Here is a 56,286-nt window from a genome sequence, read left to right as displayed (position 1 = left end):
CTCGATGCGTACCTGCGCGATGCCCAGACCGGCCAAACCGTGAACCTGCGCACCCAGCCCACCTACATCTTCGCGGTGACGGCCGCTCAGGCTACGGCGCTGCTGGTGGGCCGCTTTACGCTGCAATTCTCGGCCACGGCCCTGGCCACGGCTCCGGCCCTGACGGCTACCCAGGTGGAGCTGTACCCCAACCCGGCCCATGCCCGCTTCTCGGTGCAGCTGCCCGGCGTGCTGGGGGCCGCCACCGTACAGGCCGAGCTGCTGAATGCCCTGGGCCAGGTGGTACGTCGCCAGTCGGCCGTGCTGCCCGCCAGCGGCACTACGCTTGCGGTAGAAACCGATGGCCTAGCCGCCGGCGTCTACACCCTGCACCTGCAAGCCGGCAACGCCTCCCTTGCCAAGCGCGTAGTCCTTCAATAATATCTCAGTTTCGCCCGTAGCCAGCCTTTAGAGCTTGTCTACGGGCAGACCTTCATTTCTTTTAGCGCCGCCAGAAGTAGCTTTCGATTAGTTACCAACACCGGACGATGTCCGTTAAACCCCCGTTGCCTTGTGGCAACGGGGGCTTTTTATTAGCTGACCGTCTGGCCAGGACCCGGCCGTACTTTTGCGCCCCATGCGCTACTTCCTGCACCTCGCCTACGACGGCACTTCCTACTGCGGCTGGCAGATTCAGCCGGGCATGCCCACCGTGCAGGCCGAGCTCGACCGCTGCCTAACGCAGGTGCTGCGCCACCCCACCTACTGCCTGGGCAGCGGCCGCACCGATTCCGGGGTGCATGCCAGCCACCAGGTAGCCCACTTCGAGGCCGAACTGCCCGACACCATGCCGCTCGACGTCCTGCTCTACCGCCTGCGCCGGGCTCTGCCGCCCGACATTGCGCCGCTGCACCTGCACGCCGTGCCCGACGAAGCCCATGCTCGCTTCTCGGCTGAAGAGCGCAACTACGACTACTTCGTGGTGACGCGGCCCGACCCATTCCGCCGCGACCACGCCCTGTACGTGGACCGCCCGCTGGATGTGGCCGCCATGAACGAGGCCGCCGGCTACCTGGTGGGGCAGTTCGACTTTACTTCCTTCTCGAAAGTAAAGGGCGGCGAAAACCACTACGTGTGCTACTGCACCGCTGCCGGCTGGCACCCTGCGCCGGGCGGCTGGGTATTCCGCATTCGGGCCAACCGCTTTGTGCGGGGCATGGTGCGGCTGGTGGTAGGCACCCTGCTCGACGTGGGCCGGGGCAAGATGACGCCGCGCGAGTTCCAAGAGCTACTCTGGGCGCAGCGGCGGGTGGATGCCGGTGGTGCGGCCCCGGCGCGGGGCCTGTTTCTGAGCCGGGTGGAGTACGAGGAGGGCGTGGTGCCGGCAGAGTAGCGCCCCCTATCGGACCAATGGGATTTGGTATGAGCTACTGTGGCACCTCCAGCAGCGCTGCTTCAATGCCCATTCCTACCCGGGGGTATTTTATCCAGGGGCCCTGGTTAGGTTGCTTTACTTTAGCTACGTGGACTTCCACTGTGCCTTTGGGCGCAATTGATTTTTCGCTTAGCGGCCCCGGGGTTTGCTCCAAGTGGTAGCTGGGCCCGCCCCCGGGCCAACTGCCCAGAAACGCCAGGGTCCCCTTGTTTAACGAGCGCACCAATTCAACGCTTACAATGACATCGCTGGTGAGCCAGAGCTTGTATGGCCGCAGGTTGACAAATATCCGGTCCTCGATTTCGGCCCGTCCCACGCGCAGGTACACGGGGGAGACCAGCAAGTTGGCGCCCGGAAAATCGTCGGGCCCAACCTGGTACACATTCACGCGCAAGTACAGCGTGTCGTAGGTGCAATGCGTGATTTTAAAGGAAATGTCCTGCAGCCAGGCGGCTCGCCCAATGGCAATGCGCTGTCCGATTTGGTTGCCCGCCAGGTTAAACTTATAGCCTTCGAGTATGCCACCGCCGAAGTTGCCTCCCACCCGGCGCTTCATGCCCGGAGCCCGCACTACCGCCCCGCGCAACGGCACTGCCTGGGCGCGAAGCAGCACCGGGCCACCGCGCACCAGGCGGCGCAGCTCGGCCGCAGCTAGCGTGCGCGGGGCATAGCCGAGCAGCGAGAACCGTATCGAGTCGGCATCGTAGCTGGCAGGCAGAGCCAGCTGGAAATGCCCCTTACCGTCGGCCACCGTGCCGAAGGGGTGACGCAGTACCCCCACGCTCACGTAGCCCAGCGGCTGCTTGGTAAGCTGGTCGCACACCTGCCCGGCCAGGGCATCATCGCCTCCGAAACCTTGGCCGTAGCTGGGGCAATACCCCACCAATAGCAGCCCCAGCCACCATCCGCTCATCATCACCCGCCAATATTTCCGCTCGAGGCACATATCCATCTTGTAAAATCTCGATGCCAAGATAAGTAGCGCCTCAGGACTCCACTTAACTTCGCGCTTCGGCCCAGGCATGTCTGCCTGGTTGCCATTCCTTTCCAGTTCATGCGTCGATTTGCTTACCAGCTGGTGCTCTTGCTGCTGCTGGCGGTCAGGCCCGCGGCGGGTGCTGCCCCGCGCCAGCTCCGGCCTTTTCCCGTCGCCGATACCACCGGGCCGCCCCTGGATACAGCCCGGGTGCTGGGCCAGCTCTTTGCATATAAGCGCAAGTTCTACCAGACCATGCTCGCACCATCGGCGTTGGGAGCAGTCGCTTCCAACTACTCATTGGCCTACTCAAAATCCGAAACCACTGTACAGCAAGTTTCGCTCGGCCTTAATGTGGTTTTGGTGGGATTTTTCAGCTACCGTGTAGGCAAGGCATTGGTACGGCTGCGGCGCTACCGAGTGGGGCGCGAGCATACGCTGCTAGCCTTGTTGGCTAACGGCCACCCCCTGCCCCGGCCAGTACGCCAGCAGCTGATACACTACTTGCAACCACCGCCTGCCAAGTAGCGGCCCGGGCGTGAGTTCTCCGCTTTCCTTTCTCCTGCTGTCATTTCGTGTATATGTCGCGTCTGGTTTTTTTGTTTTTTCTGCTCATCGGCAGTAGCATGGCCGCCCTGCCAAGCCGCGCCCAGGAGCGGCCAACCACCTTCTTCAACGACAGCACTGCTCAGGTAGCTCGCGACGATACCGCAATGGCCCTGCAACGCTTGTTCCGGCTGCAGCGGCACACCAGCGTGCGCAGCTTGCTACTGGGCACCGTGCTGGCCGGGGCCACCGCCTATTCGCTGGCGAATGACCACCCCGAAACCACGTACCAGCGGGTTTCCACCATTGGCATTGCAGCCGTGGGCGGATACGGCTTGCTGCAGGTGGTGACGGGAGCCGTGCAACAGTGGCGCTTTCGTGCCCGGCAGGAAGAACGGCTGCTCGACCGGCTCGACCAAGCCCAACCGCTGCCGCGCTGGGTCCGCCGGAAGCTTGTGCCCAGTTACTTTGGGGTCCGAGCGCGCTTGAATTAACGTTTTGCTAATGACTCAATAGGCAGTACCGGTCCCGTAGCCCCATTGGAAGAAGCTCGGAAGTACTAGGCGCTGCCGGCTCAGCTTCGGCTAGCGGCCCCCGATGCCGGACGGTGCTTGTCATACTTGCGCTCCAGCGTTTTGAGATATCGAAGGGATTCTTCGGAGAAGCGCGGCAGTTGACTTTTATCCTTTTTGGCCGCTTTCTGGTAGAGGAACACGAAGGCGAAGGGATTGTCGAACTGCGCAATCATCTGCTTGCCGAAGCCGTTGCGCACGATGGCCGATGACATAAAGAACCCCGGCAGATGGCCGTTGGAACCGTTCGACAACTGCCGGTACCACCGCCCCGTGGCCGCCGCCCCGCCCCGCGCCCGCGACTGCAGCGTAGAATCCATGCAGTGGATAAACACGGGGGCCGGCGTCAGGGCCCAGTCGCGGATGCCGCGCGGGTCGCCGGCGAGGGCCATGGTCAGGGGCTTGTCAATCTGGTCGGCAATGCCTTCGTGCTGCATGCTGTCCATGATTTCCAGCAGCCCCAGGTCGTCGGGTGCGATGGTACCGAAGTCGCGGCTGGGTTGCAGCCGGTGGTACAGCTCGTGGCCTTCCAACAAGCCGGGTTTTACCTCGTTGGCATCGAGCACGGCCCGCAGGCTATAGAAAATACCTTCTTCCTGTGAGGTCGCATCGTTGCCCAAGGCCTCGTAATAAATGTTCAGCTTGGCTACTTTGGTGCGTGCCGCGGGGGGCAGCTGCGGGTAGGCGTACTGGTACATCTGGTCGAGGGCAGCAGCACCTTGCGTGAGGCTGGCGACGTAGCGGCGGTACTCGGGCTCGCGCACTTTGTAGTCGTTCACCAGCACGTAGTACCACACCTTGGCCTTGAGTTTGGCTTGCAGCAACGAGTCGTAGCGCGGCATGTACACCACGTCGATGGCCCGGCGGTAGTTCACCAGGTTGGCAGCCGAGTAGATGCCGCGCACGTAAATCTTATTGCCCGGGATTTCCAGGAAATCGCGCCACATCTGGTCGGTAAGGGGCTGGTTCTGCCGCAGGCCGTCGGTAATCTGCCAGTACCGGGTCACGGCCTCCACGTTGATGGTTTGGGCCCGGGCCGCGCCAGCGGCCAGCAGCAAGCCTGCGCACAAGCACAGGCGACGAAGCAATAGGAACATGGTAGCAGAAAGCGGCGGGGAAAGGACGCCGGCCTAAAGATGCGGCATTGGCCCGGTAATCCGTCGGCACGTTGCCACCTGGCGCGTAAAACCCACCGCTGGCCCGCAAACTCCGGGCCCGGGTGCTTGTTCTTACCGACCTTTGCCCTACTTATGGACCCCACCACTTCCGCCACCAAAACCGGCCAGGTCTTCGACTGGGCCGTGCTGCGCCGCCTGCTCGGCTACGTGCGTCCCTACCGGCGCGTGTTCATCGGCCTGATTGTGCTTACCATCGCCACGGCCGTGCTGGGCACGCTGCGGCCCTTCCTCATTCAGCGCATGGTCGATGTCAGCATCGAGCAGGGCGACACGAAGGGGTTGAATTTCATGTTCATGCTGTTGCTGGTGCTGCTGGTGGCCCACGCCGGGGTGAGCTACTTGCAGACGTACTACGGCGGCTGGCTGGGCCAGTACATCGTGCGCGACATCCGCACCGACCTCTACCGCCACCTGCTCAGCCTCAAGCTCAGGTTCTTCGACCAGACGCCCATTGGCGTGCTGGTAACACGAAATATCTCCGACGTCGAAACCCTGTCCGACGTCTTCAGCGAGGGCCTGGCGGCCATGGTGGGCGACATTCTGCAGCTGCTGTTCATCATGGCCTTCATGTTCTACATCGACTGGCGGCTCACGCTCATCAGCCTGTCGGTTATCCCGCCGTTGCTGTTCAGCACCTACGTGTTCAAGGAGAAAATCAAGGGCTCTTTTCAGGATGTGCGCACGGCCGTGGCCAAGCTCAATTCCTTCGTGCAGGAACACCTCACGGGCATGAACGTGGTCCAGATTTTCAATAACGAAGAGCGCGAATTCCGCAAGTTTGAAGCCATCAACCGCGAGCACACCGACGCCAACATCCGCTCGGTGCTCTACTACAGCATCTACTTTCCGGTGGCCGAAGTGCTGGGCGCCATCGGCGTGGGCCTGCTGGTGTGGTACGCCGCCCAGGGTCAGATTGAGGGCTCGATTTCGAAAGGCGCGCTCATCGCCTTCATCATGTACAACGCGCTGTTCTTTCGGCCCATTCGCCAGATTGCCGACCGGTTCAACACCCTGCAGCTCGGCCTCGTCAGCACCGAGCGCCTGCTTAAGCTGCTAGACAACCAGGACCTGGTGGCGCCCAGCGGCACTTTCGCCCCCGCTGAGCTAACCGGCGACGTGGAGTTTAAGCACGTTAAGTTCGCCTACAACGAGCCCGACTGGGTGCTCAAGGACATCAGCTTCCACGTGAAGCCCGGCCAGACCATTGCCTTCGTGGGCGCGACCGGCGCAGGCAAAACCAGCATCATCAACCTGCTCAGCCGGTTCTACGACATCCAGGAAGGCAGCATCTGCATCGACGGGCGCGACCTGCGCGAGTACGACCTCGGCCTGCTGCGTCGCCAAATCGGCATTGTGCTGCAGGACGTTTTCCTGTTCGCCGGCAGCATCCGCGACAACATCACGCTCGGCAACCACACCATTACCGACGAACAAATCTGGGAAGCGGCCGACCTGGTGGGAGCCCGCCGCTTCATCGAGCGCCTGCCCGAAGGCCTCGGCTACCCCGTGATGGAGCGCGGCGCCACGCTTTCGGTGGGCCAGCGCCAGCTTATCAGCTTCGTGCGGGCCATGGTGTACCAGCCGCACATCATTGTGCTCGACGAAGCTACCTCCTCCGTCGACTCAGAGACTGAGGAGCTCATTCAGCAAGCCATTGAAAAGCTGATGCAGGGCCGCACTTCGCTCGTCATTGCCCACCGCCTGAGCACCATTCAGAAAGCCGACAAAATCATCGTGCTCGACAAAGGGGAAATTAAGGAAACCGGCACCCACGAGGAGCTCCTGCGCATCGAAGGTGGCTACTATGCCCAGCTCTACCGCATGCAGTACATTGTTGTTAATGAAGAATCAGGAATGAAGAAGGAAGAACTCCCATCCAAATAATGCTGGCGCTTCTATTCCTCATTCTTCATCCCTAATTCTTCATTAAGCGAAGCGTCATGCGTTACCTCTTCCTCGCCGTCATCCTGCTCACCCTTGTCGCGGCCGGCGTCTACGTCTACCTCGGCGGCACCCGCGAACCGAAAGTCACCCTCGAAACCACTGCTGCCCCGCTCTACCTGGCGGGCCAGCCTTTCCACGGCGCGGTTACCGGCGATGCCTTTGGCAAGCTCTTCCGCCAGGCGAAAGACGCTCAGGCGGGCCTGCACGGCGACCTTGCCAACCTCTACCTCAACGACCCCGAAACGGCCCACGACACGATTGCGGCTTTCATTGGCCTTGTAGTGGCCGATACTGTGCAGCCGCTGCCCGCCGGCTTTCGGTACCGCGTGGTGCCGGCCGGGCAGCGGGTGCTGGCGGCCCGCCTTAGTGGCGTGAGCTACCTGCTGGCGCCCAACAAGCTCTATCCCGCCGCGTTCGAAGCAGTGAAAAAGCAGAAGCTTACGCAGCGAGGCAACTTCTACCTCGAACGTTTCGGCGCCAACGAAGAGTCGGAAGTATGGGTTGGCGTGAAGTAGGCAGTTATTACGCTAGCGCTTGCGCGTAATGTCAGGCACGCTCACACCCACGCTCAGCAGATAGGCCGAAAATTGGTCGGATGAGCCAAATGGTGCGCTGGCATACCACTGCCGGTAGCCGCCGCGAACTGTCAGCCACGGCCCGTCGGCACGCTTGAGTTTGTAAGTGGCTGCCAGCCCCAGTTCCGATACGGGCGCTACGGCCGTGTCGAGCCGTTTGGCCGTGGTGCAGCCGCAGGGTTGGTTTGAGCTTTGTACTTGCTGGGCTTTGTCGTAGAGGCTGGCCCCGCCCAGGCCCGCGCCTACCTCAGCGGCCAGCCGCCACCGAGCGTTTTCTGCCAGCAGCAGTTGGTTGGTCCAGGTTGCGCTGAAGAGCACCAACCGTGGCTGCGCCGCTCCCGCGTAAGCATCGGCGGGCGTATTGGCGGCGGGCATCTGGCCGGTGTAGCTGCCGCGCAGGCCGGCGCTCCACCGGGGTAGCAGCCAGTAGTGGGCCTCAGCATCCATTCCCAGGTAGGGTGTACTCGTCCGGTCCGACATTCCCAACAAGCCAACAGAACCGCCGATGCGGCCCGGCAAGAAGGGCTTTTTCACGGCGCAGGAGTCGCGCTGGTGGCTGTGGTGGTAGGCTGCGTACGGAAAAAAGGCCGCGTGGCATTGGGCCTGTGCGCCCTGCGGGGCGAAACCGGTGGCACTGAGCAGCGCCAGTAGGATAAGCGTTGTTTTCATGGTTACCGGGAAAGGGTGCAGCAATTTGCCAGCGCTAAATTGTTGGCAGCATAAATATAATTACTTCTTCTACTGACTTGTCTCAAATCGCAGCTAACTCCTTAGCTTAGACGCAAAAAAGCCTTCCAGCCATTTGGCCGGAAGGCTTTCTATTTTGCTTGGCAGGTCGGATTACCGGTTAGCGGCCAAAATAGTACGTGCCACCAAATTGCAGCTGGCTCAAGCCAAAGTTTGCGCCGAAGTAGCTCGTCGTGTTCGTGTAGTCTACCGGTCCCACAACATTGACTCCGGTCGGGTATTTGTAGTTGGAGTGGTTGTACGCCAAAGCCCCCATCGAGGCATTAAGGCCCAGCCTGGGAATGGGGAAGAACACAATGCCCGGCGTGAGGCCCGCATAAAATCCTGACCCGTTAATTTCGAGAAGGTCCGGGGAGGTACTGTTACCACCGTAATAGGTCTGATAATGCTCCCGCTGATAACCCGCTCCCAAATTACCTGTGAACCCGAACTGCTCGCTCACCATTTTATAGTACTGCACAAACGGCCCCACGCTAAGCCGCGTTTGGGGCCCGGGCTCGGGTAGAGAATAGTAGGGCAACGAGGATGTCGTGTAAGGCTGACGTACGGAACTATAGCCCAGATTCAATCCAACCTGCAGGTTGTCAAGCACGAAATAACCGACCGAGGGCGAAATATTAAACTGGCTACTATTCGTTTCGGTCGAACTTGTGTTGTTGCCCGATGTGCCACTGGTTTTACTGGTGCTGCGGCTGTAGCCCACGCTGCCTCCTAATGAGATAGTGCCAGCCGGAATACTTTGGGCGTGGGCCAATTGGGCTGCAGATAGTAAAAAGGCGGAAAGAATGGTCTTTTTCATGAAGAAAAAATGGTGAAAAGGAAATAAAGCCCGCAAAGCAATGGGCGCCCTCCAACGCTGCGTGCGCCCCAGGTAGTATGACCGGCGCATAAAAAAGGCCCGCATCAGTGCTGATGCGGGCCTTTTCAGTTCTCGGGTCGGGGTGGCAGGATTCGAACCTACGGCCTCGTCGTCCCGAACGACGCGCGCTACCGGGCTGCGCTACACCCCGAAAGCCGGCCGATGGGGCGACCGGTTTTATTTCCAATAGTAAGCGGCCGAAAAAAGCCTTCGAACCCGAGAGTTCGAAGGCTTTTGAGAGAGCAGTTGCTCTTCCGTCGGAGTGGCAGGATTCGAACCTACGACCTCCAGCACCCCATGCTGGCGCGATACCAGGCTACGCTACACCCCGTTGGTATTGGAGCGACAAAGGTAAGGGTTTATTTGCGTCTGGTGCAAGCCAGGGGCAAATAAAGTTTTAAAAAGCCTGCCACTTTTCCGCTGCCAACCGTGGCCAACATGACGAATGTGGCAGAAGCGGCCCCAGAATTGCTTAGCTTTACACAAGCAATTTTACCCATTCCCATTGGTATCCAAGTTATGAAAAAGATATTACTACTTGTACTGGCCAGCGCCTTAGCTTCGGTAGCTGCGCACGCCCAAACCCCAGCTCCGGCTGCGCCCGCACCCACCACTGCTCCCGCTGCCCCAGCCAAAGAAGAGGCTATTTTGCCCAACGGCGCGGTAGCACCTGCGCCGGTTGCCGCCGCCCCAGTTACCGACCCCAACGGCGCTTCCAAGATTGCGCCCGCGCCCGAAACGCCGGCCGCCAACCCCAACGCCATTAAGGTGAAGGCTGAAGCGGTGGGCGGCAAGCTCACGGTGAAAACCGATAATCCCGGCCCAACCCGCGTCGAAGTATCCGATGGCGGCGGCCGCCCGGTCCTTACCTATACCATGATGAATGGACAGACCCCGGCCGTCCTCAACGTAGGGCAGCTGCCAGCCGGGGCCTACATTGTGCGCTGCACAGCCTATGAGAAAACCGGCATGCGCCGTGTGATGATTGGGCAGTAAGTCTCCGTGCTAACACAATTAAAAAGGCCCATTACGCTGAGCGTAATGGGCCTTTTTAATTGGTTCTAACTAGTCGCCTAATGGCTCCAGCAGGTCCCACTTATTGCCATACAAGTCTTCGAACACCGCCACGTGGCCATACACTTCACTGCGTGGTATTTCGAGAAACCGCAGGCCCCGGCTTTGCAATACCGGATGGTCGCGCCAAAAATCGTCGGTGTGCAAGAATAACCAGATGCGACCGGCTCCCTGGCGGCCCACGCCTTGTTTCTCTTCATCAGTTTTGGCTTCGGCCAGGAGTAAGCTGCAGCCAGCCGCGCCGGGCGGTGCCACTACCACCCAGCGCTTGCCATCGCCCATGTCTAGGTCCGAGGTCAGCCTAAACCCCAGCACGGTGGTGTAGAAGGCAATGGCCTCGTCGTAGTTGCGGACGAGCAGAGTGACGTGAGCGAGGCGCTGGTTCATAGCAGTAGCGCGGACTTTTGGTCTGCGAGTGAGTTAGTTGAATTCGCGGACTAAAAGCCTGCGCTACACTTACGCTTCTTCGGTCTGCAACTGGCGGTCGTAGAGGGCGCGGTAGAGGCCGTCGGTTTCGGCCATGAGCGCGTCGTGGGTGCCGTGCTGCACAATGGTGCCGTCGTCGAGCACGAGGATTTCATCGGCCAGCTTCACCGAGCTCACGCGGTGCGAGATGATGAGGCTGGTGCGCGCCGCCATAATACGCTGCAGGCTGCCGAGAATGGCATTCTCCGTCTTGGTATCGACGGCCGACAGCGAGTCATCCAGAATCAGAATTTTGGGTTCTTTCACCAAGGCGCGGGCCATGCTCACGCGCTGCTTCTGGCCGCCAGAAAGTGTGATGCCGCGCTCGCCCACCTTGGTCTCGAAGCCTTCGGGAAAAGCAAGGATGTTCTCATACACGTCGGCATCGCGGGCGGCCTGCAGCATCCGGGCCTCGTCGGGCTCATCGAGGCCGAAGTTGATGTTATTGCGGATGGTGTCGGAGAAGAGGAACACGTCCTGCGGCACGTAGCCAATCTGGCCGCGCAGGGCACGCAGCGAGTAGTCGCGCACATCGGTCCCGTCTATTTTAATATCGCCGGCTGTCACGTCGTAGAGGCGGCAGAGCAGCGCAGCCACGGTGCTCTTGCCCGAGCCGGTGTTGCCGATAACAGCCAGCGTCTGGCCCGGCTTCACGCGGAAACTCACATTTTTCAGAGCCTGAATTCCAGTGTCGGGATAGGTGAAGGACACGTTTTCAAAAACAATGTCACCGGCGAGTTCGCGCTGCACGTTCTGGCGCGAAACAATATCAGTTTTCTGGTCTAGGAATTCATTGATGCGGGCCTGCGAGGCTTCGGCGCGTTGCACCAGGGACGACGTCCAGCCCAGCGCCGTCACCGGCCAAGTGAGCAGGTTCACGTAAATCAGGAATTCGGCAATGGTGCCCGTCGTGATGGTGCCGCGGATAACTTCCTGGCCGCCTACCCACACGGTGATGAGCGTACTCAGGCCAATGAGGAAGAGAATGAGCGGGAAAAATAATGAGTTCACGAAGTTCAGGCTCAGCGACTTCTCCTTGTACTCGTTGCTCGCCGCGGAAAATTGCGCATGCGAATCCTGCTCCCGCACGAAGGATTTCAGCACCCGAATCCCTGAGAAAGCTTCCTGCACGAAGGTCGTCATGCCCGACAGTGCCCGTTGGATTTCATCGGACTTCCGCTCAATCAGGTTGTTGACGTAGAAGATGCTAACTGAGAGAACAGGCAGCGGCAGCAGTGTATACAGGGTCAGCTTCACGTTCACCATAAGCATGAGTGGCACGATGAGCAGAAACAGCAGCACCAGCTGCAGGAAATACATGATGGCCGGCCCGAGGTACATGCGCACCCGGCTCACATCTTCCGAAATGCGCGACATCAAGTCGCCGGTGCTGTGGCGGCGGTAAAAGCTGAGCGGCAGCGACTGATAGTGTTGGTAAATCTGGTTCTTCTGGTCGTTTTCGATGTGGCGCGACATCACAATCAGCGTCTGGCGCATGAAGAACAGGAAGATGCCGCGGCCCAGCGCCAGCACAATGATGAGCACGCCGTAGAACAGCACGTTGCGCCCAAACAGCTGGTACACGCCTTTCTGCGCTTCGGTGCCGGCATAGAGATGATAGAGGTCAATGCCCTCGTTTACCAGGTCGAACGCATAGCGAACCAGCTGGGCCGGAAAAATGGCCAGCAGCGTGCTCAGCGCCACAAACAGCACCCCAGCGAGGAAATGCCACTTATAGCGGAAAATGAATGGGTTAACGGCGGATAATGCGCGCACAAGCAGGATTGGAAAGAGGCCGGTTCGGGAAAATAGCGGTACTTTTGCGGCCTGAAAGAGAAACCGGACCGTCATGCAGAGCGCCGCGAGGCATCTTGCTTGCAGTGGTAATCAATCATTTTACCGATTGAATTGCCTCGCCGAGCGAGATGCCTCGCGGCGCTCTGCATGAGGTTCCGGTTTTTCCGTATAAGACTTCAACAAAGTTACGCCGCACTGTTCCCAACCCTCCCAAATTCCCACATCCTCAATCTCCATCCCATGATTGAAACCCAGATAGTCGCCCCCGAGTCGATTTTCGGCCAGATTGCCGAGCATCAGCACGAGCAGGTCGTGTTTTGCCACGACCACGAGACCGGCCTCAAGGCCATTATCGGCATTCACAACACCGTGCTCGGGCCAGCCCTTGGCGGCACCCGCATGTGGCACTATGCTTCGGACGCCGAAGCACTGAACGACGTGCTGCGCCTTTCGCGCGGCATGACTTACAAGGCGGCCATTTCGGGCCTGAACCTGGGCGGTGGCAAGGCCGTCATCATCGGCGATGCGGCGACGCTGAAGACCGAAGCTCTGCTGCGCAAGTTTGGCCGCTTCGTGAAGAACCTGAACGGCAAGTACATCACCGCCGAAGATGTGAACATGACCACCAAGGACATGGAGTACATCCGCATGGAAACCAAGCACGTAGCTGGTCTGCCCGAAAGCATGGGCGGCAGCGGCGACCCCTCGCCGGTAACGGCTTACGGCGTGTACATGGGCATGAAGGCTGCCGCTAAAAAGGCATTCGGCTCGGAGAGTTTGGCCGGCAAGCGCATTGGCGTGCAGGGCACGGGCCATGTGGGCACCTACCTGCTGGAGCACCTCCAGAAAGAGGGCGCCAAGCTCATCGTGACTGACTACTACGAAGACCGTGCGCTGGATGCCGCCAACCGCTTCGGCGCCACCGCTGTGGGCCTCGACGAGATTTATGACCAGGAAATGGACATTTACTCGCCCTGCGCCTTGGGTGCTACGCTCAACGACGACACCATTCCGCGCCTGAAGGCTCGCGTGGTGGCCGGCTGCGCCAACAACCAGCTCAAAAACGAAAACCAGCACGGCCCCGAGCTCGTGCGCCGCGGCATCGTATACGCCCCCGACTTCCTCATCAACGCCGGCGGCCTCATCAATGTGTACTCCGAAGTGACGGGGGGCAGCCGCCAAGGCGCCCTTACCCAGACCGAAAAAATCTACGATTTCACCCTCCAGGTTTTGGCCAAGGCCGAAGAAGAAGGCACGCACCCGCAGGCCGCCGCTATTAAGCAGGCCAAGGAGCGCATCGCCAACGTGGGCCGAGTGAAGTCCACTTACTAGTTGTTGGGTGCTGGTTGTCAGTTGTTAGATTATTCTGGCAATTAACAATCAGCAACTAATAACTGACAACCAGCAACTAACAATTAAAAAATGCTCAACCGCCGCCTCCTCCGTATCAAAGTCATGCAGTCGCTCTACTCCTACCACCAGGCGGTGGGAGCCGATTTGATGCTGGCGCAGGACCGCATCGCGGCTGCTTTCGAACCCGACCTGACGGCGAAAGAGGCGCCCGACCGCCGCCAGCTGGAAGGCCAGCGCAAGATGGGCGAAGCCCAGCTGCGTGACTGGTACCGCACCGGCGTCATGCCCGAGAAAACGGACGACAAAGCCGTGGATAAAGCGGTGACCGATGCCATCAACTCCTTCCAGAACCAGGTGAAGAAGGACGGTGAATTTTACGGCGGACAGCTGCTGGTGGGCGCCGAAAGCATCCACGACCAGTACCTGCACTTGCTGAACCTGCCGGCTGCTTTGCTCGGCGTGATTGAGGAAGAGCAGAGCCGCGAGGAGCGCCGCCGCCTTGGGCCGCGCGAGGATGCCCTGGATGCTACCCGCCTGCACCAGAACAAAGCCATTGCCAAGCTAATGGCCAACGAACAGCTTCAGGGCCAGACCATCCGGCGCAAGCTGGCCTGGGAAGGCAACGAGGAGCTGCAGGCCCTTCGTGCCGCCTGGGAGGAAATGAAGGCCGACGAAACCGTGCGGACTTACCTCACGGGCAAGGACATCGACCAGCCCGATATGGACTACGACACGGACCTCGAAATCCTGCGTCATCTCTACAAAGACTTTGTTTTCAAAGGGGACGCTTTACCGCGCCAGCTGGAATCGGATGATTTGAACTGGGAGGAAAACCGGCCCATCGTGCGCAACCTGGTGTTGAAGACGCTGAAAATGCTGCCCTTCGCCGCCGAGCCCACGCAGGAGCTGATGAACCTTTCGGCCAACTGGGCCGACGACCGCGAATTTGCCGAAACCCTCTACAAGCAAACGCTCATCGAGGACGACAAGATGGAAAAGCTCATCGCCGGCTCGGTACAGAACTGGGACGTGGAGCGGGTAGCCCTGCTCGATAAAATCATCCTGAAAATGGCCCTCACCGAAATGCAGTTGTTCCGCGGCATTCCGGTCAAAGTCACTATCAACGAGTACATTGAAATCAGCAAGCTCTACAGCACACCCAAGAGCAAGCAATTTGTGAACGGTATTCTCGACAAGCTTGCAACGGATTTGGCCGCCAGCGGCGAGATTCGCAAGTCGGGCCGCGGCTTGCTCGACAACCAGTAGGCACGGCAACTAAAGAGCCTTTGGCTGAACATTGAGCCGATATAGCCACTTTTGCATCTACAGCCGCCGTTCTGCGTATTCCCGGCTGAATCTGTTCTCACCTAACTTCCTCAATCCCGACGACCATGGCCAGCAAAACCACCACCGGCATCCTGTGCTTCGCGGGCGGCGCCCTCACCGGCGCAGCCCTTGGCTTGCTCTATGCCCCCGAAACCGGCACCGAAACCCGTTCCTGGCTCAGCTACCAGCTCGAGAAGTACCGCTCGGTACTCGCCGACCTCACCGATAGCCTTGTCACCAGCCGCGAAGCCACCGGCCAGTCTTCGGCCAAAAGCGAAGGCCAGCGCGTGATTTCCGACGCTAAATCCAAGGCTGAGCAATTGCTCGGCGATGTCGACCAGCTTATCAACCAAATCAATTCCCGCAAGGGCGCTTAATTTTTTTACGGGTGCCTAAGTACTTGACGGAATGAGGGAATGGGGGAATGGCCGATGAAATATCAGCCTTCGCTCATTCACTCATTCCGTTCTTTGCTTTCTCATTCAGTCCTTTATTACCAGTACAATGCACGTAGTAACCCTTATTCCCGGCGACGGCATAGGCCCCGAAATCACGAAAGCGGTAACCGATATTTTTACCGCTGCCCAGGTGCCCATTCAGTGGGAAGAGCAGAACGCCGGCCAGACTACGTTTGACCAATCGGGCGAGCTGATTCCAACCTCGCTGCTGAAGTCGCTGGAAAAAAATAAGGTGGCCCTCAAAGGCCCGATTACGACGCCGGTGGGTAAAGGCTTCCGCAGCATCAACGTGACGCTGCGCCAGAAGTACGACCTCTACCAGAACGTGCGGCCCAGCAAAACCACGGAAGGCATCCATACCCGCTACGAGGGCATCGACCTGGTGCTGTTCCGCGAGAACACCGAAGGCCTGTACTCCGGCCTCGAAGTGTGGGACGAGCGCCTCGGCATTGCCGATTCCTTCAACCGCATCACAGTGGAAGGCTCGCGTAAAATCTGTCGTGCGGCCTTCGCTTACGCTGCCAAACACGGCCGCAAAAAGGTGACTCTGGCCCACAAAGCCAACATCCTGAAAATGGCTGGCACGCTGATGCTTAATGCCTGCAAAGAGGCCAGCAACGAGTTTCCGCAGATTGTGTTCGAGGATAAAATCATCGACAACATGTGCATGCAGCTCGTGAACAAGCCCGAGCAGTTCGATGTGGTGGTGACTACCAACCTGTTCGGCGACATCCTCTCCGACCTGTGCGCTGGCCTTGTGGGCGGCCTGGGCGTGGTGGCCGGCGCTAACATCGGCGACAACATGGCCGTGTTTGAAGCGGTGCACGGTTCGGCTCCCGACATTGCTGGTCAGGGCAAAGCCAATCCCACCGCCCTGCTCCGCTCGGCCATCATGATGCTGCACTACCTCGGCGAGCACGCCTTGGCGGAGCAAATTGACAAGGCGCTGGAAGCGACGCTGATGAACCAGGAAGAGTGCACCGGCGACCTTGGTGGCAAAGCCAGTACCAGCCAGTTTGCCCAAAGCATTATCGACAAGCTGTAATTTTAGACGGTTGTGCACTGTCTGTCATCCTGAGCTTGCGAAGGACCTTACCCCGGTAGAACAAATTGTTCGGCGGTAATGAGGTCTTTCGCAAGCTCAGGATGACTGACGATTCAAACAACTTTTCAACCCCATGAAGCATTACCTGATTCTGGCCGCCGCGCTTTCGCTGGTTGCCTGCAACCGCGACAAAACTGCCGAAGCTGGTGTCGAAGGCGTAAACGCCGGTGCCACCGTGACCAACGACACCGCCAATCCCACCGTGGACAACCCCAACGTGGTGAGCGAAAATGAAGCGCCCAACCCGAACGCTCCGGTGATGAAATTTACCGAGTCGGAGTTTGATTTCGGCGACATTAAGCCCGATACCAAGGTGCATCACACCTTCACGTTCACCAACACCGGCAAGTCGCCGCTGCTCATTGCCGATGCCACCGCATCGTGCGGCTGCACCACGCCCAGTTGGACCAAGGAGCCTGTGGCCCCCGGCGCACAGGGTACCATGGAGGTGCAGTTCGACAGCCGCGGCAAGCAAGGCATCATCAACAAGCAGGTGGCGGTGCGGGCCAACACCCAGCCCAACATCACAACCATTGCCATCAAGGGCAACGTGCTGACCAACCCCGCCGCCGACAAACCTCTGTAAGCCTTTTACTTTCGAACCATGTTCCTGACCCTCTTATTGCAAGCTGCCGATGGCGGCGGCTACATGCAACTCCTGTTCCCGGTTGCCATTGGCCTGGTGGTGTATTTCTTCATGATTCGCCCCCAGCAGAAACGTACGGCTGATGCCAAGAACTTCCGCCAGGCCCTGGCCAAGGGCTCGCGCATTGTGACCATCGGCGGCCTCCATGGCCTTGTGGTCGACCTCACCGACGATACCGTAGTAGTGGAAGTAGACCGCGGCACTAAGCTGCGTTTCGACCGCTCGGCCATTGCCCGCGAAGTGGGCACGAAGGCGGCGGCGGGCACCGCGGGCGATACCATCGCCTCGTAACTCATGGACGGGCCGCTGAACCGGGCGGGCCGGCTGCTACGCTGGTTTGTGCGTCCCTTCGCGGGCCAGGAGCCCAGCTTTTACCGGGCCATCACGGCCTGCTTGTTGGCAGCAGGCCTGTTCTGGCAGATGAATGCGCTGAACAAAACCTACACTACCCGTCTGAATTTCCCGCTGAACTGGCACTACGACTCGGCTCGGTATGTGCCGTTGCGGCCGCTGCCGGCCAAGGTAGCCGTAACTGTAACGGGCCAGGGCTGGCGGTTGCTACGAGCCAATTTGGGCTGGGGCACGCACCCGGCCGACCTGCGCCCAGTGCCCTACCCTGGCACCCGCTACCTGCCCGACGAGTCGTGGCGGCGCGGCCTGCAAAATGCCCTCGAAGGAGTGCAGGTGAACGAATGGTCGGGCGACACGCTGCGCCTGACCTTCGACCGTTACGTAAGCCGCCGCCTGCCACTGGTGCTGCCCGCCGATTCGGCCCGGCGCTACAAAGCCACGTTCACGCCGGCAGTCGTCACGTTTCGTGGGCCGTCGAGTCTGGTGCAAGTGCTGCCCAGCGCGTATGCAGTGGCAGTGCCTGCCCCCGATAAGGAAGGCAACGCGGAAGTGACCCTGGTTGCTCCGGCCCGAATGCGAGCTTCGGTCGATGCCGTGCGCGTGCATGTAGTACGGCGCTGATTATTCATTAACTTTTTCTCAGCATATGCTACGCATTGGCATTACCGGCGGTATCGGCTCGGGCAAGAGCATCGCCAGCCGTTTGTTTCATGCGTTGGGCGTGCCGGTGTACGATGCAGATACCCGCGCCCGTTGGGTGATGGAGAACGATGTAGCATTGCGTACTGAGCTATTGACTGCTTTTGGCCCCGATACCTACGACGCGACGGGCCAACTCAACCGGCCTGCGCTGGCAGGCATGGTGTTCAACAACCCGGCCCGCCTAGCCCAGCTCAATAGCCTGGTGCACCCGCACGTGGGCACCGATTTTGAGCGCTGGGCCAACACGCAGCAGCAGGCCGGCCACCCCTACGTGCTGAAGGAGGCCGCACTGCTTTTTGAGGCGGGCTCTTATAAGCAGCTCGACCGCATCATTACCGTGTTTGCGCCTTTGGCCGTCCGCACGGCCCGCGTGCTCCGACGCGACCCGCAACGCTCGGCTACCGACGTAGCCGCCATCATGGCCAAGCAGCTAAGCGAGGAAGAGAAAATGCAGCGCGCCGACTACGTGCTCGTGAACGACAACGCGCAGCCGCTGCTGCCCCAGGTGCTGGCACTGCACAACGCGTTTTTGGCCGCTGGCGCTTAGGTGGGCGGCAAAAAGAAAGGCTGCCTCTTGCGGGGCAGCCTCATCTGGCAGAACGGAAAGGAAAGCCGCTGGTAATTAAATGCGGCCCGAGTAGTCTTCGAGGGTGTCGATAACCTTCATCAGTTGTGGCACGGCCAAAGAGTAGTAAATCTTTGTGCCGATTTTGCTCGATTTCAGCACGCCCCGGTCCTTGAGGGTGATGAGGTGCTGCGAAGCAATGGCCTGCGGCAAGTCCAGTGCCTGGTAGATATCGGTCACCGACATCTGGCTGTCCTTGCCTTTGGTCTTCCCCAATAAGTCTACAATGGCGAGTCTTTTGGGGTGGGAGAGAACCTTGAGCATAGCCGCGGCACGGTCCAACTGTTGCGCTTCTACACGCGAATGCAATGGTTTCATGAAGTCAATAAAAGTGAGAAGTAAATGGAAGTGTAGGATAAGTGCAATACTTTGGGGCTACTGCTGCAAGACGTTTAGCAATTGGCTGTAGTTCCGAACGAATACGCAAAATATGGGTAAGTGGGTTTATCATTTATAAGATACTTAAATATTTACGTAATTTCATGTATTAGTGAAGATTGTTGCTGGTATTTTCTGGTTTTACGCCTACATCAGGGGGGATGGCTACCTTTGCCGAACGGCCGGCTGGCCGCTTTTCCCACCCATTTTTCCCTGATAATGCTCGACCTGCTCGCCAAATTTGAGAACAAACGCCCCGAAATCGTCTTCGAATGGAAGGATGCCGAAACCGAAGCCGAGGGCTGGGTCGTTATCAATTCGCTGCGGGGTGGGGCGGCCGGGGGCGGCACCCGCATGCGCAAGGGCCTGGACAAGCGCGAGGTAGAAAGCCTGGCCAAAACCATGGAAGTGAAGTTCACGGTGTCGGGGCCGGCCATTGGCGGGGCCAAGTCGGGCATCAATTTCGACCCGCAGGACCCCCGCAAGCGCGGCGTGCTCGAGCGTTGGTACCGCGCCGTGTTTCCGCTGCTAAAAAACTATTACGGTACTGGCGGCGACCTGAACGTGGACGAGATTCACGAGGTCATCGCCATTACGGAGGAATATGGCCTCTGGCACCCGCAGGAAGGCGTGGTGAACGGATATTACCGCGCTACCGAGCCTCAAAAAATTCAGAAGCTGGGCCAGCTGCGCCAGGGCGTAATCAAGGTGGTAGAAGATGCCACTTTCTCCCCTAACCTGGCCCGCAAATACACCGTGGCCGACCTCATCACCGGCTACGGCGTGGCCGAGGCCGTGCGCCACTACTACCGCCTGTGGCCCAATACCGAGTTGGCGGGTCAGCGCGCCATCATCCAAGGCTGGGGCAACGTGGGCGCGGCGGCGGCTTACTACTTGGCCGGGCAGGGCGTTCGCATTGTGGGCATTATCGACCGGGCCGGCGGCTTGCTCAGCACCGACGGGCTGGGACTGGAGGAAATTCGGGCGCTGCTGCTGGCGCGGCAGGGCAATTCGCTGGCCGGTGATAATCTGCTCTCCTTTGAGGAAGTGAATGAGAAAGTATGGTCCATTGGGGCCGATATTTTCATTCCGGCCGCCGCATCACGGCTCGTAACGCGCGGGCAGGTGGAACAGCTGCTAGCCGGCGGCCTCAAGGTCATCAGCTGCGGGGCCAACGTGCCGTTTGCCGACCCCGAGATTTTCTTCGGCCCCACCGGCGTGTTTGCCGACGAGCGCGCGGCCGTCATTCCCGATTTCATCGCCAACTGCGGAATGGCCCGCGTATTTGCCTACCTGATGGAAACCGGCGCGGAAATCACCGACCAGGCCATTTTCGCCGATACCTCGCGCATCATTGGTGCCGCGTTGGAGCGCACCCACGCCGAGAACGCGCAGCCCACGGGCATTGCGCAACGCTCGTTCGAGATGGCGCTGCGGCAGCTCGTGTAGCAGCAGCCGAACTCGCCCAGAAACGTCAGCGGCTGGTTGTAGCTGGGGCCCAAGTGGCCTTGCTACAACCAGCCGCTGACGTTTCTGGGCGAGTTCGGACGATACAGGTCCGGCAGCTGGCTTTGCCATTTAATGCACTGAAATTAAAAATGTTATCATTCAACAATTCTCTGAAACGGGCTTAAGTCCACCCAGGCTTTCTTTCGGGGCGAGCCCGGGCCGGTAGCGGGTCCGGGTACTTTCATGCTGCATTAACAACCAGCATGAAACGAGCACAGGATAAAGTTGTCATCATCACCGGCGGGGCCAGCGGCATCGGGCGGGTATCGGCTCTGCGCTTTGCCGCCGAGGGGGCTAAAGTGGTTATTTGGGACATTGATAAGGCCAAGGCGAAAGCCACGCTCGGCGAGATTGAAGCGGCAGGCGGCGTGGCCGTGATGGCCATCGTGAACACCACCCAGCCCGAGCAGGTGGCCGCCGCTGCCCAGGCCGTGCACGAGCAGTTTGGCCGCATCGACGTGCTGATAAACAACGCCGGCATCACCCGCGACGCCACGCTGCGCAAGATGACGCTGGCCCAGTGGCAGCAGGTACTCGATGTGAACCTGACCGGCGTGTTCGTCTGCACCCAGGCGGTGGCTCCGTTTATGGAAGCGCAGCAGCGCGGGCGCATTATCAACACCTCCTCGGTGGTGGGGCTGTATGGCAACTTCGGGCAGGCCAACTACGCGGCCACCAAAGCCGGCCTCATCGGCCTGACCAAGACGCTGGCCCGCGAGCTGGGCAAATACAACATCACGGTGAATGCGGTGGCCCCCGGCTTTATCGCCACCGACATGATGGACACCATCCCGGAAAAAGTCATTGACCTGATGAAAAGCCGAACGCCATTGCGCCGCCTGGGCACGCCGGAGGACATTGCCAGCGCCTACCTGTTCCTGGCTTCCGACGAGGCCGGCTTCATTTCGGGCACGGTGCTGAGCGTGGACGGCGCCGTAACGATTTAGCGCTATGCAGACTGCTACCGGACGCCGCGCGCTTATCACTGCTACCGGCTCCTACGCGCCGGCGCGGGAGCTGCCGAATAGCTACTTCAACGAGCTGCTGGGCGAGGACGTGGACACTTGGCTGCGCCAGAACGTGAATATTCGCTCGCGCCGCTGGTGCGCCGACGACGAATCGGTGGCTGACCTGTGCGAGCACGCGGCCCGGCAGGCGCTGGCCCGCGCCGGCGTGCGCCCCGACGAACTGGACCTGCTCATCGTGGCCACCGACACGCCGGAATATGTGTCGCCCTCCACCGCCGCCGTGCTGCAACACCGGCTGGGGGCCACGAGAGCAGGGACTTTCGACCTGAATGCAGCCTGTGCCGGCTTCGTGACCGCGCTGGACGTGGCCGCCAAATACATAGTTTCCGACACGCGCTACAACCGCGTACTCGTCATTGGCGGCTACGCCATGAGCAAGTACCTCGACCTCACCGACAAGAAAACCGTCACGCTCTTTGCCGATGGGGCCGGGGCCGTGCTGCTGACCTCAGCCGAGCACACCGACCGGGGCTTCCTTACCAGCCGCCTGCACACCGAAGGCCAGTATACCGGCTGGATGGGCATTTACGCAGGAGCGACCCAACAGCCCCTCACCGCCGATGTGCTGGCGCGCAACGACCACAAGCTGAAGTTTGTGCACCGCTTCCCCAAGGAAATAAACCCCGATATCTGGACCCGCTTAGCGAAGGAAATGGCCACCGACATCGGTGTGGGTCCTTGTCAGGTTGACCACTACGTGATAACGCAGCTCAACATCCACGCCATCCACGAAACACTGGACCGGCTGGGTGTGCCGCGCGAGCGGGCCCCGCTCATCATGGAGCAGTATGGATACACGGGTTCGGCCGCCATCCCCATGGCGCTAGAGAAGGCGGTGAGCAGCGGCGATATCAAGGAAAATGACCTGGTGTTTTTGATTGGCTCCGGCGGCGGGCTGGCCTTTGCCGGGGCAGCGTTTCGGATGTAATTCTTTAAAACCAAAACTAGAAAAACGTCATGCTGAGCGTAGCCGAAGCATCTCGCTCGCATCGTTTCAACAATTGAATTACTACCACACGCGAGATGCTTCGACAAGCTCAGCATGACATTCTGAATTCTCAACTTGCCCAAATTCTCCACCCATGCACGGCATCGCTACTCCCCAACAAGTAACCGCCACAGCCGTGCTGCTGGCTTGCTACGCGGCGGTCATTCTGTTTTTCGTGGTGCGGGGCGCGCTGAAAATCAAGAGCATGTCGGACTACGCGGTGGGCTCGGTGCGGTTTTCGCCGGTAGCCGTGGGCCTCTCGCTGGCGGCTTCGATGACCAGCGCAGCCACGTTTATCATCAATCCCGGCTTCGTGGCTATCAATGGCCTGAGCGCCATGCTTTCCTTCGGCGTGGTGATGCCGCTGGCTTCGATGGTGTCGTTGGTGGTGTTCACCAAGGGTTTCCGCAAGCACGGGCAAACGGTGAAGGCCCACACCCTGGCGCAGTGGATAGGCTCGCGCTTCCAGAGCCCGGGGCTGACGCGCTACTTTGGGTGGCTGTCGCTGCTGCTCATCACCTTCATCGTGCTCATTTGCGTGGGGCTTACGCAGGTGCTCAGCAACGCGCTGAACGCACCGCCGTTGCCGGTGCTGGTGGGCGTGGTGGTGTTCATTTTCGGCTACATGATGTTTGGCGGGGCCAATTCGATGGTGTACACCAACACCATTCAGGCCTCGCTGAAACTGCTGGTAGCCTTGGTGCTGCTCACCTCCGGCTACGAGCATTTCAGCCAGGGCGTGCACGGCTTCATTGCCAAGCTGGCCGCCATCGACCCGGCCCTGACGCACGCTACCAACCCGGGCAGCTACCTGTTTCGGGACTACTTTGAAATCATCGTCTCCCAGCTTGTTATTGGCACGGCCATCGTGTGCCAGCCCCACCTCATCACCAAATCGCTGCTGCTCGACAGCGAGAAGGATGTGAACCGCTACCTCACTACGGCCGTGCTGGTACTCACCGTGTTTTTCTCGGTGGTGTTCGTGGGGCTGTATGCGCGGCTGGCCTTCCCGGGCCTGGTGCTGAATGGGCAGGAGCTGAAGATGGACAAGATTATGTCGGCCTACGTGGTGCGCGAATTCCCCGTCTACATCGGTCTGCTGGTTATTCTAGGGCTTATTTCGGCCGGCATTTCCACCCTCGAAAGCCTGATTCAGTCGCTCTCCAGCACCATCACGGCCGACATCATCAAGCCGCTGCTGCCCACCACAGCTTTCCAGGGCGCGGGCGGTTTCGGCCGCGAAATCCTGCTCAACCGGGCCGTGATTGCGGCACTGGGCGGCGTGGCCATCTGGCTGTCCTACGACCAGTTTGTACATGCCAAGCTGAGCGTCGCCATCTTCGCCCAGACCGGCGTGTACGCCTACTTCGCGGCGGCTTTCGTGCCGGTGAGCTTCGGTATTTTCCTGCGCGATGCCCCGCGCATAGCCGTTACGATGGCGTCAGTTACGGCGGTGCTGGTACATTTCGCGGTGTACTTCGGGCGGCTTACGCCCTACATGCAGGCCCCGGTGCGCAACCCGGGCGTATCGGCCGCGCTGGGGATTATGGCGTCGGTGGCAGTGGGCGGCGCATGGTACCTGGCGCGGCGGCGAGTCGTGGCGTCGGAAGCAGTTGAAGCGGCTGAAGTTGCTTTGGAAACGTCGCAAACATGGGCGCAACCAACTATCGAACGTCATGCTGAGCTTGCCGAAGCATCGCTACCACAGTAATAAATCAATCGGAGCAACGAAGCGGTAGAGATGCTTCGGCTGCGCTCAACATGACGTTCTTCCAACTATATCAATCTACGATTCCAAATCCCCACTGCACTATGTATACCAAAGACTGGGTCGCCAAGTGGGCCCTCTACTCCCCGCACCAACCGGCGCTGAAGGAACTGGACACCGACCGCGCCTACACCTACGCCGAGCTTAACCAAGCTGCTAACTACCTCGCCGCCGAGCTCACCCAAACCCAGCGTCTGCGCAAGGGCGACCGAATTATGGTGCTGGCCGAGCACTGCCTGGAGTACGTCGCGCTATTTGTGGCCGCCCAAAAAACCGGACTTATCCTCGTTCCTATAAACTACCGGCTGGCAGCGGGCGAAATCAATTACATGGTGGCCAACTGCCAGCCTGCGCTGCTTATTTACGAAGAGCAGTTTGAGGACAAAGCCTTGCAGCTACAGGCGTTAACCGCGCCAGCTGTGCCGGACGTGTGGCCGCTCGCAAAGCTGGCGACCATCTGCCATCGCGGCTTAGAAGCCTTCGAACCTATTCCCTTCACGGCAGCCGAGCTGGACGAGGACGACCCTGTGTTTATCCTCTACACTTCCGGCACTACGGGCTTCCCAAAAGGCGCCCTCTACACGCACCGGATGCTGCTCTGGAACAGCCTCAACACCAGCCTGAGCCTGGAGATAATGCCCGCGGACGTTACAATTAACTGCATGCCGCCCTTCCACACTGGGGGCTGGAACGTGCTGCTCACGCCGTTTCTGCACCGCGGGGCCACGGTGGGACTGCTCAAGAAATTTCAGCCTGAGCGTCTATTAGCCCTGCTCGACCAGGAGCAGGCCGACATCTTCATGGGTGTGCCCACCATGCTCAAAATGATGATGGAAAGCCCCGCCTTTGCCACTTCCGACTTGGGTAGCCTCCGCTACTTTATTGTGGGCGGCGAGGCATTGCCACTCGAAGTCATCCGGGCCTGGGACCGCAAGGGCATCAAAATTCGCCAGGGCTTCGGCCTCACGGAGGTGGGCCCCAACCTGTTTTCGCTGCACCAGGACGATGCCGTGCGCAAAATCGGCTCCATTGGGCGGGCCAATTTCTACGTCGAAACCCGCCTGATTGACGAACAGGGCCAGGAAGTGGGGCCCAACGAAGTGGGCGAGCTCTGCCTGCGCGGCCCCATGACCACGCCCGGCTACTGGCGCGACCCCGAAGCCACCGCCAAGGCCTTGCCCGACGGCTGGTTCCGTACCGGCGACCTGCTCCGGCGCGACGACGAAGGCTACTTCTTCGTGATGGACCGCATCAAAAACATGTACATCTCGGGCGGCGAAAACGTGTACCCGGCCGAGATTGAGCGCTTCCTGCTCACTTTCCCCGGCGTGTCGGAAGTAGCGGTAATCGGCGTGCCCGATGCCCGCTGGGGCGAAGTCGGCAAAGCATTTGTCGTGACCAAAGGGCTGGATATTTCCTGCGATGCCCTGCTGGCCTACTGCGCTGGCAACCTGGCCCGCTTCAAGGTGCCGAAGTACCTGGAGCTGGTGGCGGAATTGCCGAAGAACGATACCGGCAAAATCAATAAAAAAGCTCTCCTGGCGGCGGTATGATTGATTGGCAGCGGACAGAAACAGAAAAAACAACGTCATGCTGAGCGTAGCCGAAGCATCTCGCGTGTGGTAGTAATTCAATCGGTTCAATGATGCGAGCGATATGTTTCGACTACGCTCAGCATGACCTTCCCTTTATCAAAAAACAATGCCCCAATCTCCAACTCATCCGGCATGAGCCGCCACCTCCGCCTCCTGCCCGCCCTATTCCTCCTCTTTCTCACCGCAAGCTTCCCGGCGATGTCCTTTTCGACGCAAACCGAGCCCATTAGCCAGGTTATTGGCCCCTACGGCTTCCCCGAGCACCGCGTGGCGCTGGCCGATTCGCTGGAAATTGCCTACGTCGATGCTGGCCACGGCAGCAGCACCCTTCTGTTCATCCACGGCCTTAGCAGCTACGTGCGGGCCTGGGAGCGCACCTTCCCCGAGCTGAGCCGCCACAGCCGCTGCTTGGCCCTCGACCTGCCGGGCTACGGCAAGTCCTCCAAAGGCCACTACCCTGGCACCATGGATTTCTACGCCGAGGTCATCCATCTGTTTATCCAGCGCCTGCACCTGCGCGACGTGACGCTGGTGGGCCACAGCATGGGCGGCCAGATAGCAGTGACCCTGGCCCTGAAATACCCCGCCGATGCTCAAAAGCTGGTCCTCACCTCGCCGGCCGGCTTCGAAACCTTCACCGCGCCCGAGCGGGAGCAGCTGCGCGCCTTCTACACGGTGGCGTTCATCCAGCACACGCCCGAGGCCCAGGTGCGCGCCAACCACCGCTACAACTTCTACCATATGCCCCCGGCCGTGGACCTTTGGATAACCGAGCGCCTGCGCATGATGCGATGCGACGACTTCGGCCTCTACGCCCTCACCGTGGTCAGGAGCATGGCCGGCATGCTCGACGGCCCCATTTTCGAGCGCCTGCCGCAGGTGCAGCAGCCCACGCTGGTCGTGTTCGGGGCCGAGGATTTCCTGATTCCCAACCGGGCGCTGCACCCGCAGCTCACCACCGCCCAAGTGGCGGCCGCCGGCGTGGCCCGCCTGCCCCACGCGCAACAGGTGCTGCTGCCCGAAGCCGGCCACTTCGCCCATTACGAACAGGCGGCGGCGTTTAATAAGCTGGTGGCAGCGTTTGTGCGGTAGCATCATTTCGAGCCAGACCCGCGGCAGCATAAGGCTTAGGCTAGCACCTTTGGTGCAGATGCTACCTGCTGGCGGATGAGGCCGATGGCAGGAATGAGGGCCAGCCACATGCCGCTAATGGGCATCACGGCGACCCCGACCAAGGTCATAGCCAGCAGCCCCCAGCCTAGAAATGCGGGCAGCGTGGTTGCTTGCGCCTCACACCAGTCAACCAGAGCACCCAGCAGCAGCAATAAAAAGCCAAAGAAGAGAAACCAGTAGGCCACGCTGCGCATCGGCTGCTGGTTTACGGTATTCAGCACGCCCTCCCGGAAGAGCTCCGCCCAGACCGAACTAAAAACTACTACTCCAAAAACCGTGTGCAGCATTCCAATAGCTACCAATGCTCGACCAATCCAACGCTTCATATAATTTGTGTATTTGAATATTTAATCAAATATACATAACCAGTTCGGTCTTACGGGCACCTCGTGGGGCTATTAGCGGGCTGGCAATCTCTCAGCCCCTGGCGGCGTTCGTGAAATAACGAACGTCATGCAGAGCGCAGCGAAGCATCTCGCGTGAACTTTAATCCAACGGACTTAGGCGAAAAACTTCCAAACTCGGATGGGCCATCAACGCATGTGTCACATGAGCGGAACAGCCAACAGCTACCCAATCAATCCATTCGCCTTGATAAAGGCACCAAGAATGGTCAACGGCAAATAGATATGTCGGAAGCTGACTGTCACGACGGTATACTTCAAGTAAATCCGAAGCGACACCTTGTTGTAGCCATTCTACCGGCAAGCCGTCGTTATCCAAGTGATAAGTTCCTTCCTCCACTGAGCCGTAGAAATACGTTTCGGTTTCAGGCCCCAAAATCTGTATTATCTGCTGCACGAAAGCTTCTTCAAGCGCAATACTGCTACCTAGATGAGGTGGCCATTCTCCATAAAATTGCTGAATGGTTTCGCTGTTGAATTCTGAATTATATGCAATTCCTAAGCTGGCAGCAATCTCGCGGTAGCTTACATTTTCTAATTTGCTAGGCTCAGGTTTGCCATTTGCAATTCCGTATTTATCCCAAAAAGCTGCACGCGTATTTAGGTCAGCTATTGTGCGTTTGGCAAAAGAATACGCAGTAATCGGAATGCTACGGTCAACCCCAATTGGATGTAATATTTTCAAGTATGCGTCAAACCCTGCTGGCAATCCGAGCAAATCAAATGCTATGCCTTCCCTTTTTACAGGCAGCCATTCTAGTTGATTAGTAATAGGACCGGGATTAGTTATCATGACAATTTAGAATAATAGGCAAAGCAATTGATTCTGAAATTGAAACTGATGCCAAAAGCAGAATGCAAACAAATACGCTCATAAAGATGCGAGCGAGATGCTTCGCTGCGCTCTGCATGACGTTCATTCATCCCAAAAAAGCGCGCTAACCCCGCGCTTTTTTTACGTCTGCACTTCACCGCCCACCAACCTGAATATTTCCGGTAAATTGGATGCCCCGCCCACCCACGCCGCTATTCTGTGAAAAAGAAACTAGAGAAGTTCGCCGAGTTTGCCGCCGATGTGCTGCCGCACGAAGTGGCCTGGCTGCAACAGGTGCAGCAGTTTCAGGATGCCGACAACCGCGAGATTCTCGAAACGCTGGCATACAATTGCCACCACCCGCGCACGCCGGTGGCCTTCCGGCCCGGCATCGACAAGCGCAAGTATTCCAACCTGATGCAGTGGGTGCAGCAGCGCCTGGCCAGCATCGACGTGGACAAGCACCTGGTGCACCTCAACGCGCTCGACCAGCAAATCATGACCGATTCCATAGCCCCGGCCGAGGAAAAAGCGCTGCTCCAGGCCATTGTGCGCTACGACAAGCCGGCTTTCTACTTCGTGAAATTCTACGAGCTGACGCTCAGCTACCAGCAGTTTCTGCTGGTGCGGATGCGGTTTAAGGAGCACGCGCTGGTAGCCCAGTTCGTGGAGCAGCAGCGGGCGGCCTACGAGCTGAGCAAGGCCACGTTTGCCCAGCTGCACCAGGCCACGCTCGACATCACGAGCCAGTACACCCGCAACGCCACCGAGAGCCGGCAGTGGGAGCCCTGGCTGCTGGCCACGTTCTACGACGACACGCTTGACGGCCTGAACCGCTATTTCGCGGTGGTGCGGCTCACGTTTCTGTACTTCAACTACTCTGAGTTCGACAAGCTGAAGGCCGTGTACGAGGCCCTGGACGGGCTGCTGCGCCAGGGCATGTTCTACTCGCGCCGCATCCTGTTCAACTACTACGCCAACAGCGTGTTGCTGCACTCCAAGTTTGATGTGCTGCAGCAGGCCGAGGAGTTCGGCTACCTCAGCATCAAGCAGAAAAACACTGACCACCTGCACTACCTCAACAACTACAGCGCGATTCTGCTGCGGCAGGGCAAAATCCACGAGGCGCTGGCCCTCATGAAGCAGTCGTTTCCATCGGTGCGGCACACGAACAACGTGCGCAACAAAATCGGCTTCATGGCCTTCTACATCAAGTGCCTGAACCTGAACGGCCAGCCCGCCGACGGTGAAAAGCTGGCCGACAGCTTCCTGCGCGACAACGCGAAGGAGATTCTAGCCCACCGCTGGCACATTTTCTTCGTGGCCTACTTCCAAGCGCTGGTGCTGCAGGAGAAGTACGACAAGCTGCTGCGCGCCTGCCACAAGCACCACTTGCTGGCCAAGGAGGCCGACTACCGCACCCGCCCCAACTACGTGCCCACCCTGGAGTGGTACTACCACATCAGCCGCTACGTGGAGAATGAGATTGACGACGACCAGCTGGTGGCGCTGATTGGAGGCTCGGGGCAGCTGCATTTCGGCAACCCGCACAAGCGCCGCCTGCTCGAAGACCAATTGAACGAGGTAAAATCCTGCATTCCGCACTTGTGCGGGCGCATTCGGTCCATGCTGTTGCAGCAGGGAGAAATTGTTTGAGCACCAACCAGTTGCGGATGTTTGGCGCGGTGCGCGGTGGTTAAGTCCACCGCGCTTATTTGAGGTGCGGGAAGGCATCGGGTGAGGGAGGCCGGTAGATTCGTTCCGCTACTGCCCTCCGACTCAAAATCCCACTCAACCCTTTCAACTGCAACGACTATGGCCGCTCGACTTTTACTCCTTTTTCTGCTCCTCTTTCAAACGCTGGTCGTGGCCGCCCAGGGCGGCGGCGTGCGCGGCCGCGTGGTCGATATCGCCACCAAAGAAGCGTTGCCGGGCGTGAGCGTGCTCATTGCCGGCACCACCGTTGGCACGTCGAGCGGCAACGAGGGCGACTTCTCGATTACCGGCCTCAAGCCGGGCACCTACAAAGTGGTGTTCTCCTCCATTGGCTACGAGCTGCCCCCGCGCACCGTAGAAATCGGCGAGGCCATCGTCGACCTGGGCACCGTAGGGCTCACCCAAACCAGCGTCATGGCCGGCGAAGTCGTGGTATCGGCCTCGCGCCGCCCCGAGAAGCTGACCGAGGCCCCGGCCACCATCGACCTGATTACCGCCAAGCAGATTGACGAGCTGCCGTCCTTCAATGTGGGCGAGCTACTGGCCCGGCAGAAGGGCGTCGACTACATCCGAACCGGCGTGCTGGGCACGGGCATCAACGTGCGCGGCTTCAACAGCGCTTTTAACCCCAAGAACCTGCAAATGAACGATGCGCGCCTGTCCACGCTCATTGCCACCGGCCTGCCGCTGGGGCCTTTAACGAGTGTGGTGAAGGAAGACATTGAGCGGGTGGAAATTATTCTGGGACCGTCGGCCGCGCTCTACGGGCCGAACGCCCACAACGGGCTGGTGAACACCATCAGCAAGGACCCTCGCCGCTCGGCCGGCACCACGGTGGCGCTGGGGCTGGGCAACCAGAGCGTGTTTTCGGGCCGCTTCCGGCACGCGCAGGTGCTCAATTCCAAGCTGGCCTTCAAGGTGACGGGCGAGTACACGCGGGGCGAGGATTTCGCCTACACCGATACCGTGTACTACACCAATACAGCCTTCAAAACCACCACACCGGCCAGCCCCGGCGTCTTCCACGCCGGGAAGGAAATTGACTTGGACCGCACCTTCAAGAGCCTGCACGGTGAGGCCGCCGTGTACTACAGCCTCACCGACAAGGCCGACATCATCGTGTCGTACGGCGGCAACCAGTCGAGCTTCCTGGCCCAGACCAACGCCGGCCGCAACCAAATTAAGGACTGGAGCGTGCAGTACCTGCACGCCCGCTACGTGTCGCCGCGCTGGTTTGCGCAGGTATACAACACCTGGAGCAAAACGGCTGATACCTACGCCATCAACCAGCGCACTCAGAACTACCTGAGCTTCAAGGACGCCGGCTTCAGCGAAGAAGAGGCCCGCAGCCGCTCCTACGGCGAGCAGTGGTTTGGCAAAACGACCACCGCCGGCGTGGCCCTGCAGCGCGGCGCCGTGTTCAAGGATGCCTCGCGCCGCTTGAATGGTGAAGTGCAGTACAACAACACATTCGGCGTTTTCAACCTCGTGCTGGGCACGCAGTACCAGCGCGACATGGCCTTCAGCCAGCACACGTATTTGTTTGACCGGGACGGCGACATCGTCATCAACCAAATCGGCCTCTACACCCAGGGCGAACTGACCTTGCCGGGCCATTTCAAGCTCATTGCCGCCGCCCGCGCCGACCAACACGACCGGTACGGCTTCAACTTCATCCCGAAAGGCGGCCTGGTGTGGTCGCTCAACGACCAGAACCTGCGCCTGACCTACGGCCAGGGCATTGCCGCGCCCACCATCCTCAACCTCGACGGTTACCTCTTCGGCGGCCTGCTGCTGGGCAACGGCCAGGGCTTCACCCTGAGTGACGGCACCGTGATTGACAAGCTGAAAGTGGAGACCATCAAAACCGTGGAAATTGGCTACAAAGGCAAGGTCACGCCCAAGTTTCTCATCGACGCCAACGCCTACTACAACCGCTCGCAAAACTTTCTGAGCCCGGCCATCAACATCGCCACGCTGGGTCGCAAAGTGGTGAAGCGCGGCGACACACCCATGTCGCAGGTAGTACCCGGCACGCCCGAAGCCGGCGCGGCCACGGTGCTCACCTATGCCAATTTCGGGCAGGTCGACACCTACGGCGCCGATTTTGGATTCAGCTACTTCCTCTCGTCGTCGCTGAGCCTGGCGCTGAACTACTCGTACTTCGACTTCAAGCTCGACTACTCCGACCTGAAAAACGATGGCAACAAGGATGGCAAAGTGCAGAAAGAAGTCGACCTGCCCATCAACACGCCCAATCACAAAGGCAGCCTAGCCCTGAACTACAGCGGCCAGAAATTCTTCGGCTCCGTGTTTGGCCGCTACGTGCAGGCCTATGATTTCTACTCCGGCATCAACGTGGCCGCCGCCGCTAACTCCACGCTCAACATCAAGGAAAACGCCCGCTACGGCCGCACCTGGAACTACGGCCCCCTCGGCGGCTTCACTACCGTGGACGTGAGCGCCGGCTACCGCGTGAACTCCTACCTCACGGCCTCGGCCCAGGTCGTGAATCTGTTCGACACCAAAATGCGCGAGTTCGTGGCCTCGCCCTTCATCGGCCGCCTCTACTCCGCCGAGCTAAAGGTGATGCTGCCGGCGCTGGGAGCGAAGTAATAAACTGGATTCAGCACCTATAAGAACCGGTCATCCTGAGCGTAGCGAAGGACCTTATCACCAAAAAACGATGCTCGTTCAACGAGGCTCCAGGCGTGATAAGGTTCTTCGCTACGCTCAGGATGACCGTCTTTTTAAATTTAACTACCTTCCCACCTTTGCCCTTCTACATTCCCACTTGCAATTGCTGTCGATAAAATCCTTTGAGTAATCGCATTTTTATTCGGTAACAATTCGATAACTTTGACGCCCTACTTTTGGTCGCCCCGTTTCCGGGGCGATTTTGTTTTTGCAGGAATTCCCAACCGAATCATATGGCTACACTTAAAAACCCCAAAACCAGCAAAACCAAAATTGCTGACGACGCGCTGAATGCCGGCAGCGGCAAAACCATCAAGCAGCCCAACGTGAACGACGACAAGCTCACCTCTATCACGGAGATGCGCCAGAGCACCAACGGCGAAACCGCCATGGCCCTCGAAGACGAGCAGCGCTTGCGCAAAGCTTTTGTCGACAAAGACTGGAACGAGATTAAAATCGCCGACTCCTGGCAGATTTTCAAGGTGATGGCTGAGTTCGTGGAGGGCTTCGAGAAGATGTCCAAAATCGGACCCTGCGTGAGCATTTTCGGCTCGGCCCGCACCAAGCCCGACAACCCTTACTACAAGCTGGCCGAGGAAATTGCGTCCAAGCTCGTGCGCCACGGTTATGGCGTGATTACGGGCGGCGGCCCTGGCATCATGGAAGCCGGCAACAAAGGTGCCCGCGCCGAGGGCGGCAAGTCGGTGGGCCTCAACATCGAACTGCCCTTCGAGCAGACCCACAACATCTACATCGACCAGGACAAGTGCATCGATTTCGATTACTTCTTCGTGCGGAAAGTGATGTTTGTGAAGTATGCGCAGGCCTTTGTGGGCATGCCCGGCGGCTTCGGCACACTCGACGAACTGTTTGAAGCGATGACCCTGATTCAGACCAAGAAAATCAGTCGCTTCCCCATCGTGCTGGTGGGCTCGGCCTACTGGAACGGCCTGTTCGAGTGGATTAAGAACGTGATGCTCGACGAGGAGCAAAACATCTCGGCCATCGACCTGAATCTGGTGCAGATTGTAGACGACGCCAGCGAAGCCGTGAAAATCATCGACGACTTCTACCACAAGTACCTGCTGTCGCCGAACTTCTAGACCACAGATTTGGCGGATTCTTCGCGGACTGCACGGATTTCGTGGACGACGTTTAGCGTTTTTAAAACCATTACCAGTAAAAGCCGCTTCTTCGGGAGCGGCTTTTTTTGTGGGTAGTTTTGTGGTCGAACGCCGCACGTTGTTCTGTTTTATGCTGCCATCTGCCGTTGCTCCTGTTTTAGAATTCGACTACCTTATCGTGGGCGGCGGGGCCTCGGGACTGAGCCTGGCTTACCACATCGCGCAGGAACCGCGCTTGGCCGGGCAGCGGGTGTTGCTCGTAGAGCCCGACGCGGCGAAAGCCGATGACCGCACCTGGCGCTACTGGGCAACCGGCGAAACCCCCTTTTCAGCCGTTGAAGCCCACCGCTGGGAGCGGCTTGTTATTCGCACTCCCGGCTTCGAGAAGGTATTGCAGCTTGCCCCCTACCGCTACCGGATGGTGCGAGCGGGCGAATTTTACGCGTTTGTGCAGGCGGCGCTGGCGGCCCGGCCCCAGCAGTTTGTGCGGCTGGCTGGCAGCGTAACGGCACTGGCCGAAGCCTCCGATGGCCACGGTGCCGTGGCGACGCTAGCCGATGGGCAGCAACTCACTGCCCGCTACGTTTTTGATAGCCGACTGCCCAAGCTGGCCCGCAACCCCGCTCGCCATCGTTACCTCGAACAGCATTTCCTAGGCTGGGAAATTGAGACCGACGAAGACGTATTCGACCCTAATACGGTGCAGTTCATGGATTTTCGGGTGCCCCAGCACCAGCAAACGCGCTTTGTGTACGCCTTGCCCTTCTCGCCCCGCCGTGCGCTGGTCGAGTTTACCGTTTTTTCGGAGCGAGTGCTGCAAAAAGCCGAGTACGAAGCTGAGCTGCGGGCCTACCTGGCCGGGCACCTGGGCGGGCTGCCCTACCGGGTGGTAGCCGAAGAAGGCGGTTCCATTCCCATGACCGACCACCCCCTACCGGCCCGCCTGAGCGCACACATCCTGCACCTGGGCACCCGCGCCGGGCGTTCAAAGCCCAGCACCGGCTATACATTCGCCCGCGTGCAGCGGCACTCGGCGCGGCTAGTGGCCGCGTTGGCCGCCACTGGCCACCCGCCCGCCGATGCCACCGGCGACCGTTGGCAGTTCGGGCTGTTCGACACGCTACTACTCGACATTATGCAACGCCGGGGTGAGTCGGTGCGCGACATTTTTCGGCAGCTATTCGAACGCAACCCGGTGCAGCGCATCTTTCGCTTTCTGGATGAAGAAACGAGTTGGATCGAAAATCTGCAAATCATGAATTCGGTGTCGCCCGGGCCATTTATGCGGTCTATTGGACAGGTGCTCCGCGGCCGGCCGGGGCGGAGGAATGAGGAATGAGGAATGAGGAATGAGGAATGAGGAATGAGGAATGAGGAATGAGGAATGAGGAATGAGGAATGAGGAATGAGGAATGAGGAAGTTCGAGACCTCCCTGCCATTTTCCAATCTTCCTTCCTCATTCTTAATTCTTCTATTAAGCGAAGCGTTCAGGTGCCTGTTCCAGCCAGCCCCGGGCTTCCTGCACAGTATTGGGCGAGAGGGGCCGCAGCTGTGGCTCGGGCTCGGACAAGTTGAGCAGGTAGCCGGTGAGCTCGGCGAGGTTATCGAGGTCGTGTGTACTGCACAACACGGTTTTTTTCTCCTGACTTGCCCAGCCATGCACCAGGCCGAACACCTGGCGCCGGTAGTACGGGTCGAGCTGCTGGGTGGGCTCGTCGAGCAGGTATACCTGCGCATCCTGCAGGCTAAGCTGGGCCAGCCACACCAGTTGCTGCTCGCCACCCGAGAGCTGGGTGAAGTCGCGCGCGGCCAGATGGGCCATTCCCACGCGGACCAGCGCGGCATCGGCCAGCTGGTAGTCGGCCGCTGAGTAGGCGCTCAGCAGCCCGTGGTGGCGGTAGCGCCCCATTACCACCAGCTCGCGCACGGCAATGGCAAAGCCCAGGCTGCCGCGTTGGGGCAGGTAGCCCAGCAAACCGGCAGTAGTAGCGCGACGCAAGGTGCGCACCTCCTGCCCATGCAACTGCGCGCTTCCCTGGTAGGGCAATTGGCCCGTAAGCACCCGAAACAACGTGGTTTTGCCGGCGCCGTTATGACCTATAATGGCTACGAAAGCCGGCTCGGGCAGGCACAAAAAAAGGTTGCGGACCAACACCCTACCGGGGTAGCCCGCAACCAAATTTTCTGCGCAGAGCGCGGGAATTACGAGTGTTGAATTATGAATTATGAGTTCCGAAGATGAATCGTCAATCAACTCATAATTCATAATTCAACACTCATAATTCTATTAATACTCGTCTTCGTTGAACATGAAGTCTTCCTTGGTCGGGTAGTCAGGCCATACTTCCTCGATGTTTTCGTAGGGCTGGCCGTCGTCTTCCAGGGCTTGCAGGTTTTCCACCACTTCCATGGGCGCGCCCGAGCGGATGGAGAAGTCAATAAGTTCGTCTTTGGTGGCGGGCCAGGGAGCGTCTTCCAGGTAAGAAGCCAGTTCGAGTGTCCAGTACATGATGCGGAGGAATAAAAAAGGTTGGCGAAGGTAAGGTTTTCCGGCTAAGATACAAACCGGCGGGTGCGTTGCTTTCGACAACGCATAACGCGGGCCAAGGTTCAACCAGCGGCCTGCGCTTGCTGGGTAAATAGCTCAATCAGGTCGTTTTTGGTGCGGATTTTTCGCTCAAACGAGCGCACCTTGGTTTGCAGCATCTGGCGGAAGGCATCGTTGGCGGGGCTGGGGCTGAGGTTGGCGAGGTTGTCGCGCAGGGTGGCCAGCTCCTGGTTGTCATCGACGAGCAACGTGCGCAGGGTGGTGGCCCGGAAGCGGGCGCGCTCGGCCGGGTCGGTGGGCAGGGGCGTGCCATCGGTGCGCTTGCGCAGGTGGTATTCCAGGGCGCTGAGCTCGAAAATTTTGTCGCAGGCCACCATAAAGCGCTGCCAGATGCGGTCCGATTCTTCGCCGCGCACGGTGCCTACCTGCTTCCATTCGGCCTGCAGGGCCTTGGCGTGGTTAATGGCTTCCTGCGGGGGCACGTTCATCAGCGCCTCGGCGCGCTCAGCAAGGGCGCGCTTGCGGGCCAGCAGCACCTCGGCGGGTGCCGGAGCACCGGGCCCGCCAGCGGCCTGCTGCGAAGCAATGTGCGCCTTGAGCCGTTCGAAAAAGTGATTGTTGGCCGCCCGAAAGCGCGTCCAAAGCTCCGAAGCCTGCTTTTTGGGCAAGGTGCCATTCACTTCGCGCCAGGCCTGCTGCAACAGCTTCAGCTGGCGCGAGGTGGCTTCAAACTGGTCGGAGTTTTTCAGGGTTTCGGCCTGCTGAATAAGGTCGAGGTAGCGGGCCTGCACCCGGTTGGCCATGGCCTTTTTGTCGGACTGGAATGCCTTGCGGCGGTCGAAAAACACCTGAATGGCCTGCTGGAAACGGTTTTCAAGTTCCTCGGCGCGGGCTTTTTCGACAGGGCCGGTTTTCAACCAGCCCTGGCGCAGGTCTTTCACCTTTTCGCTCGCCGATACCCACTCAATGCTGTTGCGCAGGGTTTCGGCTTCCTGAATGAAGCCGAGCTTGGTGGCCAGGTTTTTTTCGCGGTTTTGCGCTACGGTCACGGCCATGGCGTCTTCGGCGGCTACGAGCTGCTCGTTCAGCGCTTCGAAGTCGCCAAGGCCCTCGTAGCTTTTGAGTTGCTCCTTGAGGTGGAGCACCTTCATCAGGAAAGAGCCTTTGTTATCGCTGGCAGCCATGTTGGCCAGCGTCGTCTCGACTTTGGTGCGCAGCAAGCCGAAGCGTTGAGCGAAATAAAGCAGGGCCGCTTCGGGGGTGTCCTTTACCTGGCCAATCTGGCGGGCGGGCTGGGCGAGTACAGGGCGCAGCCAAACGCCGTCGGCTTCCACGTAGCCGAAACGCTGGGCGTCGGCCAGCAAGTGGTCGGATGATTCCATACAGATAATAACCTCGTGGGTAGGAAGAGTGTGGGGGATGGGAAAGCGCAGATGGGCGAAAAGGTACCGAGGCGGAAACGTGATAGGCAGGAAGGAATTACAAGTTTACGGTAAAAAGGCCATGATGGGATGACGTACCTCGCACATATGCCAATGTGCGAATTTTTGGCTTTGAAGCTGGTGACGGCAATGCTGGTATGGGCCGCCGGGTTTACCGTTCTTTGCGCTCCGCAACGGCCAGCCTCGCTGGCAGCGGCAGTACTCCTTCTTCAGCAACTCTCCCTTTTTCCTATGAGCGACCAGACCATCATCTTCAGCATGGCCGGGGTAAGCAAGATTTACCCGCCCCAGAAGCAAGTTCTCAAAAACATCTACCTCTCGTTTTTCTACGGCGCTAAAATCGGGGTACTCGGCCTCAACGGCTCGGGCAAATCAAGCCTGCTGAAAATCATTGCCGGTGTTGATAAGCAGTTTCAGGGCGAGGTGGTGTTTTCGCCGGGCTACTCGGTGGGCTACCTTGAGCAGGAGCCCCAGCTCGACCCCACCAAAACGGTGCGCGAGGTGGTGGAAGAAGGCGCGGCCGAAACCGTGGCCCTGCTGAAAGAATATGACGAAATCAACGAGGCCTTCGGAGCCGAAGATGCCGATTTCGACAAGCTGCTCGACCGCCAGGGCAAGGTGCAGGAGCGCCTCGACCAGCTCGACGCCTGGAACCTGGACTCGAAGCTGGAACGCGCCATGGACGCCCTGCGCACCCCACCCGAAGAGGCCCTCATTGGCAACCTGTCGGGGGGCGAAAAGCGCCGCGTGGCCCTGTGCCGCCTGCTGCTGCAGGAGCCCGATGTATTGTTGCTAGACGAGCCCACCAACCACCTCGACGCCGAAAGCGTGTACTGGCTGGAGCAGCACCTGCAGCAGTACAAAGGCACCGTTATCGCCGTAACCCACGACCGGTACTTCCTCGACAACGTGGCCGGCTGGATTCTGGAACTCGACCGGGGCTCGGGCATTCCGTGGAAGGGCAATTACTCGTCGTGGCTGGAGCAGAAAACCGACCGCATGGCCCGCGAGGAAAACACCGAAAGCAAGCGCATGAAAACCCTGCAGCGCGAGCTGGAATGGGTACGCATGTCACCTAAAGCCCGCCAAAGCAAGGGCAAGGCCCGCCTGGCCAACTACGACAAGCTGGCCAGCGAGGAAGCCAAAGACAAGGAGCAGAAACTCGAGCTGTTTATTCCGGACGGCCCGCGCCTGGGCGCGCAGGTGATTGAGGCGGAAAGCATCACCAAGTCGTTCGGCGACAAGCTGCTGTTCCAGAACCTGAGCTTCTCGCTGCCCCAGGGCGGCATCGTGGGCATCATCGGGCCCAACGGCGCGGGCAAAACCACGCTGTTCCGTCTCATCACCGACCAGTTGCAGCCCGACGCGGGCACGTTTGAAGTGGGCCCCACGGTGCAAACGGCCTACATCGACCAACAGCACGACACCCTGGATGGCAGCAAGTCGGTGTTCGACACCATCACGGGTGGCACCGAAACCATGCTACTCGCCGGACGGCCGGTGAACTCCCGCGCCTACGTGAGCAAATTCAACTTCGGCGGCGGCGACCAGGAGAAGAAGGTAGGCACGCTCTCGGGCGGCGAGAAAAACCGCGTGCACCTGGCCATGACCCTGAAGCAGGGCGCCAACCTACTGCTGCTCGACGAGCCCACCAACGACCTCGACGTAAACGCCATTCGAGCCCTGGAAGACGCGCTGGAGAACTTCGCCGGCTGCGCCGTTATCATCAGTCACGACCGGTGGTTCCTCGACCGGCTGGCCACCCACATTCTGGCCTTCGAGGGCGACTCGGAAGTGGTGTGGTTCGAGGGCAACTTCACCGACTACGAGGAGGCCAAGCGCAAGCGCCTGGGCGACGTGGAGCCGAAGCGCGTGCGGTACAAGAAGCTGGGGTAAATCGCGCCAGTTTGCTACCTTGGCGGAGTCCGTATTCCTTTATCCTGCCGCATGAGCACTGCCCGTAACCAGCCCGAGAAAAAAGCTACCGTTTTTCGAGAACAAGCCCGAATTGCGGCCGAAGCCGAAGCCCGGCTGGCGGCCGACCCTGCCGTGCAGGCCTGGCTGCTCCAGTTTGCCTATGATGGCAAAAATGTGCTGCGGGAATACGCCGAAAAAAAGGCCAGCTACCTCGTAAACGGCCCCGGTTGGCTGGAACAAGAGCAGTTTCGGGCGGGATGGCCCCGGCAACAGGCCTACCGGCGGCTGTGGGAAATCCAGCAGAAAAAGCTATTCAACCTGCAATGCCAGTGGCGGGCCGGCCAACTGGAGCTGCCCGGCGTGACCGACGGACGAGAATTTAAGGAGTGGGGCCGGGCCATTGAGCAATGCCCACTGCTCGACCCTGTAGACGAGGACGACCTGGCCTTGTACCTGCGCTACCTGGCCAGCGAAGATTGTCAGGACCTGCACGCCGACGCCCTGCGCACCACCGACTGGCAGGCCTACGAGTCGTTCCGGCACTGGCACCTGCTGGAAGAAGCCGGGTCGGGCTCACCGGGCCACGACATGGTGCGCCCCGACTTACCCGAGGGTTTGATTGACTCGCTGGGCCACTTGTTCAACATGTTCTATCGTTACCCCGACTGGTACGCTTTTTTCGACCTGTACCGGGGCGCGGGGCCGCTGTTGCGCCTGCCGCAGGTTCGTTTCGATGCCCCCGACGCGGATGACCCCGACGCGGATGACCCCGACGCGGATGACCCGGAAACCGAGGCGGCGGCTCCCGTGCCTGCCACGCCGGAGCCCGAAGCCGACCAGGCTCCCGACCCCGAACCGGCCCTGCAATACCTGAGTGCGTACGACCTGCCGCTAACCGAAACCCTGCTCCGGCAGTTTGAGCCGCCTGAGCTGTTGCACTACATGCGCGTTATGGAACATCGGCCGGAGCCGGACCAGCTGACTCAGACCGCGGAGAACACCTACGACCTGCTCAGCGAAATTTCCCAGCCCGTGCCCATTGCGGCCAGCCCCGACTGGCGGGTGGCCTTGGCCGATGCCTACCTGGCTCACCAGCGGCGCGTGGTGAGCGAAGCCCTGGGCGAAGTGTACGACGAATACTGCCTGCGCGAGCAAACCGGCATTGCCCACCCCGCCCCTCACTAATTGCCCTTTATTCTGACTGGTATGAACCCTTCTCCAAACGTGTTTGAGCGCCTGGCCGCAGGCCAGGAGGAGCGGGCTGTGCTGGTGCGGGCCACTGTGCACGAGCTGCAAACCAACCCCGCGTACCAGCCGCACTTTGCCGGTTATACGCCCGACAGCGTGGCGGCTTTCATTGAGCAGTATGCCCTGCGCAAGGCGGGTTACGTGTTCGATGGGCCTCAGCGGGCCAAGTACTTCGAGGCCGGCAGCACCGAGGTGCAGGAGCGGGCCCAGACCCAGCTGTGGAGCATTCAGCAGAAAAAACTATTCGACCTGCAGTGCCGCTGGCGGGCCGGGCTGTTTCAGCACCCCGACATCCACGTGACCGACCAGTTCGACTACTGGGGGCGCCACCCCGAACGGTGCCCGTTTCTACCGGCCATTACGCCCGAGGAAGTGGCCCTTTACCTCGACTATCTGAACCAGCCCGACTGCCCCGAAGGCGACTGGAGCCGCTACCGCCGCACCCCGCTCTGGCAGGATTACCACCACCTGCGGTCGGAACACTACCCCGACGAATTGGCCTTGCTGCCGCCCGACAGCCACGTTTTCACGGGCAGCGAAGAGGCCTTTGATGACGAGGACGAGGATGAAGAAGAGGATAAGGATGACTTCGACGACGACGATGAGGAGGAGGACGAGGGACCAGCGTACCCATCCTGGTACCGCTTTTACGACCAGCACCACGGCACGGGCCACCTGCGCCACCTGCACAACGTGCGCGGCCTGCGCGAGCAGCACTACCAGCAGCTGCACCTTGCCGACAGCTGGCGCAACCCACCGGCGGCCCCGCCCGCCCCGGTAGCACCCGCCCTGGCGGCGGCGGCCGATACCACCCCGGCACCGGCCACCGAAACGCCCGCTGACTCAATGGCTGAGCCCCAATCCGAACCGATGGCCCCGGAGCCGCCCCAGGAACCGGTGGCCCCAGTAGCGCCTTACGTGCCCGAAACGCGGCCTTGGCTCAGCCTGTACGGCGAAGCAGACTTTCGGATGGTGATGGAGCAGATTGACCCCACGCCCGGCCTGATGGAGCTGCGTCGGGCCCAGGAGCAAGGTATTGAAGACCGCGACAACGAAGACGCCGAAGGAGCCCTGCTGGCATTTTGCAACCTGCGCGATTCCCCGCTGGTGGTTCCCATTGAGGCGGACGCGCCCGACTGGCGGCCGGCCTTGCGCCAGGCCGAGCTGCTGCTGCGCCGCCAGCAACTGGCCCGCGCCCTCCCCCATGCCTACGACGACTACTGCCAGCGCCAAGCGCTAGGGTTGGCCCAGAACCCCTCGCCCCTGGAACACACCTGGGACGACGAGACCACCGAGCCCTGGAACATCAACTACGCCCGCGAACAGGTGCTGCACGGCCGCGAACTGGCCGGCGAGCCGCGGGACTTTGATTATTAGCAACGTAGTAGCGGGGCACCCATCGCGTGGGCGAAGCCGCGAAGCGGCGGCAGGTTGGCAGCATCGGAAAGACAGTTAGCCGGCCGGCCCCGACGAGGTACTACCTTCGATAACCGGCTCTTCTACCCGCCCACCTCATAGCTGTCCAAAAAAGACCTTTCCGAGCGCGGCATCTGCACCAAGTACATCACGCCCGCGCTGGAAAGGGCCGGCTGGAACCGGTTCAGCCATGCCAGAGCAAAACAAGTTTTACTCAGCAGAAGTCCCCGAAGAATTAGCAGCTCAAATACGCACCGGCGACTTTATTATCAGCAGAGCTAACACGACGGAGTTAGTCGGGAAAAGTGTGGTGGTGCCGGAAGGCAACTACAACCTTCTTTTAAGTGACAAGAGCATCCGTTTCACATTTAGTCCTCTTGTAAGTGTGGCTTATGCGAACCTGTGTAATAATTCACAATATGCTCGTGCCCATTATGCGAATGCAGCTAATGGAAGCAGCCCGTCAATGAAAAATATTACGCAGGGCAATATGCGCAACTTCCCCATCCCGCTTCCCCCCCTGGCGGAACAGCACCGCATCGTGGCGAAGCTGGCGCAGTTGCTAGGGCACTGCGACGCCCTGGAGCAGCGCATCGCCGAGAGCCGGCGGCTGGCCGGGCAGCTGCTGCAAACGGCGCTGCACGAGGCGCTAGCGGGGCCGGGGGGTGTGGTGGCGGCAACTGAAGCGGCACTGGTGGTGCCGCGCCAGGGCCGGAAAAAGGAGTTGGCCGCCGAGGGCACGGGCGACTTATTCGCGGCCGGCTGAGTGGCAGGGCGAGCCGCGGCGCGGCGATTAGTTGCATCCTCGGCTTTATTTACTCGGTTGGGTATTCTACAAAGATGTTTCCGCGCAACTAGAAATGGAAGTTGGAAACAGCGTTAGAAAATAAGCTACAGGTACGTATGGCCCTTGCTATTGGCTAGTACGTCTACTTATTGCTTGCCTGTGTCCTTTGCATCATTGGTTTCGGGCTTAAAAATGTTAAATCCTATACCAGCGGCTAGCCAATGTTTCTTATTGTAGACCCAAGAAGCACTTCCTTCACCTAAATAGTCAGCTCCAACCAAGATTCCTAGTTGAAGCCGCTCCCATTGATAGAGTGCAGCAAACGACAAGGTAACGGCAGCACGGTCTGTGTTTTCAGTTGACGTACTGTTTTTAGGTGTTAGCGTAACCGAAGTAATGCCCACGCCGATTAATCCTGAGACAGTATGATGGGTTTGCTGATGTACGTTCCAACTGATGCCACCCATGCCACTGAAAGTAATGTCTTTTGTGAAGTCCCCCGTTTGCGGACGGTATTTAAAAGGCATTACCACTGCACCAACATTGGGACTAAAACTATTTACCAACGCTTCAGCACTAGATGCTAATTGAGCATCTGAGATGAGGAAAAATCGGGAATTTCCGGTGGTTGCATCATAATTAAATTCAAAATAATTGCTGCTGGCCGCCTTTTTTGCCTGTAAATCCGGACTTAAAGGCGTTGCTGTGCCAGTTGATAGCTGATTCCCTGCTGCATCGAGCCGAAGATTTTTAACAGCAGGGTCGACATTCCAATCCCAAAACTCTAAAATATAGTTTCCGGCAGCATTTTTCTGAGGTTGTGTAAGTGTGAATTTGGCACCACCTACTACTGTCGTCATAGGTTTGTTCAGCTTATTTCCTGTCTGGTCACACTCTTGTAACATTGTGTATGCTTTAAGGCGGTATGTCAGTGGCAACGGATTACCTGCGTAAGTCCTATATCCGAAAAGGACCAAAGTCATCAATAAAAACAGCGTTCTTTGGCGTTTGTGATGTAATTTATTCATGAGTACTGGTGGTTAGGTTGGGATTTTAGTTTCAGATTTCTATTTACCGTTACTCAAAGCGCCATTATCTTCTCCCCTCTTCCCCTTCCGATACCGCGCATCGTCCACCTGGCTGGCTTCGCGCAGGGCCTTGTAAGCCTCCTCATGCGTGTCTTTGAGCAGCTCCATTCCCGCGCGTAGGTCGTCGCGGAGGAAGTTGTTGAGGGCGATGAGGGTGACGCGGGCGGTGGCGCCCTTGATTTTGGCGGCGTCGATGGCCAGCTGGGGGGCGGTGAGCTGGGTGCCGAACGAGGCGGCATCGGCGGCTAGGGCGGCGAGGAAGTCATCGTTGAGGTTGTAGCCCTTTTTCAGGTCGGCTTGGCGGGCCTGTATGCGCTGGTTCAGGTCGGTGGCTTCGGTGGCCAGGGCCAGCTCGGGCATCGTCGTGTAGTCGCTGTCGCGGCGGTGCATTTTGGCTGCCTCGGTCAGGTTGGCGGGCTCTTCGGCTTTGTATAGGAGGTAGAGGGCATTGGTAGCTTTCACGAGGCGAGCAATGAGGGCAGTGCCGACGGTGGACTTGGCTAGGGTGGCGCCTTCGGAGACGACGCCCTTCTTGCGGGCCGTACCATCGAGCAGCCCCAATTGCTGCTGGTACTGCGCCGCGAGCTTGGCGAAGGCAGGCACGGCCGCCACTGCGGCGGCATTATTGGCAAGTATCTGCTGCACCTTGCGGTGGCGGGCGAGGCGGGCGAATCGGTCTTTGTTCATGGCAGCAGGCTAGCGGATGAGAGCGGTTAGAATGGTGTTTTTAGGAGAATACCGGCTACAAATGGCTTTTCCAGAGTTTCGGAGGGGGTAGTGGGAGCAGCCAGGGTTCCAGCGCAAGATTTCAGCTACCCGGAGCGGCCCAAAATGCGTCCGGAGCAGGCTTTAGGGTAGTAGAAACGGGTATTCAATGGTCCGGAGCGGTGGAAGAGGTTTCGGGAGATGTGTAAAAACAGTGCAGAGCAGGATAAAAATCATCCGGAACTGGATTCCAACTATCCGGAACTGTCACCCAGGAGCCCCGACTTGGATAAAACTCATCGGGAGCAGAGGGAAAAGGGTCGGGAACAGGCCTCAGGCGACCGGCACCGCCAGGTGCTCGCCGCCGTGGCGCACGGCCAGCAGGGCCTGCACCTCTTTGAGGAAGGCGGCTTTTCCGACGTGCTTGCCGGGACAACTCTTATGGGAGGTGAGGGGGTCTTCCTTGTGCATGCGCATCGTGGCAGGCTCCAGCCCCAGCGCGGCTGAGAGGGGGGCCACGGCCGCCACGGCGTTGGCGTGCACCTGGGCCCCGCGGCCCGAGTTGAAGGGTTCGGTCTGGTACTCGCCCAGCATCTCGATGCCCAGGGCCAGCTTGTTCCAGCTGGGCGAGTGCACCCCCGATACGGTGAGCGGCGTGAACACCCAAATCTGGCGGTCGTCGACGAACAGGTGAGGGCCGGCGCTCCAGTGCTGCTCATCGCGGTAGTAGCGCTCCAGGCCCAGGATATGGTCTTTGGTAAGCCCTTTGGGCCGGGCGGCCAGGGTGGGTACGCTCGTGTTGTGCAGCACAATGAAGCTGGGCCGCCACGCCAGCCAGTGCAGCAAGTGGCAGTATTGGTCGAACCCAGCCGGCGTGAAGCTGGCGCCGATAATACCTTTCCAGAAGCTCATGTTCGCAGAAAAAAGGAGAGTGGCGTCCGCGGCCAGCCGTAGCCAACAGCACCGTAAAATACGGCGATTGAACCCCTTGCCGCATCAGTGCCAGCACTGAATTTTCAGGCTACCCACCCTTCGCGCACGGCGCGCACGGCCAGGCCAACCAGCGTGCGGGTGCCGGCCTTGTGCAGCAGGGTGCGGCGGTGGCTTTCCACGGTGCGCACGCTCAGGCACAGGTGGTCGGCGATTTCCTCGTTGCAGTGGTCGGCCACTACCAGGCGCAGCACCTGCAGCTCGCGCGGGCTGAAGGGCTCGACCATGGCTTTGGGCCGGGCCCCGTAGGGCGCCGCGCCGGTGGTGGGCGTATCGAGCCAGCTGGCCAGGGCGGCCATCAGAGCCTGTGGCGGAATGTGGCGCGGCAACTGCAGCGGCGTAGCGGCTGCCGACGGGCTGGGCAGCAGGTGCTGGTCGGTAAGCACGACCAGCCGCTGGGCGGGCCGAATGCCGTACAAGCGCCCGAGCAGCTGCCCTAACTGGTGGCCGGGCAGGGCGCCGTCCAATACCACCAAGCCGAAAGCAGCTTGCGCTACCAAATCGGCTACTTGCGTCGCATCGGCGGTGAGGGTAAGGTGCAGCGCGGGCCAGCGCTCGCGCAGGGTAGCTACCAGCCCCTGCCGCAGCAGGGAGGGCACGGCCGCTACCAGGGCCGTTGGGGTAGAAGGAAACATTGCATCGGCAGAAAAAGTGAGCCGGCAAGCCTAGGATGTGTGTGGATGGAAGGCCACAGCCCGGCCGAACCCAGTAGAGTATACTGGAACCAGTTCAACAAATTAGGTGATTTTTACCATCCCATACAATAGCCAATAGCTGGTATGTTCTATTTATTTTTTCAGGGGCATTTCCCTGCTTTATATTGGCAATACCCGCTGTAAAAGAGTATTCATAAACCTGATAGCAGGGGCACAGGCAACATGCGCCACCAGCAAGGCCCTGAACGCCAAAACCGCCGCCCTGCAAACAGGACGGCGGCCATAAAAGCGCTATGCAGTGACTTGAAACTACCGGCGGCGCGTGAAGATGCTGACGTAGTACAGCAGCGAGGCCAGCGAAGCAAGAGCCGCGACCACGTAGGTCATGGCTGCCCACCAGAGGGCATCTTTGGCCATGGCGTGCTCCTGGGTTGTTACCACACCGCGCTGGTCCATCCAGGCCAGGGCGCGGCGCGAGGCATCAAACTCGACGGGCAGCGTGATGAATGAAAACAGCGTGGTGAGGCTAAATAAACCAATGCCCACCAGCAGCGGCAGCGGCGTCCGATTTATCAGAAAGAAACCGGCCAGAATGAGCATCGGCACCCATTTTGACACGGCGCTGAGCGTGGGCACGAGGGCCGAGCGAAACTGCAGCATCGAGTAGGCAGTGCTGTGCTGCACAGCGTGGCCGCACTCGTGAGCCGCGATGGCTGCTGCGGCCGCGCTGCGCTCAGCGTACACGCCTTCGCTCAGGTTCACGGTTTTGTCGGTGGGGTTGTAATGGTCCGTCAACTGGCCCTCGGTGCTGATGATGCGCACATCGTAGATGCCGTGGTCAGCCAGCATTTTGGCGGCTATTTCTGCCCCGCTCAGGCCCGAGCTCAGTCCCACTTGGGAGTACTGTTTAAACTTGCTGCGCAACCGCCACTGAATAAGCCAGCTAGCCAGGGTGAGCAGAATAAGCAGAGGATACATGACTGAAGGGAATGGTGAGTTGAGAGTTAAAAAACCATGAACCCGAAGCAACGCCGTATCAGACGTAATCAGCCTACTCGTGCTTCATAATTTTTTCGACGATGCGCGACGTGCTGTAGCCCGGCACCAGCGGCACCGTGCACACCTGCCCACCCCGGCTCAACACCAGCTCGTGACCCACAATTCCACTCACCGCGTAATCATCGCCCTTCACTAGTACGTCGGGCTGTACCAGTTCGATTAGGGCCAGTGGCGTGGGTTCGCCGAACAGCACCACAGCATCGACAAATGCCAGGGCAGCCAGGATGCGCGCCCGGGCATCTTCGTCCTGAATAGGCCGGCCGGGCTTGAGGCCTCCCACCGAAGCATCGGTGTTCAAGCCCACCACCAGGGCGTCGCCCAAGTGCCGGGCCTGCTCCAGGTAGTCGACGTGGCCGAGGTGCAGCAAATCGAAGCAGCCGTTGGTGAACACCACCTTCCGGCCTTGTGCGCGCCAGGCCGCCACCGTGGCTGGCAACTGCGCACGGGTGAGGATTTTATCTTTCGTCCACATATGACGCTTCGCTTAATGAAGAATTAGGAATGATATGAGAAATAAGGCCAGTTTAATGAGCTTGCCAATTCCTCATTCTTAATTCCTCATTCCTCATTGATTGTAGTCAGCGGCTCATGCGCCAGCGCTTCAGCTTCGGCCGCCACGGTACCCTTGTCGGCCGCGGCCACCGCCACGAAGCTAATGGCTCCCATCACCACCACCAGCAGGGTTTGAGCGCCGTGTACCACCAGGGCGTAGGCAATTCCGGCTTCTTTGCTGATGCCGTACACCAGCAGAATCCCCTGTACCATTACGTGGAACGGCCCGATGCCGCCCGCTACCGGCGCAGCCATGCCAAATGCCCCGAAGGTGAGCACGGCCAGGCCGGCCTTCATATCCAGGCCATAGGTTTCGGGGAAGCAGAAAAACGCCAGGTAGTCCATCAGGTAATATACCAGCCAGGTAAAGAACGTGTGCAGCAAAAACGCGCCCTTCTTTTCCAGCTTCAGCACACTGAACACCCCGGCCAGCAGACCCTTCATAAACACCACTCCTTTGTTGAAAAATGCATTCTGCCGCAGCCGCTCCAGGTTGCGGAACAGCGCCACACCGGTTACCAGCAGCAGCACCACCCCAATAATGGCGGCAATGAGCAGCGGCGTGCGGTTGCGGGCCAGCGTATCGTAGCGCCCACCCAGCACGTTCTGCGTCACAAACCCCCAAAACGTGTTGAAATCGAGTAGCAGCACGCTGCTGAGCAGGCCCAGCAGTACCAGCACGTCAATCACGCGCTCGGTTACCACCGTGCCAATAGCGACTTGCACCGGCACGCCGCTGGTGCGCCGCAGCACCGAGCAGCGGATAACCTCGCCCATGCGCGGCAGCACAATATTGGCCAGATTGCCCACCATCATGGCGTGGTACACGGCCCAGAACGGCGCAGGCGTTTGGGAGGCCTCGAGCTGCATGCGCCAGCGGTAGGCCCGGCTGAAGTAGCCCAGCACGGAGAGTCCCAGCGTTACCGTCAGCCAGGCATAGTTGGCCGTGCGAATGGCGTGGCCAATGGCGTTCCATTTCAGGCCACGCATGGCATACCACATCAGGGCCCCCGAGATGCTCAGCAGCAACCCGTATTTGAGAATATTCAGAAACGTTTTCAATAGAACAGCGGGCAATAATTATCGGCAAAGGTAACCTTGCGCGCGGGTGAAGAGCCATTAGCGCCTTGGCACGCTCACACTTCCACCAACACATTGTCAATCAGCCGCACGCCACCCAGGTGGGCGGCCAGGCATAGCACCACGGCGCGGCCGGGCGTATAGCCAGCCAGGGGTTGCAGCGTCTGCGCATCGGCCACAGCAAAGTATTCGGGCGTGAGCAATGGCTCGGTTGCCAGGGCGGCCTCGGCCTGCACCTGCACCTGAGCCGGCGCCACGCCCTGCCGCACCTGCTCGGCACCGGCTGTCAGCACGCGGTAGAGCAGCGGCGCAGCGGCGCGGGCTTCGGCACCGAGCCGGCGGTTCCGCGACGACATGGCCAGCCCGTCGGCTTCGCGGATAGTGGGGCGGGCTACAATTTCCAGGTCGAACGATAAGTCGGCCACCAACTGGCGCACCACGGCCACCTGCTGCCAGTCTTTCTGTCCAAAATACGCCCGGTGCGGCCGGGCCAGGTGAAACAATTTGCTCACCACCGTGGCCACCCCGTTGAAATGGCCGGGGCGGTGCGCCCCTTCCATCACCCGCTCCAGGTCGCCAAAATCGAAGCGCAGCACGGCGGACTGGGGGTACATCTCCTCTACTGAGGGCGCAAACAGAGCCGTGCAACCAGCCGGCGCCAGCAGGGCGGCGTCGGCGTCGGGCACGCGCGGGTAGAGGCGGAAGTCGTCGGGGTTGTTGAACTGGGTTGGGTTCACGAAGATGGTGGCAATCACTTCGTCGCACTCGGCGCGGGCGGCCTGCACCAATTGCAGGTGGCCGGCGTGCAATGCCCCCATGGTGGGCACCAGCCCAATGCGCCGGCCGGCTTGGCGGGCACTTTCGGTGTGGGCTTGCAACCCGGCGGCGGTAGTCAGTATCTGCATTAGAAGAAGTAGGGCCCTGGGAAGGGCGTCAGGCTATGGGGTATTGAAATTCCGCTCAAAATTGTGTAATTTTGTGCACCCATAGTATGGCCGTGTTCCATCCTCTTCAAAAAAACCTGTATGTCGAAGCTAAGAATCCTTTACGCGGCCACCGAAATCGACCCGTTTCTGCAGACCACGAAAGTGGCGGAAATGCTGCGGCGTCTGCCGGCCAGCATGCAGGAGATGGGCTGCGAGATTCGCATTTTCGTACCGCGTTTCGGCATCATCAACGAGCGCAAAAACCGCCTTCACGAGGTTGTACGCCTGTCCGGCATCAACATTGCCGTGGGCGACGACGAGAAGCCGCTGGTCATCAAAGTTGCGTCCATCCCAACGGCCAAGCTGCAGGTGTACTTCATCGACAACGAGGACTACTTCCACCGCAAGTCGGCGCTGGTCGACAAGAACGATAAATTTTACGCCGACAACGACGAGCGCGCCATTTTCTTCTGCAAAGGGGTGCTCGAAACGGTGAAGAAGCTGGGCTGGTCGCCCAACATCGTGCACTGCTCCGACTGGATGACGGGCCTGATTCCGCTCTACCTGAAAACCACCTACAAGAAAGACCCGGTGTTCAAGGATGCCAAGTCGGTGTTCTCGATTTACAACAACGAGTTCATGGACAAATTCGAAGGCAACATTTTGGAGAAAGCCAAGATGCTTGACATCGACGACGACATGATGGCTTCGCTGAAAACCGCTGATTTCAGCGGCTTCGTGAAAATGGGCATGGAGTATGCTGACACCGTGGTGCGCTCCGACGAAGACTTTTCGGAAAACATGAACGGCCTGTTTCACGAATACGCCCTCCACAACAAGCTTAGCCAGGTAGCTACCGATGAAAACCTGCACTCTTCTTACCTAGCCCTGTATAATGAATTGGCTAACTAGCCGTTGCGCTCCTCTGGCTGCCCTCGCCGCCCTGGCCCTGACCAGTTGCGACACCGGCACCGCTCTTAATGTGGACCTACCCGACACGGCCACAACCAATACCCAATACCAGGACTTTGACGTATCCAGCGGCACTGTGCGCCTGGATTCAGTTCAAACCCAGAAAACCGACCATTTCCTCATTGGCCGCCTCGTCGATAACGTGGCCGGCACTACTACCGCCCGTAGCTTCTTCAACGTGGTGGATGTGAGCGTAGCCGACTCGCTGCCCTCGAAATTTCTCGATTCCAAGAAGTTCTTCGGAAGCCCCATTCTTGATTCGACGGTGGTGATACTGGGATTTGACCGCGTGTACGGCAGCAGCAGCGCGCCGGCCCGCTTCGATGTGTCTCAGCTGGTTGCACCGCTCGACGACCGGCAGGTCTACACGGCCAGTTCGCCGGCTCCGGCCTTGTTGCCTCTGGGCCAGAACCTGAGCAGTCGCCTCGACCGCACCAGGGAGCAGGTGGTGAAGGCCGCCGATACTTCCGTCACCCCTAACGTTCCGGCCGTCACCACGACGGTGCCCGACCCAACCGTACGGTTGGTGATGCAGCGCCGCGTGGCCAATGGTTCGCAGCCTGCCATGCCGCTGGCGCTGGCCACTGAGTTGTTTGCCAAGCTGCAGGTGCCAGGCTTCAGCCAGCCACAGCTCGATGCGGTGCTGAAGGGACTGGCTATAGCACCCAGTACCAACTATAGCAGCAGTATTGTGAGCTTCGGCCGCCCCAATGCTTCGAAAATGGTGTTGTATTTTCATAGCAAATCGGCTTTTGTATCTCCCGCCACCGTGCCGCCAGCCAAAGCCAGAATAAATGCTGACACGCTGAAACGGTCGTACACGGTGTATTTCGGGCCAGCCTTCAGCAGCGCCGGCCTTTCGAGCAGCAGCGACCCGCGCTACTACACCGAGATTACGCCCGAGCTACCAGCTGCCTTATCGGCTCTCAGCAGCAGTGCAGGCTTCGTGCCCAGCGCTGCCCTTGGCGGTATCAGCTACGCGCAGGAGGGTACTGGCCTGGGCACGCGCATCACTTTTACGGGCTTGGATGCCCTGACGAAAGCAGCCGCGGCCGGAGGCCTAACCATCAACCGCGCCGAATTGCGCGTGCCAGTGAAACCTTATAGCAAAGTACTGTTCCAGAACCCGGCGCAGCTCTATGCAGTAGAAGTTAACTCGTTCAATACGGTATTGAAACGCATGGTAAACTTCCTGCCGACCGACCGGATTGTGCAGACCGACGGTAGTAGCCAAACCGGGAGCGGGACACCGGCTGTAGGGTCTCTCGCGACCTTTTCAGCGGCTCAAACGTATTATACCTTGCCCGTTACCAGTTACCTACAAGCTTACCTGAACAACCAGCTCGGCGGGAACCCTGCATCGCTGGTTCTACTGGCCGACAGCTACGCAATACCCCCGGGGTTTGCCCCAGGTTCTGGCTTGCGCTTATACAATACGCTTACCTTAAATCGGGCTGTGCTGGACGCAACCAACATCAAGCTGCGGGTGTATTACTCGAAGCGCTAACTGGCAGCCTAGCTAGCTAACCCTGGTGTCGGCAGGCTGTTTCCCTATTCTAACCTTCTAATTTTTCCTGCCATGTGCGGCATTGTTGCTTATTTGGGCCATCGCGAGGCCTGCCCCATTATCCTCAAGGGCTTACACCGCCTCGAATACCGTGGCTATGACTCGGCCGGCGTGGCCCTGCTCAATGGGGACCTGACCGTGTACAAGAAGAAGGGCAAAGTGAGCGAACTGGAAGCCTACATTGCCGAGAAAGACACGCACGCCCATGTTGGCATGGGCCACACCCGCTGGGCTACCCATGGCGAACCCAACGATGAGAATGCCCACCCGCACTACTCGACGTCGGAGCGCATTGCCATCATCCACAACGGCATTATTGAAAACTACGCGGCGCTGAAAACGCACCTGCAGCAGCAGGGCCACGTGTTTCATTCCGACACGGACACGGAAGTATTCGTGAACCTGATTGAGGAAATCCAGACGCAAAACGCCTGCTCGCTGGAAGAAGCCGTCCGCCTGGCCCTGCACGAAGTAGTGGGCGCCTATGCTATCGTGGTGCTCAGCAAGGATGCTCCGAACCAGCTTATTGCCGCCCGCAAAGGCTCCCCAATGGTAATTGGCATCGGCGAAGGTGAGTATTTCATTGCTTCCGACGCTACTCCTATTATCGAGTACACCAATGAGGTGGTGTATGTTAACGACTACGAAATTGTGGTTATCCGCGACGGGCAGTTGGAAATTCGCAGCCGTGAGGACGTGAGCCAGACGCCTTACATCCAGAAGCTGGAGATGGAGCTCGACTCCATCGAGAAGGGCGGCTACCCGCACTTTATGTTGAAGGAGATTTTCGAGCAGCCCCGCTCCATCCTCGACTCGATGCGCGGCCGTTTGGAGTTGGAGTCGGGTCACCTGAACATGGGTGGTATCCGGGCTTATGAGCAGAAGTTCATCAATGCCCAGCGCATCATTATCGTGGCCTGTGGCACCTCGTGGCACGCGGGCCTGGTGGCCGAGTACCTGATTGAAGACCTGGCTCGCATTCCGGTTGAAGTAGAATACGCCTCGGAGTTCCGCTACCGCAATCCGATTATTACGGAGCGCGACATTGTGATTGCCATTTCGCAGAGCGGTGAGACGGCCGATACCTTGGCCGCCATCGAGCTGGCCAAGAGCAAGGGCGCTACCATCTTCGGTGTGTGCAACGTGGTGGGCAGCAGCATTGCCCGGGCCACCGACGCTGGCGCTTATACCCACGCCGGGCCCGAAATCGGGGTGGCCTCAACCAAAGCCTTTACCGCACAGGTAACGGTGCTTACCCTGTTGGCCATGATTATGGGCCAGAAGCGTGGCACCATCACCGACACCAAACTGCGCGAGCTGATGGTGGAGCTGGAGACGATTCCGAGCAAAGTAGAGAAAGCACTGAAGCTGGACGCGCAGATTCAGGTAATTGCGGAGGAGTTTAAAGACGCCACCAACTTCCTGTACCTGGGCCGCGGCTACAACTTCCCGGTAGCATTGGAAGGCGCATTGAAACTCAAGGAAATCAGCTACATTCACGCCGAGGGCTACCCCGCTGCCGAGATGAAGCACGGTCCTATCGCCTTGATTGACGAAAACATGCCGATGGTGGTAATTGCCACGCGCGACAGCTCGTACGAGAAAGTGGTGAGCAACATTCAGGAGGTGAAAGCCCGCAAGGGCCGCATCATTGCCGTGGTAAGCGAAGGCGACACGGTGATTCCGGCCATGGCTGAATACGTAATTGAAGTACCTCATACCAGCGACGTGCTGATGCCGCTGGTGTCGGTAGTGCCGCTGCAGTTGCTGAGCTACCACATCGCGGTGCTGCGCGGCTGCAACGTGGACCAGCCCCGCAACCTGGCCAAGTCGGTGACGGTGGAATAAACCTTCCCCTGATTTGTAGCTTCACGAAAAATCCGCTTGTTTACGCAAGCGGATTTTTCTTTTTGTTTCCTTCCTCATTGTGCATCCGAGCTCTGTGCGCCGCTTCCTGCTTAGCCGTCTGTTACGCGCATGGCCCTTGCTGGGAGTTGCTTGCTGCCTGCTGCCGCTGTTTGTGCTGGCTTTCCGAAGCCACCCGGCGTTGGATGACTTTGGGTTTGCAGGTGCGTCACGGGGCCAGAGCTGGTGGGCTTTTCAAAGCTGGGAATACCAGCATTGGCAAGGCACCTACACGACCAATGCCTTGCTCACCGGCATCAACCCGCTGGCGCACGGGCTGCTGGAATACTACTGGCTGAGCCCGCTGCTGGTACTGGCGGCCCTGGTGCTGGGCGCCTGGCAGTTGTGTCGTGCTTTGCTAAACCCGCCTCATCGCGCCCCGGCTACGGCGTTGCTGCTCATGCTGGTGCTGGTGCAGCTGCCCAGCCCGGCCGAGGGCCTATACTGGCTGACGGGAGCCTGGGCCTACCTACTAAGCGGGGCCATTGCCCTGAGTTGGGGTGCGCAGCTAGTGCGGGCCGCGCAAACCCGCTCACCCCTGCATTTTGTAGCTGCCGGCATGCTCACGGTGGTGCTGATGGGCACCAATTTCGTAACCGCGGCCCTGCTGGCGGGTTTGCTGCTGCTGCTAGTGCTGCGCAGCAAAGCCGGCCAACGCGCCCCCTGGCTGGTGCTGACGGCCTTGGCGCTGGTGTGCCTGGGCGTTGCGGTGGCTGCTCCGGGCAATGTACACCGCCTGGCAACAGTGCAAGCGCCGCAGTTGGGCCTTGGCCGGCAGGTAGTGCTGGCGGTTTGCAAAGCTGGCGTAGCAGCCACCTATTCGTTGCTTAACTGGTTCGGGAATGGGCTGCTGCTGGCTGTGACGCTGCTGCTGGTACCTGCTATGGGTCGCCTGGCGCTGCAACCCACCCTGGCGTTGCAGCGCCTTACCCGCTCGCCGTGGCTGCTATCGGCGGTAACGCTGGGCCTGGTACTGGCGGCTTTCCTGCCAACTTACCTCACGGTACAATTACCGCCGCCACCGCGCCTGCGCAACGTTATTTACCTGTTATTTGTGGTGGGGTGGCTGCTCTCGGCCTACGCCTGGGTGGCGTGGTGGGTGCAGCAGGGGCATGTGCTGCCGCCGTTGCCGGCATATGTGCGGCTGGCCCTGCTCGGGTGGTTACCGCTGGCCTTGGCTACCGACCACAATACCCACCTTACGCACGCAGGCATTGGCCAAGGCTACACCGCAGTAGTGCAGGCTTACCGCGACTGGCTTAGTGGCGATGCGGCGCGCTACGATGCGGCCCAACGGGCGCGCTATGCTACGCTGCGGGCCACCGCCGCGCCGGGCGTGGGCCTGCCGCCGCTGCCGGTGCAGCCCGTTACGCTTTTTTACTACGATATTTCCGCCAACTCTACGCTGTGGGGCAACCAAGCCTACGCGCAGTTCTTCGGCAAAAAAGCCGTGTGGGTGCAGCCGCCAAGCGCAAAGCCGTAACTGATTTGCTGAGGCTATACCGCAAATGGCTCGCCGC

54 protein-coding genes and 2 tRNA genes (2 of these 56 cut by a window edge) are annotated in these 56,286 nt (G+C 59.5%); 33 read left to right on the top strand and 23 right to left on the bottom strand.

The features are described 5' to 3' along the window. Positions 1-420, top strand: the final stretch of a protein-coding gene (locus ABD837_RS12920; RefSeq protein WP_345055086.1) for an FG-GAP-like repeat-containing protein. The gene continues 3,012 nt to the left of window position 1, outside the view; only the last 420 of its 3,432 coding nucleotides appear in the window; its start codon lies beyond the left edge, outside the window; the stop codon is at positions 418-420. Positions 421-616: 196 nt separating this feature from the next. Then, positions 617-1,372, top strand: a complete 756-nt coding sequence (truA, locus tag ABD837_RS12915; protein ID WP_345055083.1) for a tRNA pseudouridine(38-40) synthase TruA — start codon at positions 617-619, stop codon at positions 1,370-1,372. Positions 1,373-1,406: 34 nt separating this feature from the next. Here the strand turns inward: truA and ABD837_RS12910 are convergent, their stop codons facing one another. Beyond that, the gene (locus ABD837_RS12910; RefSeq protein WP_345055081.1) at positions 1,407-2,387 is read right to left on the bottom strand and encodes a carboxypeptidase-like regulatory domain-containing protein; all 981 of its coding nucleotides are present in this window, start codon (positions 2,385-2,387) and stop codon (positions 1,407-1,409) included. Positions 2,388-2,468: 81 nt separating this feature from the next. Between ABD837_RS12910 and ABD837_RS12905 the strand changes: the two genes are divergently transcribed. Both ABD837_RS12905 and ABD837_RS12900 read left to right on the top strand, forming a co-directional pair. Beyond that, complete coding sequence (locus ABD837_RS12905) at positions 2,469-2,918, top strand: hypothetical protein (RefSeq protein ID WP_345055078.1); 450 nt, start codon at positions 2,469-2,471, stop codon at positions 2,916-2,918. Positions 2,919-2,971: 53 nt separating this feature from the next. Beyond that, positions 2,972-3,430: a hypothetical protein gene (locus ABD837_RS12900; RefSeq protein WP_345055075.1), complete on the top strand. Its 459-nt coding sequence runs from the start codon at positions 2,972-2,974 to the stop codon at positions 3,428-3,430. Between the two features lie 80 nt (positions 3,431-3,510). On the opposite strand, the gene ABD837_RS12895 is transcribed toward ABD837_RS12900, so the two are convergent. Beyond that, positions 3,511-4,605, bottom strand: coding sequence for a DUF5700 domain-containing putative Zn-dependent protease (locus ABD837_RS12895; protein WP_345055073.1), 1,095 nt, complete (start codon positions 4,603-4,605; stop codon positions 3,511-3,513). 153 nt (positions 4,606-4,758) lie between these two features. On the opposite strand from ABD837_RS12895, the gene ABD837_RS12890 reads away from it, so the two are divergent. Then, the gene (locus ABD837_RS12890) at positions 4,759-6,570 is read left to right on the top strand and encodes an ABC transporter ATP-binding protein (protein WP_345055071.1); all 1,812 of its coding nucleotides are present in this window, start codon (positions 4,759-4,761) and stop codon (positions 6,568-6,570) included. Between the two features lie 56 nt (positions 6,571-6,626). Further along, the gene (locus tag ABD837_RS12885) at positions 6,627-7,145 is read left to right on the top strand and encodes a hypothetical protein (RefSeq protein ID WP_345055068.1); all 519 of its coding nucleotides are present in this window, start codon (positions 6,627-6,629) and stop codon (positions 7,143-7,145) included. 12 nt (positions 7,146-7,157) lie between these two features. On the opposite strand, the gene ABD837_RS12880 is transcribed toward ABD837_RS12885, so the two are convergent. From ABD837_RS12880 to ABD837_RS12865, 4 genes are all read right to left on the bottom strand, one after another. Next, positions 7,158-7,874: a hypothetical protein gene (locus ABD837_RS12880; RefSeq protein WP_345055066.1), complete on the bottom strand. Its 717-nt coding sequence runs from the start codon at positions 7,872-7,874 to the stop codon at positions 7,158-7,160. Between the two features lie 178 nt (positions 7,875-8,052). Beyond that, the gene (locus ABD837_RS12875; RefSeq protein ID WP_345055063.1) at positions 8,053-8,751 is read right to left on the bottom strand and encodes a hypothetical protein; all 699 of its coding nucleotides are present in this window, start codon (positions 8,749-8,751) and stop codon (positions 8,053-8,055) included. Between the two features lie 137 nt (positions 8,752-8,888). After that, positions 8,889-8,962: transfer RNA gene (locus ABD837_RS12870), tRNA-Pro, on the bottom strand. 106 nt (positions 8,963-9,068) lie between these two features. Then, a tRNA-Pro gene (locus tag ABD837_RS12865) sits at positions 9,069-9,142 on the bottom strand. A 188-nt stretch (positions 9,143-9,330) separates the two neighbouring features. On the opposite strand from ABD837_RS12865, the gene ABD837_RS12860 reads away from it, so the two are divergent. Then, positions 9,331-9,807 (top strand): hypothetical protein, encoded by a 477-nt coding sequence (locus tag ABD837_RS12860; RefSeq protein ID WP_345055060.1) that lies wholly within the window; start codon positions 9,331-9,333, stop codon positions 9,805-9,807. A 69-nt stretch (positions 9,808-9,876) separates the two neighbouring features. On the opposite strand, the gene ABD837_RS12855 is transcribed toward ABD837_RS12860, so the two are convergent. Both ABD837_RS12855 and ABD837_RS12850 read right to left on the bottom strand, forming a co-directional pair. Further along, positions 9,877-10,272: a VOC family protein gene (locus ABD837_RS12855; RefSeq protein WP_345055057.1), complete on the bottom strand. Its 396-nt coding sequence runs from the start codon at positions 10,270-10,272 to the stop codon at positions 9,877-9,879. Positions 10,273-10,341: 69 nt separating this feature from the next. Continuing rightward, positions 10,342-12,126: an ABC transporter ATP-binding protein gene (locus tag ABD837_RS12850; protein WP_345055055.1), complete on the bottom strand. Its 1,785-nt coding sequence runs from the start codon at positions 12,124-12,126 to the stop codon at positions 10,342-10,344. A 261-nt stretch (positions 12,127-12,387) separates the two neighbouring features. Between ABD837_RS12850 and ABD837_RS12845 the strand changes: the two genes are divergently transcribed. The 8 genes from ABD837_RS12845 to coaE all read left to right on the top strand — a co-directional run bounded on the left by ABD837_RS12845 (position 12,388) and on the right by coaE (position 18,635). After that, on the top strand, positions 12,388-13,479 hold the full coding sequence (locus tag ABD837_RS12845; protein ID WP_345055052.1) for a Glu/Leu/Phe/Val dehydrogenase dimerization domain-containing protein: 1,092 nt from the start codon (positions 12,388-12,390) through the stop codon (positions 13,477-13,479). Positions 13,480-13,569: 90 nt separating this feature from the next. Further along, positions 13,570-14,766: a transcription antitermination factor NusB gene (nusB, locus tag ABD837_RS12840; protein ID WP_345055049.1), complete on the top strand. Its 1,197-nt coding sequence runs from the start codon at positions 13,570-13,572 to the stop codon at positions 14,764-14,766. 125 nt (positions 14,767-14,891) lie between these two features. Further along, on the top strand, positions 14,892-15,203 hold the full coding sequence (locus ABD837_RS12835; protein ID WP_345055047.1) for a YtxH domain-containing protein: 312 nt from the start codon (positions 14,892-14,894) through the stop codon (positions 15,201-15,203). Between the two features lie 127 nt (positions 15,204-15,330). Continuing rightward, positions 15,331-16,329 (top strand): isocitrate/isopropylmalate dehydrogenase family protein, encoded by a 999-nt coding sequence (locus ABD837_RS12830; protein ID WP_345055045.1) that lies wholly within the window; start codon positions 15,331-15,333, stop codon positions 16,327-16,329. A 133-nt stretch (positions 16,330-16,462) separates the two neighbouring features. Further along, complete coding sequence (locus ABD837_RS12825; RefSeq protein ID WP_345055043.1) at positions 16,463-16,975, top strand: DUF1573 domain-containing protein; 513 nt, start codon at positions 16,463-16,465, stop codon at positions 16,973-16,975. Between the two features lie 18 nt (positions 16,976-16,993). Then, positions 16,994-17,326, top strand: a complete 333-nt coding sequence (yajC, locus tag ABD837_RS12820; protein ID WP_345055040.1) for a preprotein translocase subunit YajC — start codon at positions 16,994-16,996, stop codon at positions 17,324-17,326. Positions 17,327-17,329: 3 nt separating this feature from the next. Then, a complete protein-coding gene (locus ABD837_RS12815; RefSeq protein WP_345055038.1) occupies positions 17,330-18,007 on the top strand; it encodes a YbbR-like domain-containing protein in 678 nt (225 codons plus the stop codon). A gap of 25 nt (positions 18,008-18,032) precedes the next feature. Beyond that, positions 18,033-18,635: a dephospho-CoA kinase gene (gene coaE / locus ABD837_RS12810; RefSeq protein WP_345055036.1), complete on the top strand. Its 603-nt coding sequence runs from the start codon at positions 18,033-18,035 to the stop codon at positions 18,633-18,635. 75 nt (positions 18,636-18,710) lie between these two features. Here the strand turns inward: coaE and ABD837_RS12805 are convergent, their stop codons facing one another. Continuing rightward, on the bottom strand, positions 18,711-19,031 hold the full coding sequence (locus ABD837_RS12805; protein ID WP_345055034.1) for an ArsR/SmtB family transcription factor: 321 nt from the start codon (positions 19,029-19,031) through the stop codon (positions 18,711-18,713). Between the two features lie 279 nt (positions 19,032-19,310). On the opposite strand from ABD837_RS12805, the gene ABD837_RS12800 reads away from it, so the two are divergent. The 6 genes from ABD837_RS12800 to ABD837_RS12775 all read left to right on the top strand — a co-directional run bounded on the left by ABD837_RS12800 (position 19,311) and on the right by ABD837_RS12775 (position 27,071). Continuing rightward, a complete protein-coding gene (locus ABD837_RS12800; RefSeq protein WP_345055031.1) occupies positions 19,311-20,540 on the top strand; it encodes a Glu/Leu/Phe/Val dehydrogenase dimerization domain-containing protein in 1,230 nt (409 codons plus the stop codon). 263 nt (positions 20,541-20,803) lie between these two features. Beyond that, complete coding sequence (fabG, locus tag ABD837_RS12795; RefSeq protein WP_345055029.1) at positions 20,804-21,547, top strand: 3-oxoacyl-ACP reductase FabG; 744 nt, start codon at positions 20,804-20,806, stop codon at positions 21,545-21,547. Between the two features lie 4 nt (positions 21,548-21,551). Then, positions 21,552-22,556, top strand: coding sequence for a 3-oxoacyl-ACP synthase III family protein (locus ABD837_RS12790; RefSeq protein ID WP_345055028.1), 1,005 nt, complete (start codon positions 21,552-21,554; stop codon positions 22,554-22,556). 154 nt (positions 22,557-22,710) lie between these two features. Then, positions 22,711-24,327, top strand: coding sequence for a sodium:solute symporter family transporter (locus tag ABD837_RS12785; protein ID WP_345055025.1), 1,617 nt, complete (start codon positions 22,711-22,713; stop codon positions 24,325-24,327). 101 nt (positions 24,328-24,428) lie between these two features. Next, entirely contained in the window at positions 24,429-25,937 is a 1,509-nt protein-coding gene (locus ABD837_RS12780; protein ID WP_345055023.1) for an acyl-CoA synthetase, read from the top strand. A 174-nt stretch (positions 25,938-26,111) separates the two neighbouring features. Then, the gene (locus ABD837_RS12775) at positions 26,112-27,071 is read left to right on the top strand and encodes an alpha/beta fold hydrolase (protein ID WP_345055020.1); all 960 of its coding nucleotides are present in this window, start codon (positions 26,112-26,114) and stop codon (positions 27,069-27,071) included. Positions 27,072-27,106: 35 nt separating this feature from the next. Here ABD837_RS12775 and ABD837_RS12770 read toward each other — a convergent pair whose 3' ends face one another. Next, positions 27,107-27,478: a DUF6463 family protein gene (locus ABD837_RS12770; RefSeq protein WP_345055018.1), complete on the bottom strand. Its 372-nt coding sequence runs from the start codon at positions 27,476-27,478 to the stop codon at positions 27,107-27,109. Positions 27,479-27,638: 160 nt separating this feature from the next. Then, positions 27,639-28,349 (bottom strand): hypothetical protein, encoded by a 711-nt coding sequence (locus ABD837_RS12765; RefSeq protein ID WP_345055015.1) that lies wholly within the window; start codon positions 28,347-28,349, stop codon positions 27,639-27,641. A 240-nt stretch (positions 28,350-28,589) separates the two neighbouring features. On the opposite strand from ABD837_RS12765, the gene ABD837_RS12760 reads away from it, so the two are divergent. The 4 genes from ABD837_RS12760 to ABD837_RS12745 all read left to right on the top strand — a co-directional run bounded on the left by ABD837_RS12760 (position 28,590) and on the right by ABD837_RS12745 (position 35,246). Then, the gene (locus tag ABD837_RS12760; RefSeq protein ID WP_345055012.1) at positions 28,590-30,026 is read left to right on the top strand and encodes a hypothetical protein; all 1,437 of its coding nucleotides are present in this window, start codon (positions 28,590-28,592) and stop codon (positions 30,024-30,026) included. A gap of 159 nt (positions 30,027-30,185) precedes the next feature. Beyond that, positions 30,186-32,702, top strand: a complete 2,517-nt coding sequence (locus ABD837_RS12755; protein WP_345055010.1) for a TonB-dependent receptor — start codon at positions 30,186-30,188, stop codon at positions 32,700-32,702. Between the two features lie 440 nt (positions 32,703-33,142). Beyond that, the gene (locus tag ABD837_RS12750; protein WP_345055106.1) at positions 33,143-33,886 is read left to right on the top strand and encodes an LOG family protein; all 744 of its coding nucleotides are present in this window, start codon (positions 33,143-33,145) and stop codon (positions 33,884-33,886) included. 151 nt (positions 33,887-34,037) lie between these two features. Further along, positions 34,038-35,246 carry an FAD-dependent oxidoreductase gene (locus ABD837_RS12745; RefSeq protein WP_345055007.1) on the top strand — a complete coding sequence of 403 codons (1,209 nt, stop codon included), beginning with the start codon at positions 34,038-34,040 and terminating at the stop codon, positions 35,244-35,246. Between the two features lie 136 nt (positions 35,247-35,382). Here ABD837_RS12745 and ABD837_RS12740 read toward each other — a convergent pair whose 3' ends face one another. From ABD837_RS12740 to ABD837_RS12730, 3 genes are all read right to left on the bottom strand, one after another. Next, on the bottom strand, positions 35,383-36,063 hold the full coding sequence (locus ABD837_RS12740) for an ABC transporter ATP-binding protein (protein WP_345055003.1): 681 nt from the start codon (positions 36,061-36,063) through the stop codon (positions 35,383-35,385). Between the two features lie 132 nt (positions 36,064-36,195). After that, positions 36,196-36,417, bottom strand: coding sequence for a DUF2795 domain-containing protein (locus tag ABD837_RS12735; protein WP_035561220.1), 222 nt, complete (start codon positions 36,415-36,417; stop codon positions 36,196-36,198). Positions 36,418-36,518: 101 nt separating this feature from the next. After that, positions 36,519-37,838 carry a DUF349 domain-containing protein gene (locus ABD837_RS12730; protein WP_345054990.1) on the bottom strand — a complete coding sequence of 440 codons (1,320 nt, stop codon included), beginning with the start codon at positions 37,836-37,838 and terminating at the stop codon, positions 36,519-36,521. Positions 37,839-38,129: 291 nt separating this feature from the next. On the opposite strand from ABD837_RS12730, the gene ettA reads away from it, so the two are divergent. The 4 genes from ettA (at position 38,130) to ABD837_RS12710 (ending at position 43,245) form a co-directional block, all read left to right on the top strand. After that, positions 38,130-39,794 carry an energy-dependent translational throttle protein EttA gene (gene ettA, locus ABD837_RS12725; RefSeq protein WP_345054987.1) on the top strand — a complete coding sequence of 555 codons (1,665 nt, stop codon included), beginning with the start codon at positions 38,130-38,132 and terminating at the stop codon, positions 39,792-39,794. A gap of 51 nt (positions 39,795-39,845) precedes the next feature. Beyond that, the gene (locus tag ABD837_RS12720; RefSeq protein ID WP_345054985.1) at positions 39,846-41,000 is read left to right on the top strand and encodes a hypothetical protein; all 1,155 of its coding nucleotides are present in this window, start codon (positions 39,846-39,848) and stop codon (positions 40,998-41,000) included. A gap of 21 nt (positions 41,001-41,021) precedes the next feature. Next, entirely contained in the window at positions 41,022-42,440 is a 1,419-nt protein-coding gene (locus ABD837_RS12715; RefSeq protein WP_345054982.1) for a hypothetical protein, read from the top strand. 505 nt (positions 42,441-42,945) lie between these two features. After that, complete coding sequence (locus tag ABD837_RS12710) at positions 42,946-43,245, top strand: restriction endonuclease subunit S (protein ID WP_345054980.1); 300 nt, start codon at positions 42,946-42,948, stop codon at positions 43,243-43,245. Between the two features lie 167 nt (positions 43,246-43,412). On the opposite strand, the gene ABD837_RS12705 is transcribed toward ABD837_RS12710, so the two are convergent. The 8 genes from ABD837_RS12705 to panC form a co-directional block, all read right to left on the bottom strand. Next, positions 43,413-44,294, bottom strand: a complete 882-nt coding sequence (locus ABD837_RS12705) for a hypothetical protein (RefSeq protein ID WP_345054977.1) — start codon at positions 44,292-44,294, stop codon at positions 43,413-43,415. Between the two features lie 39 nt (positions 44,295-44,333). Continuing rightward, entirely contained in the window at positions 44,334-45,041 is a 708-nt protein-coding gene (locus ABD837_RS12700) for a hypothetical protein (RefSeq protein ID WP_345054976.1), read from the bottom strand. Between the two features lie 351 nt (positions 45,042-45,392). Then, positions 45,393-45,971, bottom strand: coding sequence for an N-acetylmuramoyl-L-alanine amidase (locus ABD837_RS12695; RefSeq protein ID WP_345054973.1), 579 nt, complete (start codon positions 45,969-45,971; stop codon positions 45,393-45,395). A 104-nt stretch (positions 45,972-46,075) separates the two neighbouring features. After that, the gene (locus ABD837_RS12690; protein WP_345054971.1) at positions 46,076-46,684 is read right to left on the bottom strand and encodes a helix-turn-helix transcriptional regulator; all 609 of its coding nucleotides are present in this window, start codon (positions 46,682-46,684) and stop codon (positions 46,076-46,078) included. A gap of 330 nt (positions 46,685-47,014) precedes the next feature. Further along, complete coding sequence (locus ABD837_RS12685) at positions 47,015-47,683, bottom strand: zinc metallopeptidase (protein WP_345054968.1); 669 nt, start codon at positions 47,681-47,683, stop codon at positions 47,015-47,017. A gap of 73 nt (positions 47,684-47,756) precedes the next feature. Next, entirely contained in the window at positions 47,757-48,236 is a 480-nt protein-coding gene (gene rfaE2, locus ABD837_RS12680; RefSeq protein ID WP_345054965.1) for a D-glycero-beta-D-manno-heptose 1-phosphate adenylyltransferase, read from the bottom strand. 86 nt (positions 48,237-48,322) lie between these two features. Next, a complete protein-coding gene (locus ABD837_RS12675) occupies positions 48,323-49,378 on the bottom strand; it encodes a lysylphosphatidylglycerol synthase transmembrane domain-containing protein (RefSeq protein WP_345054963.1) in 1,056 nt (351 codons plus the stop codon). 74 nt (positions 49,379-49,452) lie between these two features. Next, complete coding sequence (panC, locus tag ABD837_RS12670; RefSeq protein WP_345054960.1) at positions 49,453-50,301, bottom strand: pantoate--beta-alanine ligase; 849 nt, start codon at positions 50,299-50,301, stop codon at positions 49,453-49,455. A 120-nt stretch (positions 50,302-50,421) separates the two neighbouring features. Here panC and ABD837_RS12665 point away from each other — a divergent pair, with 120 nt between their 5' ends. From ABD837_RS12665 to ABD837_RS12650, 4 genes are all read left to right on the top strand, one after another. Beyond that, positions 50,422-51,234 (top strand): glycogen/starch synthase, encoded by an 813-nt coding sequence (locus ABD837_RS12665; protein WP_345054958.1) that lies wholly within the window; start codon positions 50,422-50,424, stop codon positions 51,232-51,234. Next, positions 51,218-52,801 (top strand): DUF4270 family protein, encoded by a 1,584-nt coding sequence (locus ABD837_RS12660; RefSeq protein ID WP_345054956.1) that lies wholly within the window; start codon positions 51,218-51,220, stop codon positions 52,799-52,801. The genes ABD837_RS12665 and ABD837_RS12660 overlap by 17 nt, the downstream gene beginning before the upstream one ends. A 72-nt stretch (positions 52,802-52,873) precedes the next feature. After that, entirely contained in the window at positions 52,874-54,709 is a 1,836-nt protein-coding gene (gene glmS, locus ABD837_RS12655; protein ID WP_345054954.1) for a glutamine--fructose-6-phosphate transaminase (isomerizing), read from the top strand. A gap of 79 nt (positions 54,710-54,788) precedes the next feature. Next, positions 54,789-56,249: a DUF6056 family protein gene (locus ABD837_RS12650; protein WP_345054951.1), complete on the top strand. Its 1,461-nt coding sequence runs from the start codon at positions 54,789-54,791 to the stop codon at positions 56,247-56,249. Between the two features lie 14 nt (positions 56,250-56,263). Here ABD837_RS12650 and ABD837_RS12645 read toward each other — a convergent pair whose 3' ends face one another. Continuing rightward, positions 56,264-56,286 carry the end of a 3-hydroxyacyl-CoA dehydrogenase family protein gene (locus ABD837_RS12645; protein ID WP_345054949.1) on the bottom strand. Its footprint extends 370 nt past the window's final position, so only the last 23 of its 393 coding nucleotides appear in the window; its start codon lies off the right edge, out of view; it ends in the stop codon at positions 56,264-56,266.

Source organism: Hymenobacter glaciei, from assembly GCF_039539585.1.
GTDB lineage: Bacteria > Bacteroidota > Bacteroidia > Cytophagales > Hymenobacteraceae > Hymenobacter > Hymenobacter glaciei.
The sequence above is the reverse complement of the archived record's forward strand: the minus strand, read 5'-3'. Positions and strand labels throughout refer to the sequence as shown.

What these genes read in the sequence shown, in the direction of transcription:
- ABD837_RS12780 (WP_345055023.1), top strand. Translation starts at nt 24,429, where the DNA reads ATGTATACCAAAGACTGGGTCGCCAAGTGGGCCCTCTACTCCCCGCAC.
- ABD837_RS12735 (WP_035561220.1), bottom strand. Translation starts at nt 36,417, where the DNA reads ATGTACTGGACACTCGAACTGGCTTCTTACCTGGAAGACGCTCCCTGG.
- nusB (WP_345055049.1), top strand. Translation starts at nt 13,570, where the DNA reads ATGCTCAACCGCCGCCTCCTCCGTATCAAAGTCATGCAGTCGCTCTAC.
- ABD837_RS12755 (WP_345055010.1), top strand. Translation starts at nt 30,186, where the DNA reads ATGGCCGCTCGACTTTTACTCCTTTTTCTGCTCCTCTTTCAAACGCTG.
- ABD837_RS12750 (WP_345055106.1), top strand. Translation starts at nt 33,143, where the DNA reads ATGCGCCAGAGCACCAACGGCGAAACCGCCATGGCCCTCGAAGACGAG.
- ABD837_RS12690 (WP_345054971.1), bottom strand. Translation starts at nt 46,684, where the DNA reads ATGTTTCCTTCTACCCCAACGGCCCTGGTAGCGGCCGTGCCCTCCCTG.
- ABD837_RS12800 (WP_345055031.1), top strand. Translation starts at nt 19,311, where the DNA reads ATGCTCGACCTGCTCGCCAAATTTGAGAACAAACGCCCCGAAATCGTC.
- ABD837_RS12660 (WP_345054956.1), top strand. Translation starts at nt 51,218, where the DNA reads ATGAATTGGCTAACTAGCCGTTGCGCTCCTCTGGCTGCCCTCGCCGCC.
- ABD837_RS12815 (WP_345055038.1), top strand. Translation starts at nt 17,330, where the DNA reads ATGGACGGGCCGCTGAACCGGGCGGGCCGGCTGCTACGCTGGTTTGTG.
- ABD837_RS12720 (WP_345054985.1), top strand. Translation starts at nt 39,846, where the DNA reads ATGAGCACTGCCCGTAACCAGCCCGAGAAAAAAGCTACCGTTTTTCGA.
- ABD837_RS12665 (WP_345054958.1), top strand. Translation starts at nt 50,422, where the DNA reads ATGTCGAAGCTAAGAATCCTTTACGCGGCCACCGAAATCGACCCGTTT.
- ABD837_RS12885 (WP_345055068.1), top strand. Translation starts at nt 6,627, where the DNA reads ATGCGTTACCTCTTCCTCGCCGTCATCCTGCTCACCCTTGTCGCGGCC.
- ABD837_RS12835 (WP_345055047.1), top strand. Translation starts at nt 14,892, where the DNA reads ATGGCCAGCAAAACCACCACCGGCATCCTGTGCTTCGCGGGCGGCGCC.
- ABD837_RS12825 (WP_345055043.1), top strand. Translation starts at nt 16,463, where the DNA reads ATGAAGCATTACCTGATTCTGGCCGCCGCGCTTTCGCTGGTTGCCTGC.
- ABD837_RS12695 (WP_345054973.1), bottom strand. Translation starts at nt 45,971, where the DNA reads ATGAGCTTCTGGAAAGGTATTATCGGCGCCAGCTTCACGCCGGCTGGG.
- ABD837_RS12700 (WP_345054976.1), bottom strand. Translation starts at nt 45,041, where the DNA reads ATGAACAAAGACCGATTCGCCCGCCTCGCCCGCCACCGCAAGGTGCAG.
- ABD837_RS12770 (WP_345055018.1), bottom strand. Translation starts at nt 27,478, where the DNA reads ATGAAGCGTTGGATTGGTCGAGCATTGGTAGCTATTGGAATGCTGCAC.
- ABD837_RS12710 (WP_345054980.1), top strand. Translation starts at nt 42,946, where the DNA reads ATGAAAAATATTACGCAGGGCAATATGCGCAACTTCCCCATCCCGCTT.
- ABD837_RS12785 (WP_345055025.1), top strand. Translation starts at nt 22,711, where the DNA reads ATGCACGGCATCGCTACTCCCCAACAAGTAACCGCCACAGCCGTGCTG.
- ABD837_RS12875 (WP_345055063.1), bottom strand. Translation starts at nt 8,751, where the DNA reads ATGAAAAAGACCATTCTTTCCGCCTTTTTACTATCTGCAGCCCAATTG.
- ABD837_RS12705 (WP_345054977.1), bottom strand. Translation starts at nt 44,294, where the DNA reads ATGAATAAATTACATCACAAACGCCAAAGAACGCTGTTTTTATTGATG.
- truA (WP_345055083.1), top strand. Translation starts at nt 617, where the DNA reads ATGCGCTACTTCCTGCACCTCGCCTACGACGGCACTTCCTACTGCGGC.
- ABD837_RS12905 (WP_345055078.1), top strand. Translation starts at nt 2,469, where the DNA reads ATGCGTCGATTTGCTTACCAGCTGGTGCTCTTGCTGCTGCTGGCGGTC.
- ABD837_RS12860 (WP_345055060.1), top strand. Translation starts at nt 9,331, where the DNA reads ATGAAAAAGATATTACTACTTGTACTGGCCAGCGCCTTAGCTTCGGTA.
- ABD837_RS12790 (WP_345055028.1), top strand. Translation starts at nt 21,552, where the DNA reads ATGCAGACTGCTACCGGACGCCGCGCGCTTATCACTGCTACCGGCTCC.
- yajC (WP_345055040.1), top strand. Translation starts at nt 16,994, where the DNA reads ATGTTCCTGACCCTCTTATTGCAAGCTGCCGATGGCGGCGGCTACATG.
- rfaE2 (WP_345054965.1), bottom strand. Translation starts at nt 48,236, where the DNA reads ATGTGGACGAAAGATAAAATCCTCACCCGTGCGCAGTTGCCAGCCACG.
- ABD837_RS12880 (WP_345055066.1), bottom strand. Translation starts at nt 7,874, where the DNA reads ATGAAAACAACGCTTATCCTACTGGCGCTGCTCAGTGCCACCGGTTTC.
- ABD837_RS12715 (WP_345054982.1), top strand. Translation starts at nt 41,022, where the DNA reads ATGAACCCTTCTCCAAACGTGTTTGAGCGCCTGGCCGCAGGCCAGGAG.
- ettA (WP_345054987.1), top strand. Translation starts at nt 38,130, where the DNA reads ATGAGCGACCAGACCATCATCTTCAGCATGGCCGGGGTAAGCAAGATT.
- ABD837_RS12745 (WP_345055007.1), top strand. Translation starts at nt 34,038, where the DNA reads ATGCTGCCATCTGCCGTTGCTCCTGTTTTAGAATTCGACTACCTTATC.
- fabG (WP_345055029.1), top strand. Translation starts at nt 20,804, where the DNA reads ATGAAACGAGCACAGGATAAAGTTGTCATCATCACCGGCGGGGCCAGC.
- glmS (WP_345054954.1), top strand. Translation starts at nt 52,874, where the DNA reads ATGTGCGGCATTGTTGCTTATTTGGGCCATCGCGAGGCCTGCCCCATT.
- ABD837_RS12775 (WP_345055020.1), top strand. Translation starts at nt 26,112, where the DNA reads ATGAGCCGCCACCTCCGCCTCCTGCCCGCCCTATTCCTCCTCTTTCTC.
- ABD837_RS12845 (WP_345055052.1), top strand. Translation starts at nt 12,388, where the DNA reads ATGATTGAAACCCAGATAGTCGCCCCCGAGTCGATTTTCGGCCAGATT.
- panC (WP_345054960.1), bottom strand. Translation starts at nt 50,301, where the DNA reads ATGCAGATACTGACTACCGCCGCCGGGTTGCAAGCCCACACCGAAAGT.
- coaE (WP_345055036.1), top strand. Translation starts at nt 18,033, where the DNA reads ATGCTACGCATTGGCATTACCGGCGGTATCGGCTCGGGCAAGAGCATC.
- ABD837_RS12830 (WP_345055045.1), top strand. Translation starts at nt 15,331, where the DNA reads ATGCACGTAGTAACCCTTATTCCCGGCGACGGCATAGGCCCCGAAATC.
- ABD837_RS12805 (WP_345055034.1), bottom strand. Translation starts at nt 19,031, where the DNA reads ATGAAACCATTGCATTCGCGTGTAGAAGCGCAACAGTTGGACCGTGCC.
- ABD837_RS12730 (WP_345054990.1), bottom strand. Translation starts at nt 37,838, where the DNA reads ATGGAATCATCCGACCACTTGCTGGCCGACGCCCAGCGTTTCGGCTAC.
- ABD837_RS12855 (WP_345055057.1), bottom strand. Translation starts at nt 10,272, where the DNA reads ATGAACCAGCGCCTCGCTCACGTCACTCTGCTCGTCCGCAACTACGAC.
- ABD837_RS12900 (WP_345055075.1), top strand. Translation starts at nt 2,972, where the DNA reads ATGTCGCGTCTGGTTTTTTTGTTTTTTCTGCTCATCGGCAGTAGCATG.
- ABD837_RS12685 (WP_345054968.1), bottom strand. Translation starts at nt 47,683, where the DNA reads ATGTATCCTCTGCTTATTCTGCTCACCCTGGCTAGCTGGCTTATTCAG.
- ABD837_RS12765 (WP_345055015.1), bottom strand. Translation starts at nt 28,349, where the DNA reads ATGATAACTAATCCCGGTCCTATTACTAATCAACTAGAATGGCTGCCT.
- ABD837_RS12895 (WP_345055073.1), bottom strand. Translation starts at nt 4,605, where the DNA reads ATGTTCCTATTGCTTCGTCGCCTGTGCTTGTGCGCAGGCTTGCTGCTG.
- ABD837_RS12890 (WP_345055071.1), top strand. Translation starts at nt 4,759, where the DNA reads ATGGACCCCACCACTTCCGCCACCAAAACCGGCCAGGTCTTCGACTGG.